Origin of the sequence: Ruminiclostridium papyrosolvens C7 (assembly GCF_000421965.1) — a bacterium.
GTDB classification, from domain to species: domain Bacteria; phylum Bacillota; class Clostridia; order Acetivibrionales; family DSM-1351; genus Ruminiclostridium; species Ruminiclostridium papyrosolvens_A.
Genome location: NZ_ATAY01000015.1, coordinates 57,672 through 115,342, shown reverse-complemented (window position 1 = coordinate 115,342; position 57,671 = coordinate 57,672). Strand labels below are relative to the sequence as shown.

Annotated in this window: 38 protein-coding genes and 1 other annotated feature (1 of these 39 only partly in view); of the genes, 35 read left to right on the top strand and 3 right to left on the bottom strand. The window is 38.3% G+C overall.

The features are described from left to right. On the top strand, positions 1-658 hold the 3' portion of the coding sequence (gene argS / locus L323_RS24350; RefSeq protein WP_020814256.1) for an arginine--tRNA ligase. It extends 1,037 nt beyond the left edge of the window; 658 of the gene's 1,695 nt are visible here — the last part of the coding sequence; the start codon falls outside the window, past its left edge; it ends in the stop codon at positions 656-658. Between the two features lie 72 nt (positions 659-730). Here the strand turns inward: argS and L323_RS24345 are convergent, their stop codons facing one another. Both L323_RS24345 and L323_RS24340 read right to left on the bottom strand, forming a co-directional pair. Then, positions 731-1,657 carry a polysaccharide deacetylase family protein gene (locus L323_RS24345; RefSeq protein WP_020814255.1) on the bottom strand — a complete coding sequence of 309 codons (927 nt, stop codon included), beginning with the start codon at positions 1,655-1,657 and terminating at the stop codon, positions 731-733. A 318-nt stretch (positions 1,658-1,975) separates the two neighbouring features. Next, a complete protein-coding gene (locus tag L323_RS24340) occupies positions 1,976-3,670 on the bottom strand; it encodes a methyl-accepting chemotaxis protein (RefSeq protein WP_020814254.1) in 1,695 nt (564 codons plus the stop codon). 277 nt (positions 3,671-3,947) lie between these two features. On the opposite strand from L323_RS24340, the gene L323_RS24335 reads away from it, so the two are divergent. The 16 genes from L323_RS24335 to ilvB all read left to right on the top strand — a co-directional run bounded on the left by L323_RS24335 (position 3,948) and on the right by ilvB (position 27,800). Then, positions 3,948-6,671, top strand: coding sequence for an S-layer homology domain-containing protein (locus tag L323_RS24335; RefSeq protein WP_020814253.1), 2,724 nt, complete (start codon positions 3,948-3,950; stop codon positions 6,669-6,671). A gap of 119 nt (positions 6,672-6,790) precedes the next feature. Then, positions 6,791-8,311 carry an S-layer homology domain-containing protein gene (locus L323_RS0120470; protein WP_242835232.1) on the top strand — a complete coding sequence of 507 codons (1,521 nt, stop codon included), beginning with the start codon at positions 6,791-6,793 and terminating at the stop codon, positions 8,309-8,311. Between the two features lie 26 nt (positions 8,312-8,337). Further along, positions 8,338-9,804 (top strand): S41 family peptidase, encoded by a 1,467-nt coding sequence (locus L323_RS24330; protein ID WP_020814252.1) that lies wholly within the window; start codon positions 8,338-8,340, stop codon positions 9,802-9,804. 176 nt (positions 9,805-9,980) lie between these two features. Then, positions 9,981-11,585 carry a CTP synthase gene (locus L323_RS24325; protein WP_020814251.1) on the top strand — a complete coding sequence of 535 codons (1,605 nt, stop codon included), beginning with the start codon at positions 9,981-9,983 and terminating at the stop codon, positions 11,583-11,585. A gap of 235 nt (positions 11,586-11,820) precedes the next feature. Beyond that, entirely contained in the window at positions 11,821-12,507 is a 687-nt protein-coding gene (gene spoIIR / locus L323_RS24320) for a stage II sporulation protein R (RefSeq protein WP_020814250.1), read from the top strand. A 142-nt stretch (positions 12,508-12,649) separates the two neighbouring features. Then, entirely contained in the window at positions 12,650-13,345 is a 696-nt protein-coding gene (locus L323_RS24315; protein ID WP_020814249.1) for an MgtC/SapB family protein, read from the top strand. A 124-nt stretch (positions 13,346-13,469) separates the two neighbouring features. After that, complete coding sequence (locus tag L323_RS24310) at positions 13,470-16,196, top strand: calcium-translocating P-type ATPase, SERCA-type (RefSeq protein ID WP_020814248.1); 2,727 nt, start codon at positions 13,470-13,472, stop codon at positions 16,194-16,196. A 313-nt stretch (positions 16,197-16,509) separates the two neighbouring features. Then, on the top strand, positions 16,510-17,457 hold the full coding sequence (locus L323_RS24305; protein WP_020814247.1) for an ABC transporter ATP-binding protein: 948 nt from the start codon (positions 16,510-16,512) through the stop codon (positions 17,455-17,457). Positions 17,458-17,459: 2 nt separating this feature from the next. Continuing rightward, on the top strand, positions 17,460-18,164 hold the full coding sequence (locus L323_RS24300) for an ABC transporter permease (RefSeq protein ID WP_020814246.1): 705 nt from the start codon (positions 17,460-17,462) through the stop codon (positions 18,162-18,164). A gap of 5 nt (positions 18,165-18,169) precedes the next feature. Further along, positions 18,170-19,588 (top strand): GldG family protein, encoded by a 1,419-nt coding sequence (locus L323_RS24295; RefSeq protein ID WP_242835231.1) that lies wholly within the window; start codon positions 18,170-18,172, stop codon positions 19,586-19,588. A 3-nt stretch (positions 19,589-19,591) separates the two neighbouring features. Beyond that, positions 19,592-21,016, top strand: coding sequence for a DUF4340 domain-containing protein (locus tag L323_RS24290; RefSeq protein WP_020814244.1), 1,425 nt, complete (start codon positions 19,592-19,594; stop codon positions 21,014-21,016). Between the two features lie 65 nt (positions 21,017-21,081). Continuing rightward, positions 21,082-22,152, top strand: coding sequence for a YkvI family membrane protein (locus L323_RS24285; RefSeq protein ID WP_020814243.1), 1,071 nt, complete (start codon positions 21,082-21,084; stop codon positions 22,150-22,152). Between the two features lie 99 nt (positions 22,153-22,251). Beyond that, positions 22,252-23,448: a DUF5711 family protein gene (locus tag L323_RS24280; protein ID WP_020814242.1), complete on the top strand. Its 1,197-nt coding sequence runs from the start codon at positions 22,252-22,254 to the stop codon at positions 23,446-23,448. Positions 23,449-23,469: 21 nt separating this feature from the next. Then, positions 23,470-24,168, top strand: coding sequence for a CvpA family protein (locus tag L323_RS24275; protein ID WP_020814241.1), 699 nt, complete (start codon positions 23,470-23,472; stop codon positions 24,166-24,168). Positions 24,169-24,415: 247 nt separating this feature from the next. Beyond that, positions 24,416-26,074: a dihydroxy-acid dehydratase gene (gene ilvD, locus L323_RS24270; protein WP_020814240.1), complete on the top strand. Its 1,659-nt coding sequence runs from the start codon at positions 24,416-24,418 to the stop codon at positions 26,072-26,074. A 46-nt stretch (positions 26,075-26,120) separates the two neighbouring features. Next, positions 26,121-27,800, top strand: a complete 1,680-nt coding sequence (gene ilvB / locus L323_RS24265; RefSeq protein WP_020814239.1) for a biosynthetic-type acetolactate synthase large subunit — start codon at positions 26,121-26,123, stop codon at positions 27,798-27,800. A gap of 64 nt (positions 27,801-27,864) precedes the next feature. Here ilvB and L323_RS24260 read toward each other — a convergent pair whose 3' ends face one another. Continuing rightward, positions 27,865-29,490, bottom strand: coding sequence for a DEAD/DEAH box helicase (locus tag L323_RS24260; RefSeq protein WP_020814238.1), 1,626 nt, complete (start codon positions 29,488-29,490; stop codon positions 27,865-27,867). Positions 29,491-29,713: 223 nt separating this feature from the next. Between L323_RS24260 and rpmG the strand changes: the two genes are divergently transcribed. The 18 genes from rpmG to L323_RS24170 all read left to right on the top strand — a co-directional run bounded on the left by rpmG (position 29,714) and on the right by L323_RS24170 (position 57,600). Next, complete coding sequence (gene rpmG, locus L323_RS24255; RefSeq protein WP_004619830.1) at positions 29,714-29,863, top strand: 50S ribosomal protein L33; 150 nt, start codon at positions 29,714-29,716, stop codon at positions 29,861-29,863. Positions 29,864-29,967: 104 nt separating this feature from the next. Further along, positions 29,968-30,198: a preprotein translocase subunit SecE gene (gene secE, locus L323_RS24250; protein WP_020814237.1), complete on the top strand. Its 231-nt coding sequence runs from the start codon at positions 29,968-29,970 to the stop codon at positions 30,196-30,198. Between the two features lie 27 nt (positions 30,199-30,225). Continuing rightward, complete coding sequence (gene nusG / locus L323_RS24245) at positions 30,226-30,777, top strand: transcription termination/antitermination protein NusG (RefSeq protein ID WP_014312022.1); 552 nt, start codon at positions 30,226-30,228, stop codon at positions 30,775-30,777. 88 nt (positions 30,778-30,865) lie between these two features. Next, positions 30,866-31,291 carry a 50S ribosomal protein L11 gene (gene rplK / locus L323_RS24240; protein WP_004619833.1) on the top strand — a complete coding sequence of 142 codons (426 nt, stop codon included), beginning with the start codon at positions 30,866-30,868 and terminating at the stop codon, positions 31,289-31,291. A 111-nt stretch (positions 31,292-31,402) separates the two neighbouring features. Further along, positions 31,403-32,095: a 50S ribosomal protein L1 gene (gene rplA, locus L323_RS24235; protein WP_014312023.1), complete on the top strand. Its 693-nt coding sequence runs from the start codon at positions 31,403-31,405 to the stop codon at positions 32,093-32,095. Between the two features lie 54 nt (positions 32,096-32,149). Beyond that, positions 32,150-32,305: a sequence feature (ribosomal protein L10 leader region), on the top strand. 41 nt (positions 32,306-32,346) lie between these two features. Further along, positions 32,347-32,877 carry a 50S ribosomal protein L10 gene (rplJ, locus tag L323_RS24230; protein ID WP_014312024.1) on the top strand — a complete coding sequence of 177 codons (531 nt, stop codon included), beginning with the start codon at positions 32,347-32,349 and terminating at the stop codon, positions 32,875-32,877. Positions 32,878-32,944: 67 nt separating this feature from the next. Then, a complete protein-coding gene (gene rplL / locus L323_RS24225; protein WP_020814236.1) occupies positions 32,945-33,328 on the top strand; it encodes a 50S ribosomal protein L7/L12 in 384 nt (127 codons plus the stop codon). Between the two features lie 498 nt (positions 33,329-33,826). Then, positions 33,827-37,567, top strand: a complete 3,741-nt coding sequence (gene rpoB, locus L323_RS24220; RefSeq protein WP_020814235.1) for a DNA-directed RNA polymerase subunit beta — start codon at positions 33,827-33,829, stop codon at positions 37,565-37,567. 16 nt (positions 37,568-37,583) lie between these two features. Further along, positions 37,584-41,081 (top strand): DNA-directed RNA polymerase subunit beta', encoded by a 3,498-nt coding sequence (rpoC, locus tag L323_RS24215; RefSeq protein ID WP_020814234.1) that lies wholly within the window; start codon positions 37,584-37,586, stop codon positions 41,079-41,081. An 820-nt stretch (positions 41,082-41,901) separates the two neighbouring features. Further along, the gene (locus L323_RS24210) at positions 41,902-47,091 is read left to right on the top strand and encodes a leucine-rich repeat protein (RefSeq protein ID WP_020814233.1); all 5,190 of its coding nucleotides are present in this window, start codon (positions 41,902-41,904) and stop codon (positions 47,089-47,091) included. 315 nt (positions 47,092-47,406) lie between these two features. Beyond that, complete coding sequence (locus L323_RS24205) at positions 47,407-47,649, top strand: ribosomal L7Ae/L30e/S12e/Gadd45 family protein (RefSeq protein WP_020814232.1); 243 nt, start codon at positions 47,407-47,409, stop codon at positions 47,647-47,649. Positions 47,650-47,727: 78 nt separating this feature from the next. Further along, positions 47,728-48,156, top strand: a complete 429-nt coding sequence (gene rpsL / locus L323_RS24200; protein WP_014312029.1) for a 30S ribosomal protein S12 — start codon at positions 47,728-47,730, stop codon at positions 48,154-48,156. A gap of 222 nt (positions 48,157-48,378) precedes the next feature. Beyond that, positions 48,379-48,849 carry a 30S ribosomal protein S7 gene (gene rpsG / locus L323_RS24195; RefSeq protein ID WP_014312030.1) on the top strand — a complete coding sequence of 157 codons (471 nt, stop codon included), beginning with the start codon at positions 48,379-48,381 and terminating at the stop codon, positions 48,847-48,849. 59 nt (positions 48,850-48,908) lie between these two features. After that, positions 48,909-50,990 carry an elongation factor G gene (gene fusA / locus L323_RS24190; RefSeq protein ID WP_020814231.1) on the top strand — a complete coding sequence of 694 codons (2,082 nt, stop codon included), beginning with the start codon at positions 48,909-48,911 and terminating at the stop codon, positions 50,988-50,990. Positions 50,991-51,117: 127 nt separating this feature from the next. Continuing rightward, positions 51,118-52,320 (top strand): elongation factor Tu, encoded by a 1,203-nt coding sequence (gene tuf / locus L323_RS24185; RefSeq protein WP_020814230.1) that lies wholly within the window; start codon positions 51,118-51,120, stop codon positions 52,318-52,320. 286 nt (positions 52,321-52,606) lie between these two features. Continuing rightward, positions 52,607-54,358 (top strand): sensor histidine kinase, encoded by a 1,752-nt coding sequence (locus L323_RS24180; RefSeq protein WP_020814229.1) that lies wholly within the window; start codon positions 52,607-52,609, stop codon positions 54,356-54,358. After that, the gene (locus tag L323_RS24175) at positions 54,355-55,995 is read left to right on the top strand and encodes a response regulator (RefSeq protein ID WP_020814228.1); all 1,641 of its coding nucleotides are present in this window, start codon (positions 54,355-54,357) and stop codon (positions 55,993-55,995) included. The genes L323_RS24180 and L323_RS24175 overlap by 4 nt, the downstream gene beginning before the upstream one ends. Positions 55,996-56,241: 246 nt before the next feature. Then, complete coding sequence (locus L323_RS24170) at positions 56,242-57,600, top strand: extracellular solute-binding protein (protein WP_020814227.1); 1,359 nt, start codon at positions 56,242-56,244, stop codon at positions 57,598-57,600. Positions 57,601-57,671: the final 71 nt, after the last annotated feature.

Genomic DNA, 57,671 nt, shown 5'->3' with positions numbered 1-57,671 from the left:
GGGTGCTGATCACCACGGTCACGTAGCCAGAATGAAGGCGGCTATGGCTGCACTTGGAATTGACCCGGATAGACTTGATGTAGTATTGTTCCAGTTGGTAAGACTGTACAGAAACGGTGAGATTGCCAGAATGTCCAAAAGAACGGGCAAGTCAATATCCCTTATGGACTTGGTTGAAGAGGTAGGAAGAGACGGAGTAAGATTCTTCTTTAACACGAAAGCTTCAGGCAGTCATTTGGATTTCGACCTTGATCTGGCTGTCAAAGAGTCCAACGAAAATCCTGTTTTTTATGTGCAGTATGCACATGCCAGAATATGCAGTATGTTCAAGCTCCTTGAAAGCGAAGGTATCAAGATTCCTGCTGTAAGTGAAATAAAGGCAGAACTACTTGACAAACCCGAGGAACTTGAACTTATCAGGAAGCTTTCAGAATATCCTGACGAAGTTGAGATATCAGCCGAAACTCTTGAACCAAGCAGACTTACAAGATACGTTCACGAGGTTGCTTCAACCTTCCATAGCTTCTACAACGCATGCAGAGTCAGGGGAGAGGAAGAGGAGCTTATGAAAGCAAGGCTTTTACTTGTTAACTGTACAAGAACCGTAATAAAAAATGTTCTTGATTTGCTTAGTATAAATGCTCCTGAGAGAATGTAACAATGATATAAAAAGCCGGCTCTTCATATTGAAGTGAAGTGGGCCGGCTTTTTTGATAAGTTTTATTATGCCTTACGGTACATAAGTATAAATTTTGTTGTCAGTAGGACTTAATGTAACACCTTTTATTTTGAATAAATCACTCAAAGTGACAAAGGTATAGCCCTCACTCTGAAGCTTAGGAATTATAATATCAAGGGCTTCAGGAGTTGGGTGGGGTAATGGCTGAACATCATGCATAAGGAATATTGCTCCGTCTCTTGCACCGGCAAGTATAGCATCTGCTCTTTGCTGAGCTGTAGTTGATTGAGTCCAGTCATTGCAAGTTACGCCCTGAACAAATGTCAAATCGATCGCATCAAACATGGAACCGCCTGTTGCCAGGTTTGGGGCACGGAAGAATTTGGGTGTGGTTCCTGAGTATTTTATTATAGCAGCAGTTGTATCGTCCACAGACTTCTTAATAGCAGAGTAAGACATTCCGCTCATACTGTCATATGCCCATGAGTGGTTTCCGATTTCAGAGCCGGAGCTTATGATTCGCTTAACTACAGAAGCTGTAGAATCGTTGATTTTTTGTCCTATCATCATGAATGTGGCAGGGACATGATATTTGTCCAGCTTATCCAATACTTTTGGAGTAAGTGTTACGTCAGGCCCATCATCAAATGTCAGAGCAACAACCTTTCCGGTTATCGGCGGAGTACCTACAGGTAAAGTAATTGACCCTAACAGGAACTTTTTAAGATTAGCAAAATCGATGGCATCCACAGTCTTGTCAAAGTTAGTGTCAGCAGCTGTGAGGTTAGCTATTGTACCTTTACCTAAAAGGTACGCTTTTACAGTTGCATAATCAATTGAATCAACAACTCCGTCGTTATTAACATCACCGTATTTTACGGTATCTGCAGCTTTACTTACAGGGTTCATTACAAGTATAGAAGCTGCAACCAGGGACACAGCAAGAAGTCCCTTTAAAGCTTTTCTTAAATTAAACATACTTTTTGCCTCCTTCAAAATTGAAAAGATCGTTTTGAAATAAAAAAGAAATCTTTTTTATCAATCCTCCTTTATAGTAAGATGTTAAACAGTAGTTTTAGACAGATTAGGACTGGGTATTAGTCTGGAATTATAATAAATATAATATTGATAATAAAATGATTATACTGCTTGTACATTATTATATAATAGGTACATAGAAATTTCTAGATAAATAACTATTATTTGTAAAACATATTTATAAAAGAAGATGTAAAAAAATACTCCTCAGGCTTAATAGGCACCAGAGGAGTATTTGATATAACAGGTGTGTTTTTATTAAATTTTAAAACCTGCAACATATTTCCTGAGACTTTCAGATGACTTCTTTGAAACTTCTGAAAGTTTGACTACTTCAGAACCTTTAACTAACATATCAGAAGTTCTGGAAGCAATATTCGTTGTTCCTGCTGCACTTTCGTTAGCAGAAAGTGTTACTTCATTAATGGCTTTCAGCATATTTCCAATAGAAACCATAAGTTCCTGAGAGGTAGAAGTGAACTCCATAACCAGATTGTCAATACGTCCGGCATCGTCACTGTACTGCTCGCTTGCGGCAGTCTGGCTTGTATAGTCTGGAATAACGGTGTTTTCTATAAACGCCAATATGTTTTTGGAGCTGGTTACCAGATCCTCAACTGATTTAAACACTTCCTTGGTTACACCCTGTATTTCACTGACTGCTACTTTTGAATCCTCAGCAAGCTTTCTTATTTCATCAGCAACTACAGCAAAACCTCTACCGGCCTCACCTGCACGGGAGGCTTCAATAGCAGCATTCAGTGAGAGTAAGTTGGTTTGAGTGGTTATCTGCATAATGGACTCTGACAGTACTCTGATTTTTTCTATGGACTGTGCATGTTCAATAGCTGTTGTCAGCTCATTGTTTGCTGATTCATATACACTATATGCATTGTCTTTTGACTTTTTGGCGGAAACCATGAGCAACTCGGCGCGCTTACTTATATCTTGAGCTGCAAAGGAAGTTTCCTGAGCCTTAGTTGCAATATTTTCCACAGCCGATTCTATATCTGCCGATGTTGCATTCATTTCCTCCATAGCGGCGGCAGTTTCTTCCATACCCGCCGACAGTTCTTCCGTGGTTGCTGAAATCTCTTCTATAGATGAATTCAAATCAGTTATACTGACAACGGACATTCTAACGGATTCGTCTATGTTTCCTGATTCACTTATAATAGTTTTAATAATTCCTGTTACAGAATTATGCAGTGCATTTGCAGATCTTGCCATATGCCCTATTTCGCTCGGAATTTTTAGAATCTTTTCGGGTAAAGATACGCTAAAATCACCTTCTGAAAATTTATTAAGGCAATCATTGATTTTGTTGATAACCCTGGACATACTATTTCCGATGACAAATGAAAAAACGGCTCCAAAAAGTAAAATGATTAACACTATAGCTCCAATTTTAATAAGAATATCCTTAATTTGATTGTCTACTACCGATTTGTCTATACCTGTAAACCACATACCAATAACCTTGCCGCTGACATCCTTCAAAGGAGTATAGTATGTAAATGCATTTTTTCCCGCAACCAAGGCAATACCATTATATTCATTGCCATTTACAAGAACTTTCTCTATAACCTCTTTTGATGCTTTAGTACCGATAGCTCTTTCTCCATTCTCCTGTAATACGTTTGTAGAAACTCTGGTGTCATTTCTGAATATTGTTGCTAGGTTTCCGGTACTATTTTTAATGTGATCCACAAACTGAGTATCGTCATTAATAACATGATCTCCTTTTAACAGGGAATCTCCGGCAATTTTCCAATCTCCGGGATATTTCTCATTAAGAAATGACAGAGCTAAATTTGCACTGGACTTTATATTATACTCATATTGGTCTTTAACCAATTTTGAAACCATAAAATTCATAAGCAGGAATATAGCCAGAGCAAATAACAGAAGTACTGAAGAAAAAGATAAAACGAGTTTTGTTTTAATTTTCATTAAACCGTCTCCTTTAATAATTTTGGGATGAAAGATATTTTAGGTAACATTAAAAGCCACTTAGACAATATATATGCTAAATTTTACCACAAAATCAGCATGTCAAACATAGTTTTACATATTTATATCGGTACCATAAAAATAGTACTATAGTGCTATCTTTTAAAATATTATGCCAGATTATAGTTGTAATAAAACTTTAATAAAAAAATATGGTAAAAACCCGATATAATTAATATGAATAATATAACTTACTTGGAAAACAGGAGTCAGAAAAATGAATCTATTCAAGCTGAAAAATAAAAAGGGAGAAAAACTCATTTCAAAGGCGGCTGCAACAATACTGAGTATGACTCTTATTGCTCAGACCTTTGCTGTGGGTGCTGTAAATGAGAAGGTTATAAATTCTTTTAATGCAGTTTCAACGGGACAGGCCATTATAAATAATCTTAAATATACCGATATAGCAGGCCTTGACAATAATTCAAAAAATTCAATATTTCAAAACGGGGCATTGGGAATTTACATAACACCCGGAAGTAAAAAATTTAACCCCAAAGGTTATATTTCAAAAGAAATGGCCCTTTATTTAATATATACCGCTGCAAACAGAGTCCGTGAGATAGATGAGCAGGGACAGGCACTTAACAGCGAAAGAACTGTAAAGAAAACCAACCCTCAGGACGTACTTTTTGACGGAAGCTTGCAACTGGCGGCAAATGACGGACTTATATCAGAAACAGAGCTGGCTGATGCAATGCAGACAAACCAGAAGACTCTGGGCGCGTCAGACTTTAAGAGAAGTGCACCGGTTCAAAGACAAGAGTTTGCAACCTGGATTGCAAAAGCATTAATGATACCGCCAGAACCACAGCAACAGGAGTTGCTAAATAACTTTTCCGACTGGAAAAGCTGCAAGCCTGAAAACGTACCTTATCTGGAGGCCGTACTGCGGGCAAAAATCATGAACGGAAACGGCTCGGGCAAATTCCTTCCGGCAGGACTGGTAACACGTCAGCAGGCAGCGGCAATCCTTAAAAATGCTGAAGATGTTATATTACCTCTTAGAAGCCTTGAACAAAGAAATGCAACTGTACAAGGTATTCAGTCGGGAAAGGATAATTCCAACGGAAGCACCACTGCCTACACTACAATTACTATAAGAAATTCCGACGGTCTTCTGGATGAAATCACCGTATCCAAAAGTAACAGAAAGCCCGTCTCAAATACTAATGAATTAACAGGCTCTGTGTCTGCTTCATATAATTCTGAACTCCCTGTATTCAAAAATGGGAAGATAACAAGTTCTACTGACTTGAAAACAGGAGACAGAATACAGTACATAGCAGGGACGGAAGACCAGATAGTCAGGTATGTCCGTGTTCTGGCAAAGAATGAAGTTACGCCGGAAGAAGTTGAAAAAGGCTTATATGCCGGGATAGTTGAGGAAAACAACCCTCAACTGGGATATATCACTTTGTACAATGAAGATGGTACAGGAAAAACTCCTCTTGCACTTTCAAAACTAAAGACATATAACTACGCAGACCCAAATGATATTAAGGTTTATAAAAGTCATGAAGAGGCTCAGCTTGATGATATTGAAGCGGGAGATACTGTCTTTATAAGGGTTGATTCAAACAATCTGGTTACCTCCGTAAGCAGTGTTGCAAATTATACAGTAAGATACGGAAAGATTATTTCAAAAAAGCTCAGTTCAATAATAGTAGAATTTGATAAAAAGCAACAGAAGGCCTATAATATTGACCGCGCGAATGTAATCAAGGACGGTAAGCTTGTAAAATACAGTCAGATTAAAGACGGTGACACTGTAAAGCTTCTTATAAACGAAGCCCCTAATCTGACAGTGTTAAAGGAAATCATGGTAGAAGGCGGCGATAAGCTTGTATCAAATGTATATAAGGGAACCTTTGACAACTACAATAGCATATCAAATACAATATACCTGAATGATCCATGGACTTTCAGAAATGGAAAGTGGATAAAGGAAACTAACGGCTCAAAGGTAATAGAGCTCGGAAACGGATTTACGGCGTATTTTGACGGACAAAAAAAATCCCTGAAGGATCTTACACTGTTAAAAGACAACACTGTTTATATTGCCAGTGAAAAGGACTACGGGAATGACGAGCTTGCCGCTGTAGCTTCTTTTACAGACAGTACAGAAAAGGAAGTACCTTATGATGATATGGTTTACATAACAGGAACAAACAGATTTGTACTTGAAAAGAATTTAGTAAATGTTACATATAACCCGGGAACGATTGTTGTTAAAGATGGTCGACTTGTTCAGGGAAGCAGTGTTTCCACAGACGATTATGTTTATGTAATGGCAAACAGAGACAATTCCGGCAGCAACAGTACTATAGTTGCAGGAGTGGTTTCAATAGAACAGAGACCGGGAACAGAGGCTGTTCAGCTATACAGAGGCAGAATCAGCAGCATAGACGAATACAAGACGGTGACACTGGAATCCTATTCAAAACTTAACGGTACAAACTGGGATTATGCAAATACACCAATGACCTTCAGCCTGTCCTCCAATACACGTATTACGGATACAGACGGAATAGTAGGACAGGGGAACTTTACCGCTGAAAATACCCAAGATACCTTTAAGGGCAGGACGGTTTATATACTGAGTGACGGCACGGACGCTGTAGAAATAAGTACGGCACCATTCGGCAACTTTAATATACAGGGTACAGTGAACAGTACTGCAGGAGGAACTTTGGCCGAAGATGGTTCCGTAGTACAGGAACCTCAATCGATTCTTTTGAAAAATTGCAGATATTACAATACCTCAGCACACCTTTGGGTAACTATGGGAGACAGTAATTTTAACATACTCAAAAATTCACTGATACTCAGAAACAACAAAAAGATTAATCCCAGCGACCTTAAAAAGGGAGATTCATTGAGGATACTCAAGAAGGATAATGCAGTTACAGGAGATGCTTACATTATTATAGTTGAATAACAGGAATAGAGAGTGGAGGGTACATAAATTGCGGAACATACTTTACCAAAGAAATAACAAATACAGCATATTAACAAAAACTAGCAGGATTTGTTTTATCAGCTGCCTTGACAATAGGCATGGCGGCTCCCGGAACTGCTTATGCACTCCGTGGAGACAGCGGCTACGAAGGAGGTATTTCCTCCGGGGAAAATCCCAATGTTACAGTAACATCAACAACAAGCAAAATCAGTTATCAGTATCAGGAGCCATTTTTCCTTAAAGGAGCTCCCATAGTTCTTACCGGAACAATGACTATAAAAAAGGCGCTTAAAACTGATTCAAAGACAGGTGTTCAGACACTTACAACAACATATGATTATAATGTACCTAACGCAAACAATAATTCTCTGGTCAGGAACATAGTAATGACAACCACAATAACTCCCAGAGCAAACGGACAGAAAACAGAGACAACAAAGCTGACAAGTGCTTCTGAAACACTAAAGCTCAATGGAACGAGTTATTTTATATCAAAAAGTAATCCTAACGATTATATGATATCAAAGGCCATAACAAATGACTATCAGCCTGCAGTAAGCTATTTTGCAGGTACTCTCATAGGCAAGAAAACCTACCATGTAGGAACCAGCAACAGTGCAGATATAATTGTGGTGGATTCCACCTGTAATACAGTGGGATATGACGAATACTGGAGTACTGCTGAAACCCAGACCATAAAGCAGACTATTACCAGCCGTAAAGCAGGTCAGTCTTCAATAGTTTTGGGAAATGCAAACATAGACATATCAACTACTACAACAAAACAGCTGAAATACTATGAAAATCAGCCTGAACAAATCAGTTTCGAAGGTGGCTACTATAAGACACAGTATAACGAAAACGTTTTAAAATATACAGCAAACCTCAAAGAGCTTGATAAAAGCGGAGCACCTACAAGTAAAACCGTAACATATACAAAAAGCCTTAAACTTGAGAGCTTTCCATTTAACGATCCACTGGTTGCACCAAATCTCAAAAAGATAAAAGGTCATCCTGCCGAGGAGAGCATGGCTATAATGTTTGGCCTTGAAGCATATAAGGATATAGACAGCTTTAATCCTCAGGAATATATGAGCAGAGGCGAGTTTATTGATGCTTTCACAAAGATTGCACCTGAGGTACCTCTTGACCCGGTTTTCAAGCCTAAGACAACAAAAACTACAAGCTCCAGCAGAAAGAAAACCCCTGTGGTATTGCTTTTTAAGGATGTTCCTGAAAAGAATAAATATTTTTTAAGTATAAATGATGCTGCAAACAGAGGAATGGTATCAACAGGAGGCAACTTCAGGCCGGATGCAAAAATAACCTTGGCAGAAGCAGTAACAATAATTATCAATTCACTGGGATTGAAAGGGCTTGCCCCCAACCCGTCACCTGTTACAAGCTTCAAGGACAACGACAAGATACCCGGGTATGCAAGGGCCCCAATGTATGTTGCCGAGAAGATAGGCTTGATTCAAGAGGACAGCAAGGGATACATTTACCCTACGGCTAAAATAACAAAGGCAAATGCGTCCAGAATTATGAAGGCATATATTGACTATATGAACAGCGGAATACGTGAAGAATATATGGAACGTATTATCAGTTATAAATAAGAAACCTGTTTGGAGGACTTTGAAAAATGAACAAACTAAAGCGGATTACGGGAATATTCCTTGCAATATCCATATCAATGACAGTATTTACTTCAGCAGTCTTTGCAGCAGACAGCAAATCTACAGATGGAGAATATCTGCAAAGCGTTATAGACCTGATAAAGCAGAAATACAACGGAAATATCACAGATGATGAGCTTTTGCAGGGAGCATTGAAGGGTATGTTCGATACCCTGGACCAGTATTCCGCATACTATACTCCCGAGGAATTCGAGGAATTCTATGGTTCCCTTGAAGGAGCAGTTGAAGGAGTAGGTATTTCGATTGAACTAATTGACAAGAATCTGATAATTAACAAGGTTTTTGCAAATTCTCCTGCCAAGAAGGCGGGTGTACTTTCGGGAGACAGGATAGTACAGGTTAACGGTGAATCGGTTCAGGGAAAGGAACTGAATGAGGTTGTTTCAAAAATAAAGGGTACAGCCGGAACCAAAGTCAAACTGGGCTTAATGAGACAGGGAACAAAGAATATGATAACTCTTGAAATGTCCAGGGCGCAGGTTGACTTGCCAAGTGTACATTATGAAATAAGGGGAAACATAGGATATATTCTTATAGATTCATTCAGCCAGAATACTTCAAAAGGCGTATCGGAAGCATTAGGCTATTTTGACAGCAAAAAAATTACATCGGTTGTTCTGGATTTACGTAATAATCCGGGAGGATATCTTGACCAGGCCATAGCTGTAGCCCAAAACTTTGTACCAAAAGGCATAATAACTACCCTTGACTATAAAGATTCATCCATGGAAGATAAAAAGTTTTATTCTGAGTTGGAGAAGATAAAATATAAACTTGCCGTGCTGGTAAATGAAAACACAGCCAGTGCTGCGGAAATACTGACAGGGGCAATAAAGGATACAAAGGCCGGTGTTGTAATAGGATGCAAAACCTTTGGAAAGGCAAAGGTTCAGGAATCCCTGCCAATTCTGTCAGACGATGCATATGATAAATTTAATGACGGTAGTGACAAAAAGTCTGCAAATGCCTATGACTTCAATTCATATACGACTGATTTGTCAGGATGGGCAAAAATGACAATAGGTCTGTATTATACTCCAAACGGCAATTGCATTGACTTAAAGGGAATTGAGCCTGATATACAAGTAAAGGACTTAACACTATCAGGAATACGTGTTAATCTGCTGGAACCTATGTCTTTAACAGTCAAGCCATCACTAGGAACCCATTATTACGATGTATTAAATGCGGAATGTGCATTGAAGCTTCTGAAATATAATATAGGCACACCGGACTATATACTTGATGCAAAATCTGTGGAGGCTATAAAGAAATTCCAGAAAAGTAATAAGCTCAGCAGTTCCGGTATTCTTGACTTTACGACTCAAAGGCTTCTGAACACTAAGATGAGTGAGATTAAGCAGAAACAGGATGCCGTATATTCCAGAGCTGTTTCTGAATTATTAAAATAATTATTAATTGAAAAAATTAAGCAATTCAAATAAATATATTGACCTTTGTTTTGCCAAAATATAAAATATTAAAAGTATGAGTAAGATGGATAAGTATTGTCTTATTCTTAACAATTAATTAAACAATGCATTTCTATATATTGTAATTATGTGAACATATCGAGAGGAGCAAAACAATGTCAGTAAAGTATATCTTCGTAACTGGTGGTGTAGTTTCCGGCTTAGGCAAAGGAATAACGGCAGCATCATTAGGAAGGCTTCTAAAAGCAAGAGGAGTACACGTCACTATTCAAAAGTTCGACCCGTATATAAATGTTGATCCCGGAACTATGAGCCCTTATCAGCATGGAGAGGTTTTTGTAACTGAAGATGGAGCGGAAACAGACCTTGACTTAGGTCATTATGAAAGGTTTATCGACGAAAATCTCAGCAAAAACAGTAATGTTACAACAGGGAAAATCTACTGGTCAGTTATCAGCAAAGAGAGAAAAGGTGATTTTCTCGGAGGTACGGTTCAAGTAATCCCACACATAACAAATGAAATAAAAGATAGAATTTACAGGGTTGGAAAATCTGAGAGAACAGATGTCGTTATTACCGAAATAGGAGGAACAGTGGGTGATATCGAAAGTCTGCCTTTCCTTGAATCAATCAGACAAGTAGCTACAGAGGTTGGAAGAGAAAATGTAATGTATATACACGTTACATTGGTTCCATATTTGGGAAAATCAGGAGAACTCAAAACCAAACCTACACAGCACAGTGTCAAGGAATTGAGAAGTATCGGAATACAGCCTGATGTAATAGTGTGCAGAACTGAAAAGTATTTGTCCCAAGATATGAAGGACAAGCTAAGTCTCTTCTGTAATGTTCCTGAAGGTGCGGTTGTACAGAATCTTGATGCAGAGATTCTTTACGAAGTACCTTTAATGCTGGAAAAAGAAGGACTTGCCAAGATAGTATGTAAGAGGCTTGGACTTGAATGTAAAGAACCAAATCTCACGGAATGGGAAGAAATGGTGAGAAGACAGAAAAATCCAAAGAGTTCCGTTACTATAGGTTTGGTTGGTAAATATGTTGAGCTTCATGATGCATATTTAAGCGTAGCTGAGTCACTCCGTCATGGTGGTATCGGCAATGACGTTGAAGTTGACATAAGATGGGTCAACTCCGAAGAGATAGAAAACGGGGATATAAACACATTCCTTCAGGGAGTAGATGGAATCCTTGTTCCCGGAGGATTCGGTGACAGAGGAATAGAAGGAAAGATAAAGGCTATCACTTATGCAAGAGAAAACAAAATACCTTTCTTCGGTATTTGTCTTGGAATGCAGATGGCTGTTGTAGAATTTGCAAGAAATGTTGCAGGTCTGCATGATGCAAACAGCTCTGAATTCGGAGAAACACCATACCCTGTAATCGACCTTATGCCTGAACAGCGTGATATAGATGAAATGGGCGGAACAATGAGACTTGGTGTTTATCCATGTAAAATTATTGAAAACACAATGATAAAGAGTATTTATGAAGATGAGCTTATCTATGAAAGACATAGACACAGATATGAGTTCAATAATGAATATCGCGACACATTTATAAAGAGTGGTATGACACTTTCGGGTCTATCACCAAGCGGAAAACTTGTTGAGACTATTGAAATCAAAGAACATCCGTGGTTTATCGGAGTTCAGTTCCATCCTGAGTTCAAGTCAAGGCCAAACAAGCCTCATCCACTGTTTAAAGACTTCATAAGAGCTGCATATGAATATAAAAATAAATAAATACAGATAGAGAAGGGTTGCTGCACGTGGAATGAAATATTCACGGTCAGCAGCCTTTTTTATTTTTATGAAAGCATTATTTTCATTTCTTGTATAATTAACCTTATATTTGACAACAATTATTTATAGATACTTTTTTACTATTATTATGAACAACGGACATAATTTTAGTAATTTTAAAATTTCTGTTAGTGCCAGATAAAAAAGGCACATTGGGGATATGGAGGGGAATCGTATGAATAAGGGTTTGTCACTAAAAAGAACTAATATATTAAGGGTGTGCATTACAGTAGCGATTTTGATAGTACTTTCTTTGTGGATGCTATCTTACACATATGCTGAGGATGTAAATGCAGGACTGTCAGAGAATCTTGTAAGGCTTCATGTAATAGCAAACAGTGATTCAGCATCAGACCAGGCACTAAAGCTCAAGGTACGAGATGCAATTATCGATTATATGAAGGATAAACTTTCAGCTTCACAAAATATTGATCAGACAAAAAAGATAATAAATGAAAATTTATTAAATATTGAAAATATATCAAAAGACGTAATTAAAAAGAATAAAAGCAATTATTCAGTCAAGGCTTCGTTAGGAAACTATACTTTTCCAACAAAGACTTATGGAGATATAGCTCTTCCGGCGGGAGAGTATCAAGCATTAAGAGTGGTTATCGGCGAAGGGACCGGAGCAAACTGGTGGTGTGTGCTTTTCCCGCCTCTTTGCTTTATTGATGCAACACACGGAACTATTCCCGATTCAGTTAAGAAGGATCTTAAAACTTCATTATCAGCTGAGGAGTACAAACTCATTACCACGTCTGATGAAGAAATACCAGTAAAAATTAAATTTAAGCTGGTTGAGTTTCTTGAAGGTTCTAAAGTAAAATTGTCCGGAGTAATAAATAAAATGTTTAATTAAATCCTCCTGTGCTAAAAAGCTATGTAGTGTTGTTTGCTGCATAGCTTTTTTATTTTAAAGAATTAATTATTCTAATTTTAATAAGTACTGATATAATTTAATTAAAATATTAAAATCTATAACATAGAAATGGCGGTAATTTATGTGGATTATAAACTGGTTTAACACTAACTCTGAATTTTATTTGTCAATGATTGTAAGGCTGGCATTATCCTGTCTGCTTGGGGGGATTATAGGATCTGAAAGAGAGCATGTACATAGGCCCGCCGGATTCAGAACCCATATATTGGTTTGCGTCGGTTCAGCTTTGGTTATGATAACTTCTGAATATATCTATTATCACTTTTCCTCCCATGTAAATACTGATCCGGCAAGGCTTGGAGCGCAGGTAATAAGCGGAATCGGTTTTCTTGGAGCCGGAACAATAATAAAAGAAGGAATAAGTGTAAAGGGTCTGACTACAGCAGCAAGTCTTTGGGCCGTTTCCTGTGTAGGAATTGCAGTAGGAATAGGTTTCTATGGAGGGGCTTTTATTGCCACTGCATTTATTTTTCTTACACTCGGTGTGGTAAAAAAGACACAAAACAGAATGACTGTGAAAAAAAGTATACGATTGTATGTACACACCCAAATTAAAAAAGGGGAAGTGAACGAGCTGTCAGGGATTATTCGTGAAATGGGGGGGCAGCTAAAAAAGACGGATTTCATAAGCAGTGAAAGAGATGGGGAAATGATTCTCAGGTTTACTTTAGACCCCAGTATGCAGGTTTCAGTTGCAGAGATTATAGAAGCTATCCTATGTAACGGGTCAGTAAGGCGGGTTTACGAGGAAGTCTAGAATATACTATATAAATAAACATAATATCAGTATGGACAACAAGTAAAATCTTGTACTATTTTTGTAATCCATCGAATAGACATATTCGTAGAATACAAGAAAGGTGATTTTCAAAGGTGACAAGATGAGTGTAACTGAATCCATGCTTAATTTTACAAACCCCGACAACCTTTTATCAAAGGGCCTTACTGATAAGGAGGCAAGACACAAACTTGAAAAACACGGACCCAATCTTTTGTCGGAAAGAAAAAAAATTTCCCCGATTAAAATTCTATTTGAGCAGTTTACTGATTTAATGGTTATAATCCTTATGATTTCAACTGTTATTTCGGGCTTTATGGGTGAGATGACAGAAGCAATCACAATAATAGCAATAATCGTAGTAAATGCCATAATGGGATTTGTACAGGAGTACAGGACCGAGAGAACCATGGAGGCGTTAAAATCTCTTGCGGCACCCTATGCAAAGGTCATCAGAAATGAGCAGCAGGCAAGTATACCTGCAGAGGATATAGTTCCGGGAGATGTTCTTGTGCTTGAAGCGGGGGACCGGGTGGCAGCTGATGCGGCCATACTAGAATGTAACAGCCTTACCATAGACGAATCTCTTCTGACTGGTGAATCACTACCTGTAGAAAAACACCGGTTAAAGAACACAGATGCATTAATGGACCCCTTTGATAAGAAATCTTCGGTATATATGGGGACAGTCGTAACCGGCGGAAGGGCTAAAGCAGTAGTCTATGCCACAGGTATGAAAACCGAAATGGGCAGCATAGCTGATATGATTCAGAATATAGAGGATGACGAAACTCCTCTGCAAAAGCGTTTGGGGCATTTGGGCAGATTTATAGCAGTAGGATGTCTGATTATATGTGCAATAGTATCAGTTACTGGAATAATGAGGGGCGAGAAGCTGTTCAATATGTTATTGTCAGGAATAAGTCTGGCAGTTGCAGCAGTTCCCGAAGGATTACCCGCAATAGTAACAATATCTTTGGCTCTGGGTGTTCAGAGAATGCTAAAAAGAAACGCGTTGATACGCAAGCTGCCTGCGGTGGAAACTCTTGGCTGTGCCAGTGTTATCTGTTCCGATAAAACAGGAACCCTTACCGAAAACAAAATGACAGTAAGAAAAATGTACGCATCGGGTTACCAGCTTGACATAACAGGCAATGGCTATAATCTGGAGGGTAATTTTCTAATTGATAACAAGCCTACTGATCCTGCAAGGGTTGACGGAATGAGACTGGCCCTTGAGATAGGCGCACTATGCAATAACTCAGTAATTTCACATCCTGTTCCGGAGCATACGACGGTTGGAAAAATAAAATCGATTTTTTCCAAGCAGGAAAGCTTCAAGATTTCAGGTGATCCAACTGAAATAGCCTTGACTATAGCTGCTGCAAAGGCCGGAATAAATGAAAGCTACTTGAACAGGTCGTATAAACGTATTGATGAGATACCTTTTGACTCCGAAAGAAAATGTATGTCCATCATATGCAAGAATAACAGCGGAGAGCTGCTTGTTTTTACAAAGGGAGCACCTGACGTGATTATTGATAAATGCAGCAGAATACTATCTTCACGGGGTGTTATCAAAATGGATGAATTGACCAGAAGGTCAATAATAAAACTTAATGATACAATGGCAAATGATGCCCTGAGAGTTATAGGGGTGGCATACAGAAAACTTGAGACAGGTAAATATAATCCGGGTAAAACAAATATTGAAAATGAACTAATTTTTGTTGGCCTAATGGGAATGATTGATCCCCCTAGAAAGGAAGCCGTTGAAGCAGTCCGTAAATGCAGATTGGCAGGAATTAAACCTGTTATGATAACTGGAGACCACAAGCTTACAGCTACTGCCATAGCAAAGGAATTAAATATATATTCACTAGGTGATCAGGTTCTAACAGGTCAGGAACTTGACGGTATGACCGAAGCTCAGCTTGAAAAATTGGTAGATTCCGTATCTGTTTATGCAAGAGTATCTCCAAAGCATAAACTAATGATTGTAAGGGCCTTAAAAAAGACAGGACATATAGTTGCTATGACAGGAGATGGAGTTAACGATGCGCCTGCGGTAAAAGAGGCTGATATAGGTGTATCTATGGGTATAACCGGAACGGATGTAACCAAGGAAGCCTCCTCAATGATACTCCTTGATGATAATTTTGCTACAATAGTTGCAGCAGTGGAAGAAGGCCGTGTAATCTATAATAATATAAGAAAATTTATCAGGTATATGCTTGCATGTAACCTTGGAGAAGTATTAACCATGTTTTTGGGAATGTTGCTGTGGTTGCCAATACCCCTCATGCCCATACAGATTTTATGGGTAAATCTTGTTACGGATGGATTGCCTGCCATTGCTCTTGGTCTGGACCCGCCAGAAAATGATATAATGTTTCGCCGACCAAGAGGCGCACATGATAATATATTCTCCCATGGTTTGATGAAATTGATAATAGCCAGAGGGATATTTATAGGACTAAGCACTCTGGGAGTATTTGTAACCGTCATGTATTATGTAGGTGTAGTAGAGCTTGCTCGTACGGCGGCATTTATGACACTGGTACTTACCCAGCTGGTCCATGTATTTGAATGTAAATCTGAAACGAAAAATATTTTTGAAATAGATCTTTTTAACAATATCCCTTTGGTACTGGCTATTTTATGCTCCCTTGCCATGATACTCGCAGTTGTGTATATACCTTCGCTTCAAGGTATATTTGAAACAGTTCCTCTTAGACTGAACGAGTGGATGCTTATTGCAGGCTTTTCACTTATGGGGCCTGTTCTGTCGAGTCTTATCGGGATAAACAGAAAAAACAGATATTGCTGACAGTAGTTAAATAATAACGAAGGATATATTAAATGGGTGCTGCTCAATTTAATATATCCTTTTTTGCATATACGGATGTATTTACCATAACATATTTTGTAAAAAAACCGTGAATAAAAGGAGTTCCAACCCTTTCTAATATATAATAGCTTGAAATGAACTGAAAAAAACTATATAATTTAGCAGATACTAAATGTTACATTTAGTTCATAGTTTATTAAAAAAAATTGTGGATAATATAACATGTGTGTCATACAAAAAACATGCCTAAAAAAGTGTTATAATGCACGGAAACAATTTAGGGGGGAAAAAAATGATTGAAATTCAGAATTTGACCAAAAGTTATGGTCAGATAAAGGCTGTAGACGATATAAGTTTTACAGTTGAGAAAGGTGAAGTACTTGGTTTCCTAGGGCCTAACGGTGCCGGAAAATCAACTACCATGAATATCATTACCGGGTTTATACCTTCAACAGAAGGAACTGTGAAAGTTAACGGTTTTGATATTATGGAAAGTCCTGCGGAAGTAAAAAGAAGAATAGGCTATTTGCCTGAACTGCCACCATTGTATATGGATATGACAGTATCGGAATATCTGAGCTTTGCTGCAGATTTAAAAAATGTAAGCAAAAGACAGAAGAAGAGCCAGATGGCTGATATTATGGAATTGGTTAAGCTAACAGACGTTAGAGGCAGATTGATAAAAAATCTTTCAAAAGGATACAAGCAAAGAGTTGGCTTGGCTCAGGCACTTATGGGCAGTCCCGAGGTGCTTATTCTTGACGAACCTACAGTTGGTCTCGACCCAAAGCAGATAATAGAAATCAGAAAGCTGATAAAGGCTCTTGGAAAGCAGCATACCATAATACTGAGTTCACATATTCTGCCTGAAGTTAGTGCTGTTTGTGAAAGAGTTGTAATCATCAACAAGGGTAAAATAGCAGCGGTAGATACTCCTGAAAACCTTTCAAAGGGAATGGGTACTGTCAGCAAGCTTTCTGCTACAATCGCTGGGCCTAAGAGTTCAATCATTGGATTTATTCAGGGAATTTACGGAATCAAATATGTAGAACCCCATTTAGAAAAGGATAAGGATGTTGTTGAATACATCATCGAATCCGACAAGGAAATTGACGTAAGGCGTCCTCTTTTCTTTGCTATGGCTAAGGCAGGATATCCTATTATAGAGTTGAAATCACTTGATCTTACTCTTGAAGACATATTCCTGCAGATTACCACACAGGAAAAGGAGGTTATATAATCATGTTTTCTATATTCAAAAAAGAATTCAAATCATATTTTACTTCGGCTACGGCTTATGTAATGATGGGCATGTTTGTTTTGGTTTCTTCAATATTATTTTATATAAACCTTGTATCACAGACAGCAGACTTTAGTTTTAACCTAAACTATATGTCTATAATACTGATAATTATAATACCCATACTCACAATGAAGATATTGGCAGACGAAAGAAAGAGCGGCACGGAAGTAATGCTTATTACATCGCCTACCAGCTTGACAAATATTGTAGTTGGTAAATATCTTGCAGCTCTTAGTGTTTTTTTGATAATGACAGCTATTACGTTTATATATCCCATAATTCTTGCAGTTCTCGGAGAACCTGCAATGTCTGAAATTATCGGCGGATATATAGGATTTATACTTTTAGGTGCTTCATTCCTTGCATTTGGTTTATTTGCTTCATCATTAACCGAAAGCCAGATAATCGCTGCAATAGTAAGTGTAGTTGGTTTGGTACTTATGTGGCTGCTTCAGGGAATAGCTCCGGCACTTGGTGGAGTAACAGCTAAAGTATTAAACTGGTTCTCTCTGTTTTCAAGAACAGAAGATTTCTATGCCGGAATTCTTTCTCTTGCACCAATTGTGTACTACCTGAGTTTTTCGGCTATATTTGTATTTATTACAATCAGGATAATAGAAAAAAGACGTTGGAGTAAGGGGTGATAAAAGTGGGGAAATTGAAATTTATGAATAAAAGGTCTCTTAAATATGGGACAAATTCCATAGTTCTAATTGTTGTTGTTGTTGCAATAGCAATTGTTGTAAACCTGCTTGTTGGAATGGGTAATTTCAGAATGGATTTGACTGCTGAAAAATTATACAGCTTAAGTGACCAAAGTAAGGACATTGTAAAGAAAATCAAAAAAGATGTTACAATATACGGTTTATTTGATAATGCTACTATTCCAGGTGGTTCGGAATACAGAGAAATTACAAATCTTGTTAATGAATATAAGGGTTTGGGTGTAAAGGTTAAATACGTTGACCCTGATAAAGATCCGGGAACAATAACATCCCTTGACCCCCAAAAGACACTGGGACTTACAAAGGGCGATTTCGTTGTAAAATCAGGCAATAAGGTAAGAAGATTGGAGGCACAGGACCTTTACGGGCAGTCCGATCAACAGTACGGAAGAACTTACAGTGCAGAGCCTCTGATAACAGGAGCTATCAAGTTTGTTGCTTCTGATGTAACTCCTGTTGCATATTTTGTTGAAGGACATAATGAACTTTCATTGAAGGAAGATCTTACTCAGGTTTCAAAGATATTACAAAGTAATAACCTTGAAGTAAAGAGTCTTTCATTGCTTACAGAGAAAAGTGTTCCCGATGATTGCCATCTGTTGATATTTGTTTCTCCTCAAAAGGATTTGACTGACGAGGAAAAAATAAAGCTTGATGCATACGTTAAAAAGAACGGGAAGGTTATTTTCCTGTTTGACTCTTTAGAATCAAGTGATAAGTTAACTAACTTTGAAGATTCACTAAATTACTTTAACATAGGAATCAATTATGATAAGGTTAAGGAAAATGATTCAGACAAGCACTTGCCGAACGACGATTATGCACTTATCGCCGGTTTGGAAGAAAATGATATAAACAAGGCATTCTCAGGTGCAAATTATCCTGTATTTATGCCTGATTCAAGAAGTATCAGTATTTTAAAGAATCAAAAGGACTGGTTGACAAATACTCAACTTATCACAACGACAAATAAGGCTGAGTCTACGAACATAGTTGGCGGAAAAATAAACAAGGGACCGTTTAACTTAGCTGTAGCTGCTGAGATAAGCGGAGGAAGTAAAGTATTGGTATTCGGTAATAGTAAATTCCTTAGTGACAAAGCTTTAGCAAGTCAGTATGGAACTTACTTCCAGTACGGAACAAACTATTTCCTTACTACAGTAGTAAACTGGATGCAAGATAAAACCGACGAGCAGACTATTTCCAGCAAGGTGGTTACAACCAAGGCATTACCAGTAACAGAAAGCCAGACTAAGGTTCTTTCTATTGTACTAATTGGTGTGGTTCCACTGCTGATTCTTGGTTGCGGTTTGTTTGTTTGGTCCAGAAGGAGGCACTTGTAAAATATGAAGTTATATAGAAATGCAATTATATTGGTTGTAGTTCTGGGACTTCTGGTAGGAGCGTATTTTTTCATTAATAACAAAAAATCCGGAACTACCGATCCAGCCAGTCAAACTACCGAGACTGCCAAATCCATAAAGGTAATGGAAATTGATTCGCAAAAGATCAGTTCAATCGAGTATTCAAGCCCCCAAGGTGAGTTTTCCATAAAAAAGAAAGGCGATACTTGGGTAATGGACCCCGCATTTGAACTGGCATTGGATAAAAACACAGTAGACAATACTGTAAGCAGTCTGGCTGATGTGGAGGCAAACAAGGTTGTTGCTGAAAATTCTGATCGTTTATCAGATTTTGGGCTTGATAAACCGTCTGTGGTTAAAGTGGTGTTATCTGACGGAAGTTCAAAAGAACTTGAAGTTGGAGATAAATCGCCTACAGGAGAAGACGTTTACGTTAAAGTAAAAGGCCAACCAAAGATATATACTGTAGGCGGATATTATGAAGATATGATAAAAGTAAGCAGAGGACATTTTGCATCAAAACAAATACTTCCCGTAGAAGCAACTTCAATAAAGAAATTCGAATACAAAAAAGACACAAAGATGCAGTATTCTATAAATATTGAATCTGAGTCCGATATGAAAATAGTAGCTCCTATAGCGGAAGAAGCAGATACAACAAAGATCAGTCAGTTGGTACAGACAGTTGTACAGCTGGAAATTAAAGATATTGTTGAAGAAAAACCCTCAGATCTTGCTAAGTATGGTCTTGATAAACCTGCATATGAAGTTACTTATGGTAATAATACTACTACTAAGACAGTGCTGTTGGGTGATAAGGCTGGAGCTGGAGCGGAAGCAAGTAGTTCATCTTCCGAAGGGAATATTCTATATGCGAAGTTCCCTGATGCAAACATTGTATTCACTGTAGATGTTTCAAAATTAACATTCCTTGATGTTGGTTTAAAGGATGTAATAAGTCCGTTTGTTTATATACCAAACATAAACGATGTTAACAAGGTGGAATTAAGTATTGATGGTAAAACAACAGTTTCTGAAATAAAAACTGTTGAAGGCAAGAAGGAAGAGGACAAGTTCAAGGTTGATGGTAAAGATGCTAATATGAAGGACAGCAATGACAAATCACTTTTCAAAGCTTTTTATCAGGCAATGATAGGTATAACCTTTAACAAGTATCAGGCTGATCTTAAACCGCAAGGAACGCCGGAGATTACTATTAAATACTACATGAAATCGGATAATAAAGTAGTAACTGTTGACTTTATCCCTAAGGACAATAACTATTATTATGCAGTAAAAGATGGCGTCTATACAAACAGATTGGTTCTTAAAAACAAGTTTAATGAAGCAGAAGGAGTAAGGGACACTTTAAAAAAGCTTGAAGAGGCCATAGATAAAGTAAAATAAAATGTAATTTGCCAGGCAACTCCCACATAGAATTATATAAAAATCTATGTTGGGGGTTGCTTTTTTTGATAAAAGGAGAATTTTCTAATATACTCAAAGTTGCATTTTTATATATGGCAACAATAATAGGTGCAGGATTTGCATCAGGTCAGGAAATTATACAGTTCTTTTCAATTTATTATAAAGGAGGCTTTCTTGGCATAATTCTTGCAGGAGGACTCTTTTCGATAATAGGATATATAGTACTGAGCAAAGTTTATACTGAAAGAATAAGAAGCTACGATGAATTTCTATTTCCTATGATGGGCTATTTTTTGGGAAGGATAATGGAATTCATCGTAATGTTATTTATGGCCTGTATTATGAGTGTAATGACCGCCGGACTGGGTAACATTCTCATGGATATTACCGGTCTTGATTACAGAGTTTGTGTAATTATAGGGATTGCGGTGTGCCTGATTGCGATTTTAACCAATATAAATGGGATTGTGGTGCTAAGCTCATTTATATCTCCGGTGCTTATTGCAGGAATAGTGTTTGTAGGCTGCTATATACTTGTATCCAAGGATACATCCGTATTCAATATATCTAATAAATTCAGTGTTATAACAAACAACTGGGTATTTTCAGCTATACTATATGTCAGCTACAACACAATACTGTCAACGGTACTTCTGACAGGTATGCTACCATACCTGAAGTCAAAAAAAGTCAGTGCATGGGGAGGCGTGTTAGGGGGAGGAATGTTGGGAATCACTGCATTAATTCTTAATTCCGCCCTTTACTTTTTCTATCCTCACTCAATTACTTCGGAAATACCGGTATTAGGAATAATACAAAACAATAGTAAGGTATTATCGCAAATATACAGCGGAGTTTTAATACTGGCAATGTTCATATCAACAGTCACATCGGGATATTGTCTTGCAGACAGGATAAGCAAAAAAATGAAGCTTAATTACAAACTGGTAGCGGTAATACTATGTGTGATAACAATACCTTTGACTTCTCTTGGATTTTCCAATCTTATATCCACATTGTACCCTGTTTTTGGCTATTTAGGATTGTTTCTGATATTCGTAATAATATTTCAATATTTAAGGGGGATAATTACAAATAGATATTCGAGAGGCTAATTTGCTTTTTGAAAAAGGGAAACTGGATAAAATCCTATTGATGTGCTAAAATTTAGTTATAAGCTTATAACTAAAGATGAAGTACGAGGTGAAATATATTTGAACACTAATCCAAACCCTGAGTCCAACGTCGTAAAATTTAAAAAATCGGGTATTGTCAGTGTAATATCATTTCTATTACTTTTAGCTGCCATTTCTGTAACTGCTTTTATTGTTTATTTAAAAAGCTCAGGCTACGACTTTTCAACAATGAGTGTAAAAGATGCGGTAACCTTCCTGAAAGAAAAATCAAATAACAAAAATACATCGTCAACTGAGATTACATTCTCTCAGGATGGAAGCGTTGATTGTAAATTGTATGCCAATTATACAGTAATACTATCTCAAGACGGTATCAAGTGGTATGACCGGAAAGGCAAACTTCTTCAAGAAAATGCACTGACGTTAGCAAGACCGGTACTGCGTAGTTCAGAGAAATATATGGTAGTAGCTGATATATCAGGCAGGGACATATTCTTTTACAAGGGCAAAAAGCAGCTTTGGTCAAAAAAGCTTGATAATCAGATAATTAACTTAGATGTCAGTGATGATGGTTATTGTACGGTTGTTACACAGTCAAAGGAATTTAAATCTGCTGTTCAGGTTATAGATATAAATGGTTTGGAGAAGTATACAAAACTATGTGCGGAGGATATTGTAGTATCTGCAAAATCTATTCATGACGGTGATGACGTATTTATAAACAAATTAACTACAGATAGTGTTAAAACCGGAACCATACTGGAATTCAACAACATATATGACGAAAAGCCTTTTGCATCAGTATACATCGCGGATACGATTATTCCCTTAGTGTTTGAGCAAGGTGAAAATGTAGTAGCGGTTGGACAAAATGTAATTCTTTATTTGGACAAGCAGGGGAAGGAAGTTTGGAGAAAAAGCGCTGAATCCATTTTCTGTGTTGTGCCGAAGATTGAAAAGTACATAGTTGTTGCGGGCAAATTTGCAAGTGAAGGTGGAACTGCGGGACAACAGATTGTTGTTTTGGACAAAAAGGGGAATACTCTATACAGCTTCGAGCAACCGGAGAATATAATCGGAATGGATATCTATGGGGGCAGGCTATTACTTCGTACTCAGAGAAGTGTTTATCTGTACAGTATAAAAGGTAAAAAACTGGGACAGTACTCTGCACGAAATGAATTGAAGGATGCTTACCTTGTAGGGGATAACGAGGTCATTATAGTTTCAGGAGGTTCAATAGAAACCGTAAAGATAGATGACAGTAAGACTTAATATACTAAGGAAGGAAACAGTATGAACTGGGCAGATTTCACAGTCTTGATCATTATAGCCATATTTACTTTTATTGGATTGAAAAATGGTTTTCTTTATTCAGTATTCAGACTATTGTCATACATTCTGTCTGTTATTTTTGCAGTCAAATTTTATCCTGTGCTTTCAGGGATACTTCAGAAGACAGTCATATTCGACAGTGTAAAAATGTCAGTAATAAGAGGGTTGATGAAGCAACAGGGACAAGCCATATCCAACGCCAAGGAGACTGCGGCCCAGTCAGTAGTTGAGGGATTGAAACTGCCGGGCTTTTTAAAAGATTCCATTTTAGAACACATACAAAAAAGTAATATACTTGACTTTTCAGGTATAATAAATGCTGTTGGTTCTGAAATAGCTTCACTTGTAATGAATGTATTAAGTTTAATAATAATATACGCTCTTATAAGGTTCGGGCTTGTATTTGCAAAGGTTATAATAAAAACTATCGCCAGAGTACCTGTATTCCGTCAGCTTGATAAAACGGGAGGAATAGTGCTGGGTGCGGTAGAGGGAATACTTGCGGTTTATATAATCTGTGCAGTTCTTGTACTGTTCAGTGCATTCCCTAAATTCAGTTCATCTATAGACGAAATAGAAAAATCTTTGTTTGCCGGTCATTTTTATGAAAATAATTTCATTGTTAGCTGGATATCACCGGATCATATTGATCAGAATTAATGTTTTTTATTTAATACACTATTCTAGTTAATGTTTTTTATCTAATCCACGCCATCTTATAGACACACTTCCATTTAAATAGTAGAATGATGTTACCTTAAAAAACAGTTTCTTACAATTTATAATATAGCTAATACGCAGTCTTGGAATTTTTCCGGCTGTTTTTTGTATATTTATGCATATTAAGTAATAATATTCAGGATTTAATAAAAATATAGGATTGCTGCAGAGAAGAGGAGGCTTTGATATGAGAAGCGATGTAGTAAAAAAAGGCATAGAAAAAGCACCCCATAGATCACTATTCAAGGCTATGGGCTATACAGACGAAGAACTGGAAAGGCCGCTAATAGGAGTTGCAAACTCAAAAAGTGAAATAATACCGGGACATATACATCTGGATAAAATAACAGAAGCGGTAAAAGCCGGAATCAGAATGGCTGGCGGAACACCGATAGAATTTGGTGCAATAGGCGTATGCGATGGTATAGCCATGGGACATACAGGAATGAAATACTCACTTGCAACCAGAGAACTAATCGCTGACTCATGCGAGGCAATGGGAAAGGCACACAGCTTTGACGGAATGGTTTTCATCCCCAACTGTGATAAGATTGTACCCGGAATGCTGATGGCTGCAGCAAGAGTAAATATCCCGGCTATAGTTATTAGCGGTGGACCGATGATTTCCCTTAACAGGGACGGAAAGCAGCTTGATCTTAACAGTATGTTTGAAGCTGTTGGTTCATATAAAGCAGGTACAATGACAAAGGAAGAAGTGGATGAGATTGAAAACCATGCATGTCCCGGGTGCGGTTCATGCTCTGGAATGTTTACGGCAAACTCCATGAACTGCCTTACAGAAGTGCTGGGAATGGGACTTACCGGAAACGGAACTATACCTGCTGTATATGCAGAACGTATAAGACTGGCAAAGTATGCAGGGATGAAAATCATGGAACTGGTTGAAAAAGACATTAAGCCTTCCGACATACTCACAAATGAAGCTTTTGAAAATGCATTAACAGTGGATATGGCCCTTGGCTGTTCAACAAACTCAGTACTTCATCTTCCTGCTATTGCAAATGAAATAGGAATAGAGATTAATCTGGATATTATCAACGAAATCAGCTCTAGGACACCGAATCTGTGCAAATTAGCTCCTGCAGGGAAATACCATATACAGGATTTATACAATGCAGGCGGTGTTCAGGCTGTGATGAACGAGCTGGCTAAAAAAGATCTACTTCATCTGGACTTGATAACTGCCACAGGTAAAACAGTAAGAGAAAATATTCAGAATGCAAAAGTAAAGGATCATGAAATAGTAAAAAGCATAGATGCACCATACAGTACTACCGGGGGAATAGCCGTACTAAGAGGCAATATTGCACCTGACGGAGCGGTTGTCAAAAAATCGGCTGTAGCTGAAGCAATGTTGGTTCATACAGGACCTGCAAGAGTATTTGACAGCGAGGACGACGCAATTACGGCTATATATAACGGACAAATAAACAAAGGGGACGTTGTAATAATCCGCTATGAAGGCCCAAAGGGCGGCCCCGGTATGAGAGAAATGCTGGGACCTACGTCCGCAATTGCGGGAATGGGATTGGACAGTGACGTTGCACTTATCACAGACGGTAGGTTCTCCGGTGCATCCAGAGGAGCTTCAATCGGACATGTATCACCGGAGGCAATGGAAGGTGGCCCCATAGCACTTGTTAGGGAAGGTGATATAGTGGACATTGATATACCTGCAGGCCGTATGAACATTCAGGTATCTGATAAAGAGATGGCAAAGCGTAAAGAGTCATGGAAGGCTCCGCAGCCTAAGATAACCACAGGATATCTTGGCAGATATGCCAGACTGGTTACATCTGCAAGTACAGGGGCAGTACTCAAATAACAATATTAAAATCAATTATGAAATAAAAGGGGAGAGTGATGTGTGAATGAAACTGTCAGGTGCTGACGTTATTATAGAATGTTTAAAAGAGCAGGGCGTTGATACGGTTTTTGGATATCCGGGAGGTCAGGCAATAATAATTTATGATGCCTTGTACAGGGCAAGAAATGAAATACGGCACATACTTACCTCTCATGAACAAGGGGCATCACATGCGGCGGACGGCTATGCCAGGGCAACCGGCAAAGTAGGTGTGTGTATAGCAACGTCAGGGCCTGGTGCAACAAACCTTGTAACAGGTATTGCAACAGCATATATGGATTCCGTCCCAATGGTTGCAATAACAGGACAGGTGCCGACTGCACTTTTGGGAAAAGACTCCTTTCAGGAAGTAGATATTACCGGGATAACAATGCCCGTAACCAAGCACAATTTTATAGTAAAGGATGTTGCACAGCTCGCACAGACCATCAGAAAGGCCTTTGCCATTGCAAAAGAAGGCAGACCGGGGCCTGTATTGGTGGATGTATGTAAAGACGTTACGGCGGCGGAAGTGGAGTATACGCCCCAAAAGCCTGATAAGGACGATTATCAATCAACAAAACTGACTGAAATAACCTCAGATGATCTGGACCGGGCGATTCAAGCCATAAACGAAGCAAAAAGGCCTTTATTACTCTCTGGAGCAGGGGTCGGTATAGCCGGTGCAGAAAGTGAAATATTAGAGCTGGCAGAAACAGCATCAATTCCCGTATGCACATCACTTATGGGAATGGGGACATTCCCCGGGACACATCCTCTATACACCGGTATGGTGGGCATGCACGGCACAAAGGCTTCCAACTATGCCGTACATAGCTGTGATTTGCTTATTGTTGCCGGGTCTCGATTCAGCGACAGAATTGTAAGCAATATAAATACATTTGCACCTGAAGCAAGGATAATGCATATAGATGTTGATCCGGCTGAAGTCAGTAAAAATGTGAGAGCAGACTTTCCACTCGTTGGTGACATAAAGAAAATACTAAAAACGTTGCTAAAAGACTTAGTTTATAAAAAAGATACTGATTGGATGAAAAAAGTATTGGAATGGAAGGAAATCTATCCTTTAAAATATGAAAGTTCAGACACGGTAATTAAGCCACAATATATTATAGAAAGAATATGCGAACTTACTGAAGGTGATGCATTAATAACAACAGAGGTAGGACAGCACCAGATGTGGGCGGCTCAGTATTTTAAATATAATCGGTTCAGACAGTTTATATCCTCAGGTGGCCTGGGAACAATGGGGTATGGGCTTGGAGCCTGTATTGGGGCACAGCTAGCGAGACCTGATAAAAAGGTTATAAATATTGCCGGCGACGGAAGCTTTAGAATGAACTGCAGTGAACTTGCCACAGCAGTTGAGTATAAACTTCCGATAATAATCGCACTTTTTAACAATAAGGCACTTGGAATGGTTCGCCAGTGGCAGGAATTATTTTTCGGGGGAAGATTCAGTCAGACATCAATCGACAGAGGGACAGATTTTGCAGCACTGGCGGAAGCCTTTGGGGCAAAAGGTATAAACGTTAATCATCCGGCTCAGGTAGATGAAGCTATTACATCAGCTTTATCTGAAACCTGCCGTCCGGTACTGCTAAATTTTGAAATTGACAAGGACGACAAAGTATTTCCCATAGTTCCGCCGGGAGCCGGGTTAAATGAAGTGGTTGACTGTTAACATTACATTACAAATAATAAAAAGGGTGGCATATCAGCCACCCTTTCATTTATAGATTAACAGCTTATCTACCAAAAAGTCTGTTAAAAATCCTTTTGATCAAAGGCTGTTTATTAATATTTGTATTTTTAGCAGAACTTTCTGCACTTTTAATACCGACTGTTCCAACTTTGCTATTTGACGAAGCACTTGCAGAGTGCCTGATATCATGTGAATTTAACCCCGGTGAAGTCGGAGAAACATGCCTTGAAACCGAGCGAATAGGCGGTTTTGAACTCTTAACGGGAGCAACTGGTGTCCTAGTCGGCCTCTTGTCAGAAGGTATTGAATTAACCTTATTAATTCTTTCGGACCTTGGCTCAGAGGAAAGTGATTTCCCGGTTGGCTTTCCCTTGGCACCGGGACGTTTGGAATAATCCGACTTTGTAGGAGATATTCTCTCAGAATCTTTGTTGTGTACGTTTTTCTTTTTAATATTAGTTGAGTCTGAGGAAGGTGAACGAGGTGCTTTCTCCTTCAAGGAATTGGTTTTTATCCATTCATCTGCCTCCTCCAGTGCCTTATTAAAGGTATCCTCATTCGGCAACTCCTCCTCCTGTATCAAAGCCCCAATATGTTCTTCAATCTCATATAAACTAATTATGTCATCACCCGTTACAAGTGAAAAAGCACGACCATCATGTCCCGCTCTGCCTGTACGTCCAATTCTATGGACATAGTTATCCTTATCATTGGGGACGTCGTAGTTTATTACCAACGACAGACCTTCAATATGGATACCCCTTGCAGCAACATCTGTTGCCACCAGCAGATGAAACTTTCCCTGTTTGAATTGTTGTATGGTATTCAGTCGCTTGCTCTGCGGGATATCACCGTGAAGTGCCTGAGAAGAATAGCCCTTTTTGGTGAGGAAGCTCTGAACTCTGTCAACAGCCGCTTTGGTATTACAGAAAATCATGCAGCTTTCCGGCTTTTCCACTATAAGCAGACGGTTCAACTGAGTATTCTTTTCATTATAATTAACCCTGTAATACACCTGATGAATAGTATCCACAGTTTTAGTCTGTGATTCGATTTCTATAGTAGTGGGATTTTGCATATATTTGCTGCAGATATTATGTATTTCAGGAGGCATGGTAGCAGAAAACAAAAGGGTTATCCTCTCTTTGGGCAATGTTTTTATAATCCTTACGACCTGATCCAGAAAGCCCATGTCAAGCATTCTGTCTGCTTCATCAAGCACCAGAAAACGAATATTTTTTGTGACCAGTGAACCATGACTTATATGATCAAACACACGTCCCGGTGTTCCCGTAACAATTGATACACCCTTTTTAAGAATTTGAGTTTCTACACTAATATTATGTTGACCGTACACTGCAGTAGTTTTATGTTTGAGATATTTTGCCATTTTGTGAATGTCGCTGTCCACCTGTACCGCCAGTTCTCTTGCCGGAGTTAAAATAAGTCCCAGTGGACCTTCCGCCTCAGGATCAGTCATATGTAGCATTGATACACCGAAAACTGCAGTTTTCCCGCTGCCTGTCTTGGACATAACAATCAAGTCTTCATTATTAAGAATATGCGGAATTGCTTTACTCTGGACTTCAGTGGGAGTTTTAAAGCCCATGTCGTCAATAGCTTTTAAAATAGGGGCAGAGATGCCCAATTCATTAAATGTTTTGTTCATTGTAATCTTCTTTCGTTAAAATTATATTGTTAATTATAACATTTAGTTAATGGTTGTTCTATACTAAGGGGAAAACAGGTTGTATATAAAAACACTGCTTGACTTTTTAATATATATATGTTAAATTTAATATTGCTCCTGTGTAAGTCTTTTTTTTTATGTCAAAAATGATTAAAAAACATACATGGAGAAAATACAATTTGAGCGGCTGGAGGTGTTATTGATGAGAGTTAAGATTACGCTCGCATGTACTGATTGTAAGCAGAGAAATTATTCTAACATGAAGAATAAGAAGAATGACCCTGATAGACTTGAACTTAAAAAATATTGCAAATTCTGTCACAAGCACACTGTTCACAAGGAAACAAAATAGTTTTGTGTAAAAGGGTGGCAATGTTTAATTATACGTATTTTGTGTCAACAATTACGGTATAACTGCCAATTATATTTAAATATTATTATTGGGAAGTGATTAAAATGGCTGAAAACGAGGTTAAAAAAGTATCTCGGTTAAAGAAGAGTGGCCAAGGAATTGCAAAGTTGTATAGAGAAATCAAGGCTGAGCTGAAGAAAGTTATTTGGCCAAATAGAACTCAGCTTATAAACAATACCGCGACAGTACTTATTTTCTGCCTGATTGTTGGCGCGATAATATGGGTTGCTGATTTCGGATTTACGAAGCTCGCTGAGATTGTATTTACGAGGTAATTGGTTTACAAGAATTAGAGGGAGGACATGGGGCTCTTGTTGGATGGGCCTGTTTTTGATATGTCTGAAGAAACTAAGTGGTATGTTGTTCACACCTATTCAGGGTATGAAAACAAAGTTAAAGCAAATCTTGAAAAGATAGTTGAAAACAGAAGTATGCAGGATTACATCGTTGACATTGTTGTTCCGATGGAAGAGCAGATTGAGATCAAGGACGGCAAGAAAAAAGCTACTCTGAAGAAAGTATTTCCTGGGTATGTTCTTGTCAAAATGATTATGTCGGACGAGTCTTGGTATATCGTTAGAAATACCAGAGGGGTTACCGGCTTTGTAGGACCTGGATCGAAACCAGTACCTTTGTCTGATGATGAAGTTAAGGCAATGGGAGTTGAAGAATTTGCTCCGGAAGTAGATTACGAAGTTAATGATAATGTCAGAGTTACATCCGGACCTCTTGAAAACTTTATCGGGATTGTCGAAGAGATTAATCTTGAGAAAAAGAAGGTTAGAGTTTCTGTATCAATGTTTGGCAGAGAGACTCCTGTTGAACTTGAATTGACACAGATTCAGAAAATTTAGGCCATAAGGCAGATGAGACAGTCAAACTGTTTTATCATTTTAATAAATCAAAATAAGCAATTGGTAAGAAATTTGGGAGGTGGAATTAATGGCAAAGAAAATTGCAGGTTACGTAAAACTTCAAATTCCTGCGGGGAAGGCAACTCCGGCTCCACCGGTTGGACCAGCATTAGGACAGCATGGCGTTAACATTATGGGTTTTTGTAAGGAATTTAACGAGAGAACAGCAAAAGATGCAGGACTTATTATTCCTGTTGTAATAACAGTATACGCTGATAGATCGTTTTCCTTCATAACAAAGACTCCTCCGGCGGCTGTTCTACTGAAAAAGGCGTGCAAAATTGAGAGCGGCTCTGGTAAGCCAAACAAGGATAAAGTTGCGAAGATAACAATGGATGAAGTCCGTAAAATAGCTGAGCAGAAAATGCCTGATTTAAATGCGGCAAGTGTTGATGCAGCAGCAAGAATGATTGCTGGTACAGCCCGCAGTATGGGTATCGTAGTAGTTGAATAATTTTCAGGCGATGTACGAAAGTGCAAAGACTGCTCGTAATGCAGTTTTGACAATTCGTGGGAGGAAACTTTAAGTTTCCGACAATAATTAACCACTTAAGGAGTGTGACAAATGTTTAGAGGAAAGAAGTATCAAGAAAGCTCAAAACTTATTGATAGATTAAAGCTTTATGAACCTTCAGAGGCTCTTGAACTTACTCAGAAAACTGCTAAAGCAAAGTTTGATGAGACAATCGAAGTTCATGTTAAGCTTGGTGTTGACTCCAGACATGCAGACCAACAGGTTAGAGGTGCGGTAGTACTTCCTCACGGAACTGGTAAAAAGGTTAGAGTGTTGGTATTTGCAAAAGGAGATAAAGCAAAGGAAGCAGAACAAGCCGGAGCTGATTTTGTTGGTGCAGAAGAATTAGTATCAAAAATTCAGAATGAGAACTGGTTTGAATATGATGTAGTTGTAGCAACTCCCGACATGATGGGTGTTGTTGGTAGATTAGGTAAGGTGTTGGGTCCTAAGGGTCTTATGCCTAACCCAAAAGCAGGTACTGTATCAATGGACGTAGCAAGAGCTATTGCCGATATTAAAGCCGGTAAGATTGAGTACAGACTTGACAAAACAAATATAATTCACTGCCCTATCGGAAAAGCATCATTTGGTAATGAGAAGCTTATGGATAATTTCCGAACTCTTCTTGGAGCAATTATAAAGGCTAAGCCAGCTGCTGCAAAGGGTCAGTATTTAAAGAGTGTTGTTGTTACTTCAACAATGGGACCTGGTATAAAAATCAATCCATTGAGAGTTGAATAATACTTAGTAAAAAAAGGTACTTTACAAATAGCTTGTTTAGTATTATTATATTATAGTAAATTGAATATTGTGCCATAGACAGTAGGTGCTCAGGGGATTCTATACCGCAAGCATAATTGATTGGAAATCATCCTACCGAGGTTTTATTAATAACGAATTAATTACCCTTTGTATGTCTATGCACAAACAAAGGGTTTTTTATTTATATTTTATATAAATAATCTGCTATTAAACAAAAGGAGGTGGATGTTTTGCCTAGTAACAAGATTCTTGAACAGAAGAAACAAGTTGTAACAGATTTAACTGAAAAGATAAAGTCTGCGCAATCAATTGTACTTGCTGATTATAGAGGATTAACTGTTGAACAGGATACAGAACTCAGAAACGCTCTTAGAAAAGCCGGAGTTGAATACAAGGTAGTTAAAAATACATTAACAAGCCTTGCAATGAAGGAAAGCGGAATTGAGTTGGATGACTTTTTAACAGGACCAACAGCGATGGCTATCAGTTCATCTGATGCTGTAGCACCTGCAAAGGTTCTTTCAGAGTTTGCAAAGAAATTTGATAAGCTCGAACTTAAAGTAGGTGTTGTTGAAGGTAAGGTTATAGATCTTGAAGGTGTTAAGGCTCTTGCTGAATTACCATCACGTGAGGTACTTATTGCAAAGGTTTTGGGTGGCTTCAATGCTCCTATATCCGGTTTTGTAAATGTATTGAACGGCAATATGAGAGGTTTGGTTGTAGCATTGAATGCTATTGCTGAACAAAAAGCAAATGCTTAATTTTATGTAAGAAGCTTTAAATATTAAAAAACTATTAAAAACAAAAATTATTTGGAGGTATTATACAATGGCTAGCGAAAAGGTTTTAAAGTTAATTGAAGATGTAAAGAATTTGACAGTATTAGAATTATCAGAACTTGTAAAGGCTCTTGAAGAAGAATTCGGAGTATCAGCAGCAGCTCCTGTAGCAGTTGCAGCAGCACCAGTAGCAGGTGGAGCAGCTCCTGCAGCTGAAGAAAAGACTGAATTCAACGTTATATTGAAGGACGTTGGAGCAGACAAAATCAAGGTTATCAAAGTTGTTAGAGAAGCAACTGGTCTTGGTTTGAAAGAAGCTAAGGATCTCGTTGATGGCGCACCTAAGACTATCAAAGAGAACGTTTCTAAGGACGAAGCAGCTTCAATCGAAGCTAAGTTCAAGGAAGTTGGAGCAACTGTTGAAATTAAGTAATTTCAACTCAATAAAAAAAGAGGCACTCAGTGAGCGCCTCTTTTTTTTAAATCTAAGTTAAATTAAATTAGTTTAAGTTAAATATATGCAATATGTAGAAAAACAAAATAAAAAAACGCCTTATTTAATGCGTTTTTATGATTGACAAGCTATACATGCTATGATATAATTATACACTGCATTAAAATTCTATTATCATTTCCGAGTCGAAGAATTCGTACTTGATGTACATAATTATAGCATATACGAATAAACAAGACAATAATTGTTAATAATATTTTAATGTTTGCTATGGGTTTATTATATGTAGGTTTTAGAAATATATACGGAATGAGAAGTACCTGAAAAAATTGCTAAACCATGCCCTAATAAATCTTTATTTAGTTATTAGTTGTAACTGCAGTTAATTTGATTTACGATTTTACATAATATAATTCTAATTATGTGAAATTTTAAAATATTCCTAATAAAGTCATAAGTTTATGAGGTGATATAAATATGGTACAACCCGTAAAATTGGGTAGAAACACCAGGATGAGTTATTCCAAAATGCGAGAAGTACTGGAAATGCCAAATCTGATAGAGGTTCAAAAGAACTCATATCAATGGTTTTTGGATGAAGGGCTTCGTGAAGTTTTCAGAGATATTTCCCCGATAACAGATTATACTGGAAACTTGATATTGGATTTTGTGGATTATTCGCTTGATGATACGCCAAAGTATAGTGTCGAAGAATGTAAGGAAAGGGACACTACATACTCAGCCCCCCTCAAGGCGAAGGTAAGATTAATTAACAAGGAATCTGGAGAAGTAAAAGAGCAGGAAATCTTTATGGGTGATTTTCCTCTTATGACAGACACAGGAACCTTTATAATTAATGGTGCAGAGCGTGTAATTGTCAGCCAGTTGGTAAGATCACCTGGTATTTACTATTCAATGAAGTTTGACCGTGTTGGTAAAAAGCTGTACTCAAACACAGTTATTCCTAACAGGGGAGCATGGCTTGAATACGAAACAGACTCAAACGACATACTTTCAGTCAGAATAGACAGGACAAGAAAATTGCCTTTAACTGTACTGCTCAGAGCATTAGGGTACGGTACTGACTTTGAAATTACGCAATTGTTGGGTGAAGATGAAAGACTTCTCGCAACAATACAAAAGGATAATGCGAAAACTACAGAAGAAGGCTTACTTGAAATATACAAGAGATTAAGACCTGGAGAACCGCCTACAGTTGACAGCGCAAGGTCTCTGCTTAACAGTTTGTTTTTTGATCCAAAGAGATATGATCTTGCTAAATTTGGTAGGTTTAAGTTTAATAAAAAGTTGGCAATATCAAATCTGATCAGCGGGCAAGTTGCAGCAGAAAATATCGTATCAGCTGAGACGGGTGAGATATTAGTAACCGAAGGTGAATTAATTGAAAGAGAAAAGGCTGTAGAAGTTCAGAACTCAGGTGTAAACATAGTGTACCTGTCCGTTGAAGGTAAATCTATAAAAGTCATCGGAAACAATACTGTAGATATACGTGCCTTTGTTGATTTCGATGTATCTGATATAGGTATAACCGAAAGAGTACAGTACGCCGTGCTAAAGGAAATTCTTGAAAATACAAGCGGTGAAGAGCAGATAAAGAAAGCTCTTAAAGAGAGAATTAACGACTTGATTCCAAAGCATATCACAGTTGAAGATATAATTTCATCGATAAATTATATTATTAATCTTGATTACGGAATCGGTTCTATAGACGATATTGACCACTTGGGTAACAGAAGACTCCGTTCAGTGGGAGAGTTGCTTCAGAATCAGTTCAGAATAGGTCTCTCAAGAATGGAAAGAGTTGTAAGAGAGAGAATGACTATACAAGATATTGATATAGTTACTCCTCAGGCATTAATAAATATAAGACCGGTTGCAGCTGCTATAAAAGAATTCTTTGGAAGCAGCCAGCTGTCACAGTTTATGGACCAGACAAATCCTCTTGCTGAATTAACACACAAGAGAAGGCTCAGTGCCCTAGGACCTGGTGGTTTGAGCAGAGAGAGAGCCGGCTTCGAAGTCCGTGACGTTCATCACTCTCACTATGGCCGTATGTGTCCTATTGAGACACCTGAAGGCCCGAACATCGGTTTGATAGGTTCATTGAGTACTTATGCAAGAGTAAATGAGTACGGATTTATAGAAGCACCATACAGAAAAGTAGATAAGAAAAACAGAAGAGTTACGAATGAAATAGTATACCTTACAGCTGATGTAGAAGACCCCTTCGTTGTGGCTCAGGCAACAGAACCGCTGGACGATGATGGTACTTTTGTTTCAAGTAAGGTAGTAGCTCGGTATAGACATGAAATATTAGAAGTTGAGAGCAATAAAATTGACTTCATGGACGTTTCGCCAAAGCAGATGGTATCTGTTGCTACAGCGATGATTCCGTTCCTTGAGAACGATGATGCCAACCGTGCGCTAATGGGTTCCAACATGCAGCGTCAGGCCGTACCGTTGATCAAGGCTGATTCGCCTATTGTAGGTACAGGTATTGAGTACAAGGCGGCAAGAGATTCAGGAGTTTGTGTTATTGCAAAAAATGCAGGTGTGATAGACAAAGTATCTGCCAGCGAAATAGTTATTAAGACTAACAGCGGGCAAAAAGATACCTACAAGCTGCTTAAATATATGCGTTCAAACCAAGGAACCTGTTTGAATCAAAGGCCTATTGTAAGAAAAGGCGAGATAATAGAAAAAGGTGAAATTATTGCTGACGGGCCGTCAACAAATAATGGGGAAATAGCTCTTGGAAGAAATATTCTCATAGGATTTATGACATGGGAAGGTTACAACTACGAGGATGCTATTCTTATAAATGAAAAACTGGTTAAAGAGGATGTTTATACATCAATACACATAGAGGAATACGAAGCGGAGTCAAGAGACACTAAGCTCGGACCTGAAGAAATTACAAGAGATATTCCAAATGTCGGAGAAGAAGCACTTAAAGACCTTGATGACAGAGGAATTATCAGAATAGGTGCTGAGGTTCGTGCAGGAGATATCCTTGTTGGTAAAGTTACTCCAAAAGGAGAAACAGAGCTTACAGCAGAAGAACGTTTGCTCAGAGCAATATTTGGAGAAAAGGCGAGAGAAGTTCGTGATACATCCCTGAGAGTACCTCATGGAGAATCCGGTATTATTGTCGACGTCAAGGTGTTTACTCGTGAGAATGGCGATGAATTGCCACCTGGAGTAAATCAGCTTGTGAGATGCTATATCGCTCAGAAGAGAAAGATTTCCGTTGGTGATAAGATGGCGGGAAGACACGGTAATAAGGGTGTTATTTCAAGAATACTTCCTGAAGAAGATATGCCGTTCTTGCCGGATGGTACACCACTGGAGATAGTTTTGAATCCTCTCGGCGTTCCATCACGTATGAACATCGGTCAGGTGCTTGAAGTGCATTTAGGATTTGCAGCAAAAGCATTGGGCTGGAAAATTGCAACTCCTGTATTTGACGGAGCAACAGAGGAAGACATCAGGGATACTCTTATTCAAGCAGGGAAAGACCCTGATGGAAAGACAGTACTTTATGATGGAAGAACAGGTGACCCGTTTGACAACAGGGTAACCGTTGGATATATGTACTACCTCAAACTGGCTCACTTGGTTGATGATAAGATACATGCACGTTCTACCGGACCATACTCACTTGTAACACAGCAGCCACTTGGTGGTAAGGCACAGTTTGGCGGTCAGAGATTCGGAGAAATGGAAGTTTGGGCTCTTGAAGCATACGGAGCTGCTTATACATTGCAGGAAATACTTACAGTTAAGTCTGACGACGTTGTAGGTAGAGTTAAGACATACGAATCCATAGTTAAGGGCGAGAACGTTCCTGAACCTGGAATTCCTGAGTCCTTCAAGGTTCTTATAAAAGAACTTCAGAGTTTGGCACTTGATGTTAAGGTATATTCTGAAGAACAGGAAGAAATTGCTATAAAAGAGTATGTTGAAGATGATCTTGAAGAATTGAATGTTAACATCGAAGGCAGAGAAGACGAAGTAGTTCTGACAAATGATTTTGACAACGAATTGAGAGACGATGTTCTTGAAGAAGAGCTGGAAATTGATGATCTGGATATTGGGTCAATCAGTACCGGTGATAATCTTGAAGAAGAATTGACTGAAGAATTATTTGCTGATGATGATCTAAGCGATGACTTTGAAGACGACGAAGATTTTTAAGGAAGGGAGATAAGCTATGTTTGAACTGAACAATTTTGATTCTATAAAAATAGGATTAGCTTCTCCGGAAAAGGTCAGAGAATGGTCAAAAGGTGAAGTAAAAAAGCCTGAAACTATAAATTACAGAACTTTGAAGCCTGAAAGAGACGGTTTGTTCTGCGAAAGGATTTTCGGTCCTCAAAAGGACTGGGAATGTCATTGCGGTAAATACAAAAGAATTAGATACAAGGGTATAGTTTGTGACCGTTGTGGTGTTGAAGTTACAAGGTCAAAGGTAAGAAGAGAAAGAATGGGACATATCGAGCTTGCTGCTCCTGTATCCCATATCTGGTACTTCAAGGGAATACCAAGCAGAATGGGCTTGATTCTTGATATGTCTCCAAGATCCCTTGAAAAGATACTGTATTTTGCATCATATGTTGTTATTGACCCGGGTCAGACACCATTGTCCAAAAAACAGGTTTTGACAGAAAAGGAATACAGAGACAGTGTTGACAAGTTTGGAATGAATTTCAGAGCTGCTATGGGAGCTGAAGCTATTAAGGAATTGCTTGTTGAGATTGATCTTGAGAGCCTTTCCAAGGAGTTAAGAGCTGAGCTGACTGAATCTACAGGACAAAAGAGAATCAGAGCGGTTAAAAGACTTGAGGTTGTTGAGGCTTTCAGACTCTCAGGTAACCGTCCTGAATGGATGATCCTTGATGTAGTTCCGGTAATTCCACCTGAACTCAGACCAATGGTTCAGTTGGATGGAGGAAGATTTGCAACATCTGACTTGAATGACCTGTACAGAAGGGTTATAAATAGAAATAACAGATTGAAAAGACTCCTTGACTTAGGAGCTCCTGACATAATTGTAAGAAATGAAAAACGTATGCTTCAGGAAGCAGTAGATGCATTGATAGACAATGGCAGAAGAGGACGTCCTGTAACAGGACCTGGAAACAGACCTCTTAAATCACTATCGGATATGCTTAAAGGTAAGCAGGGCCGTTTCCGTCAGAACCTTTTGGGTAAGCGTGTTGACTACTCAGGACGTTCAGTTATCGTTGTAGGCCCTGACTTGAAGATATTCCAGTGTGGTCTGCCAAAAGAGATGGCTTTGGAATTGTTCAAGCCGTTCGTTATGAAGAAACTTGTTAATGATGGCTTGGCACATAATATAAAAAGTGCAAAGAGAATGGTTGAAAGAGTAAGAAATGAAGTATGGGACGTTCTTGAAGAAGTAATAAAAGAACATCCTGTGTTACTCAACCGTGCTCCTACACTTCACAGACTCGGTATACAGGCATTTGAACCTGTACTGGTTGAAGGAAGAGCGTTAAAGCTTCATCCATTGGTATGTTCAGCCTACAATGCCGACTTTGACGGTGACCAGATGGCGGTTCACGTTCCTTTGTCAGCAGAAGCTCAATCAGAGGCAAGATTCCTAATGTTGTCAGCTAATAACCTGCTGGCACCTAAGGACGGTAAACCTATTACCGTACCAACACAGGATATGGTCTTGGGTAGCTATTATCTGACAATAGAAAAGCCAAATGAGCCCGGCGACGGAAAAGTATTCTGTGATATGAACGAAGTTCTTATGGCGTATCAGGAAGGCGTGCTTGGCCTTCATGCTCAGATTAAGGTCAGAGTAGAAAAAGAGATAAACGGTGTAAAAATGAGAAAAGTCATCAGCTGTACACCGGGTAGACTTATTTTTAATGAAGCTATTCCGCAGGATCTTGGTTTTGTAGACAGAAGTGACGAAAGCAAGTTGTTTGACTTGGAAATCAATTTCCTTGTAGGTAAAAAAGAACTTGGAAAAATTATTGACAAATGTATAAGGGTGCATGGAACTACCAAAACAGCCGTTATACTTGATAAAATAAAAGCATTAGGCTTTAAGTACTCCACAAAAGGTGCTATCACAATCAGCGTATCCGATATGGTAATACCTGAGATAAAGAAGCAGTATCTGCAGGAGACTGAAAATACTATTGATAATATAGTTAAGCAGTTTAAGAGAGGACTTATTTCAGATGAAGAAAGATATAACTCTGTAATAAGTGCTTGGACTGAGACAGGTGAAAATATCACAAAGGCTCTTATTGATAACCTTGACAGATTCAATCCTGTGTACATGATGTCACAGTCAGGAGCGAGAGGTAATATCAATCAGATTAAGCAGCTGGCGGGTATGAGAGGTCTGATGGCCGATACATCCGGTAAGACCATTGAGATACCGATTAAGTCAAACTTCCGTGAAGGTCTTAATGTTTTGGAATTCTTTATTTCAACTCATGGAGCCAGAAAAGGTTTGGCCGATACTGCACTTAGAACCGCTGACTCAGGTTACCTAACAAGACGTCTTGTTGACGTAAGTCAGGATGTTATCGTAAGAGAGCTTGATTGCGGTACTGACAAGGGTATTGAAGTTTACGATATCAAGGACGGCGGAGAAATAATTGAACCGTTATCCGAGAGACTTGTAGGAAGATATTTAACTGAAGATATGTATGACCCTAATACAAAAGAATTAATAGCATCTAAAGATGAGGCTATCGATGAGAAGAAAGCTTCCACAATAGCTAATTCCGGAGTTAAGAAGGTTAGAATAAGATCAGTACTTACTTGTCACTCAGAGGTTGGAATATGTGCCAAGTGTTATGGTGCTAACCTTGCAACCGGAGATGCTGTAAATGTTGGTGAGGCAGTTGGTATAATAGCTGCACAGTCAATCGGTGAACCGGGTACACAGCTGACAATGAGAACCTTCCATACCGGTGGTGTTGCCGGTGATGACATTACACAGGGTCTCCCTCGTGTAGAAGAATTGTTTGAAGCCAGAAAGCCAAAGGGACTTGCGATTATATCTGAAATAGCCGGTAGTGTTAAGCTTTCAGAATCCAAGAAGAAGAGAGAAGTAATTATTACTTCTGAAGACGGTGAATCTAAATCCTACCAGATACCTTATGGTTCAAGAATCAAGGTATATGACGGAGATATTGTTGAAGCCGGAGATGAATTGACCGAGGGTTCCGTAAATCCTCATGATATCCTAAAAATCAAGGGCATCAAGGGCGTTCAGGCTTATCTTCTTCAGGAAGTTCAGAGAGTTTACAGAATGCAGGGTGTTGACATCAACGATAAGCATATTGAAGTAATTGTAAGACAGATGATGAGAAAAGTTAAGATTGAAGATTCAGGAGATACCAGCTTACTCCCAGGAGGACTTGTTGATATATTCGAGTTTGAGAAAGAAAATCAAAAAGCTCTCGACGCAGGAGTAAGCCCCGCCACAGGTGAGCGTACTCTGCTGGGTATTACAAAGGCTTCACTTGCTACCGATTCATTCTTGTCTGCCGCTTCTTTTCAGGAAACCACAAGGGTTCTTACAGAAGCTGCAATTAAGGGTAAGATTGATCCTCTTGTAGGATTAAAGGAAAATGTTATCATAGGTAAGCTTATACCTGCAGGTACTGGTATGAGCCGTTACAAAGATATAAGTATTAGCAGTGTAGTTGAATAAGTTTCTGAAGCATCAGTGTACTTTAACTCAAGTTAACTGATGCTTCATTTTATTACATAAAAGTTCAGAAAAGCTAGTGCATGTTAATTCATCACATTACAATTTAAAATTAATATATTAAGAAAATAAAAGTGGGCTGTATTTTAGATACAGCTCACTTTTATTATATAATACTGAATTAATTACCGGCAGGAGCGATTAAATCAAGGTGTGATTAACCTAGATAGAAACAAATAAGCTAAAAATTAACAACGCGGCTTCAAATAAAGATAAAAAAATATATTACATATATCGACTATTAACGACAGAATATGATACAATACATCAAAATAGATTTATTGGAACGGTTTAAACATGTAATACTGAATTAATTACCCCCAGAGTGATTAAATCAAGGTGTAATTGACCCAGATAGAAACAGAGTAACCAGTAATTGTAAGTTGCATACCAAATAGGGGTAAGAAAAGATATATTACAAATACCAACTATTAATAACATAGTACATAATACAAACAGTAAATTAAAAGCATTTTTTTGGAACGGTCTAATTGTAAAGGATTTTGAGTAAAAGCCGCTCTAGTACAGTTTATATGAAAATATCTGACCAGATTTACGAGGCTTTGGAGTTAGGCATACGAGTGATTTGGTTCACTTTTAAGCAATAGAAAATTAATATAAAAAGGAGGGAAAATATGGAATTGGAAAAGTAAGTACAGTTAATAAACTGCTGTAGTGGCCATCATTTGTTCTGAAATTTTATAATTTAGGTTGTTGGTTATGAGGAAAAAAAATAAAATAACAAAAACAACGGAGGTAGTATATGAAAACTTTAAAGAAAAAACTTAATCGGTTATTCTGCATTGTTATTGCATTACTCCTATTATTGAACGCCACGCCAATAGGCACGCTAGTTGCCTTTGCCGAGGGAACGGAAATCGTGGCGAGTGGCAGTTGTGGAACAAATGTAAACTGGGTATTGACAGCTTTGTCGGACAGTACCTATGCCCTTACAATCTCGGCTATAGATGAGGATAATACCATGAATAACTATGACGTACCGACTGTTGATGGAGGTACACCGTGGAGGTCTTATATCACCGGTATTACCAGCTTGGTTGTAGAAGAAGGCGTAAAAAATTTAGGTGATAGGATGTGCTATGGAGCGTCAGCACTAACTAGTGTATCTATTCCCTCTACAGTTTCAGATACTGGAAACGGGACCTTTAGAGGTTGTACTGCTTTACAAGAAGCATCTTTTGGGGGTGCTATCACTATGGACAAAAATTTATTCTATGGATGTACAAGTCTGAAAAAAGTTAGCCTTGCTGAAGGCACGACTCTCCTGGCCGATAATACCTTCTCCGGTTGCGCTGCGTTAGAGGAGCTTACCTTGCCTGCCTCTTTAACATCTATTGGTGCAAATGCTTTTAAAGACTGCAGCAAAATCAATACAATTAATTTTAGTGGCAATAAAGAGGAATATAAAACTCTACTACAGAACAACAGTGCCACTACTCTTCCTATACAATCTGCCGCTATTACCGTTATCTGCAGTGATGGAACCTTTTTTTATGGTGAAGAAGAAGAGGAGGAGGAAGAGGAAAATATACTTACCGGAACCACTGGTGATGTTAATTGGAGTTTAAATACAGATACCGGTAAGTTGATTATCTCCGGTAATGGAAGAACTGCTGACTATGCCAGTGCCACAGTTCCGGAAAAATCTGCGCCATGGCTAAACTATATGGATCAGATTCAGGAGCTTGTTGTGGAGGAAGGTGTCACATACTTGGGAGCCAGACTTTTTTATGGATCTGATAGTCTCGCAAAAGTAACTCTTCCGAATACTCTTACTTCTTTAGGAGAGGGAGCATTCAGGCAGTGCACCATACTAGAAACAATTACTATTCCAGCAAATGTAACTGCCATAGGCAGAGTACAGTTCTACCAGTGCGTCTCTCTGGAATCTATATCAATATTAGGTAATGTAAGTAGCCTTAGTGATAAGTCTCTATATGGCTGTACTGCTTTAAAATCCCTTACTCTTCCTGAAAGTCTTATAAGCATCAGTGCAGATGCTTTATATAACTGCAATAGTCTTGAAACCATTCAGTTCGGCGGAACAAAAGCCGAATACCAGACACTTCTGCAGACTAACAGTGATACTACAGGTCCTCTAAAATCTGCCATGATTGATGTTATCTGCACTGACGGAACTTATGTTTATGGCCGTATAGACATGGGCAATGGCTTGATATATTCTATTAGCAACGGAACCCTGACTATCTTAGGAAAAGGCTCCATGAACGATTTCGCTTCAGCTTCAGAAGTTCCATGGGCTAGTCAGGCTGATTCCATTAGCACTGTTGTTATCGAGAGCGGAATTGAGCGGATAGGAGCTAATGCCTTTGCAGGAATCAATTCTATAGAAAGCGTCTTCTATATCGGTACAGAAGATGGTTGGAATGATTTACAGGACATAAGCGGTATCAACAACGAAAAACTTTTTACCACCCCGGTTACGTTTGGACTTACCGGAACCTGCGGTAAAAGTGTTACATGGAAGCTTAGTGAGGATGAAACCACACTAACAATTTCAGGACAGGGTGCAATGTATGAGTACAGCAACACCGTAGTACCCTGGCGCTACAGTAAGGATAAAATAACTACCGTAATTATTAATGATGGAGTAACTGATGTGGGAGATTATGCATTTAATACTTGCAAGTCTCTCAGCTCACTAAACCTTTCAAGCTCTGTGAAAGAACTGGGCAGTTATTCTTTCGGAGGCTGTATTTCTCTGAAAGAAATTGTTCTGCCGGAAGGAGTAGAGGTTATTGGTGCAAAGGCATTCAGTGCTTGTAGCGGACTGACTACGGTTTACATCCCGAAATCGTTAACAAATATAGACATGAAGGCATTTAACTATGATGCAGCCCTTTCTACTGTTTACTATGCAGGAACAGAGAAGCAGTGGGACAAAATTTTAATTAGTGAATCCTCCGTGGGGAACGTTAATTTGCTTAGTGCTAATATTATTTTTAACGGAACTCCTGTCAGCACAGATTTCTCTGATGTGGCAAGTGACGCCTGGTATGCAGGAGCTGTCAAGTACATGGTAGAAAACGGGTTCATGACGGGTGAAAACGGAAAATTTGGCTCGGTTAATGAAATGAGAAGTACAGAAATTATTTCAATATTGTATGAGTTAGCTGGCTCACCGGGAATGTATAGTTCTGCAATTGAGTGGGCGGCGCTAAATAAGATTGTTTCTACTGAAACCGATGAACAGGTTACTATGTTGAAGCTGATAGAAATGCTTTGTGCGGCTGCAGACTATAATGGTGTTGATATCACAGCGACAACTGGGAATAGTAGCTTAGATGGCATTACTAATACAGAGGCACTTTCACAAGAGCAAATATTGAAGTTAACTTGGGCGTTGGAACAAGGATACCTTGCAGAACTAATCTCCAACAGCGGACCTATAGACTGCGGCCGTTACCTTACAAGGAGTGAAGGAGCTTCAGTGCTCGCTGCCTATTTAAAAAGTGAGACAGCATATGCAGATCGCTATGAAAGAATTGTAGCTGAAGGGCGTGCTGCACTCAAGGCTAAAGGCGATGGCAAATTATATATTATTGCTCCCAATATAGCACTTCCCAATATTGCTGCTAAAGCAGGTGATTTCACTTTAGTTATTTTACCGGATGGCAAGACTATGATGATTGATAGCGGTGTAGGGGACTGTAACAGTCGTGTTATGCAATTTATCAGGGATATAGGACTCGTTTCACTTGATTATTTTGTCATAACCCATCCACATACAGACCACGTGGGAAATGGCCTATCTATTGCAAAATATTTATATGAGGAGGCTGGCGGCACCATTGGTACTTACCTTTACTCAGGTTATAAATACAGTACTCTGGAGCCAGCACTTTATGACTACCTGGTAGGGAAAAATGTAACCATAAGAAACAATTTAAAAGCAGGTGATCATCTTACAATAGGTGAGGTTGAAATTGATATCTTCAGCCCTACTGAAGAAGACTTAAAAACTACTGATGTATCGGACGAATCTATTAATAATTTGTCTTTGGCTATGAAATTTACCTATGGTAACGCTACATACCTGACCTGTGGAGACCTTTATAACGATAAGGAAGCTGAACTGGTACAAAAATATGGTTCTCTGTTAAAAGCCGATGTTATGAAAACGAATCACCACGGTCTGTACACTTCAAATTCACCAATCTGGCTAGAAACAGTTTCTCCTAAAATTGTAATTACTAATAACGATGATATCGGAAGTACTGCCATTTCCAGACGAATTACAGAAGATGGCGCGGCTTACTTTAGTGCAGGAGTGGACGGACTGGTTATGATAACCATGAGTAGAAGTGCGGACTATACGGTTACTAGCCAGTATGATACTAACTTAAGACAGAAATACCATGGGGAAATTGGAAAGGCAACAAATCCTTCTCAGGAAAACTCCAGCATCAGCCCTACAGTTGCTTCATTTAACAAAAAAGCAGGGGCAGAAGAAGATATTAAAGTAAATATGACCCTTAACGGAAACACTTTAAGTGCAATTACAAACGGCTCTACTTACCTTGAAAAAGAAATAGACTACGTTGTAAGTGGCAACATCGTTACTATCAAAAAGGAATATCTGGATTCAAAATCAGTAGGGCCTGTCACGCTGACTTTCTTGTTCAGTACAGGGAACAGCTCCACATTGGCTATCACGGTGTACGACTCTACGAGTACCGGGACTTCTCCTGCACAGCCTGTACAGCCGGAAGCACCAACAACAAAAGTGGATGAAGATGGCAGGGTTATTGTGGATGTTAAAACAGTACAAGATAGTAATACAGCCATTGCAAAGTCCCAGGTGAAGCCTGAAATATTAAACAAGGCATTAGAATTGGCAAAGGCAGATCAACAGGGAATAAAGAAGGTTACCATTAATGTTCAGACCTTGAAAGATTCCAAGGTAAATGAAGTGATACTGCCATCAGAAGCGCTGATGCAAGAAGATATGACACAAAAGCTGGAAATCAAAACTAATAAGGCAAATATCGAGTTGCAGGGAAATCTCTTATATAATGCAGGTGTTTCTGAAAAGTCAGACAATGTAACTATAACTATCAAAGAAGTAGAGAAAAAGTTACTGACTGACAAAATCAAAGCTCTGGTTGGTGATAGACTTGTAATAGAATTGAATGTTAACGCAGACGGGAAGGAGATATCCATAAATAATCCCGATGCACCGGTAAAGGTGGCTATTCCTTACATTCCTACAGAAAAAGAAATAGGAAACCAAGAGCATATAGTAGTGTACTATATTGATGAAGATGGAAATGCTATAACTGTACCAAGTGGTAAATATAATTCTGATACCGGAGAAATTACTTTTACAACAACAAAAATACATAGATTTTCTGTGGGATATGTTGAAAAGACCTTTGACGATATTAAGAATGTAGCTTGGGCCAAGAAAGAAATCGAAGTATTGGCTTCAAAAGAAATTATAAGTGGAACTGGCAGCTCTACTTTTACTCCTTCTGCTAACATAACAAGAGCTGATTTTTTAGTATTGCTTATAAAAACTCTGTCCCTCACAACAGTAGTAGAGGATAATTTCAATGATGTTAGTCGTGAGAATTACTATTATGAGGCGATTGGTATTGCTAAAAAGTTGGGAATCACTTCAGGAAAAGGAGATAATCTATTTAACCCTAAAGATTCAATCAGCCGACAGGAAATGTTTACATTAACTGCCCGGGCCTTGAAGCTGGCAGGCAAACTTAATGATGAGCATAGTATGAAAGTGCTGGACAGCTACAAAGACCAGGCTACTATTGCATCCTTTGCACTGGAGGACACAGCAGCGCTGGTAGAGGAAGGCATCATTAAAGGATCGGGCAGTATGTTGACTCCTTTAAAAAATGCTACTCGAGCTGAAGCAGCCGTAATGCTTTACAAGATTTACAATCGTTAATACTTCATTGTAGTACCGGAGTATCATATAACTGCTCAAAAAAGCAGTTATATGATACTCCTTTCTTTTGGTCTAATCCTTAATCCGTAGATAAAAGTGATGAAGAATTATGAATTTAAGTACTCTTTAATAAGCATATTATAAACAGCTAAAAATAATTCAATCATCAGCGCTGATGGGATAATCCGCACCCTTGACAAAAGATAATACAGAGTGATAAAATAATTCAGTGCATTGATTTTGTGCATTTTTTTGTGTGCAAATTCAGAACACTTCTAAAATTAAAGAGAAAACCACAATTGGAGGACTAAAGAATTGTTGGATGATCTTAAACACTGTAAAAAGGCAGTTGGTGTCAAGCAGTCTACCAAAGCCGTAGAAAACGGTGTCGCGTCAAATGTTATAATTGCGAGGGATTGTGAGCAGAGGGTTGTAAGAGGAATTATAGAACTTTGTGAGGCAAAAGCAATTCCAGTAACATATGTTGATTCAATGAAGCAACTGGGAAAAGCCTGTGGAATTGACGTTGACGCTGCAGTTGCGTGTATTTTAAAGTAGCTTATATTTATTTATTCTTACTAATTGGTAAGGTATATATAAAATATATAATTATTACCTTTGAAAGGAGGTGTACTAATGCCAACATTTAATCAGCTGGTTAGAAAGGGCAGAGAAGTTATCGAAAAGAAATCAACTGCTCCAGCTCTCCAGAAAGGATTTAACTCAAAGAAGAAAAAGCCTACAGATTTAAGCAGCCCTCAAAAAAGAGGAGTTTGTACTGTTGTTAAGACTTCTACACCAAAGAAGCCTAACTCAGCGCTTCGTAAAGTTGCCAGAGTTCGTCTTACAAACGGTATAGAAGTAACTGCATATATTCCTGGAATAGGACATAACCTACAGGAGCATAGCGTTGTTCTTATCAGAGGCGGAAGAGTTAAAGACTTACCTGGTGTAAGGTACCACATTATTAGAGGTACTCTTGACACTGCCGGAGTTGCCAAAAGAATGCAGAGCCGTTCAAAATACGGTGCAAAGCGTCCTAAGGCAGGTGCCGCTAAAAAGTAATAACACAGCGTGCTGACAATTTAAAATGTTAGGTGCTTAGTACGTGATTATATATATATTGTATAAGAGAAAATAGGTTCTTAATAAAATTATCTAAATTCTGTTAAACTAGTAAGGTATATTAATGTACTTGCGCTGACGACGGTTTAAACCACGAGTACCTGTGATACTTTCTATGGGTATATCCCATATCAAATGTTATCATAAAAGGAGGGAAGTAAGGTGCCAAGAAAAGGTCATATTTCAAAAAGAGATGTTTTACCTGATCCAATGTATGGAAGCAAAACTGTTACTAAACTGGTTAACAACGTAATGTATGATGGTAAAAAGGGTGTTGCACAGCAGATATGCTACGATGCTTTTGATATTATCAAAGAAAAAACCGGCAGAGATCCTTTGGAAGTATTCGAAGAAGCTATGGCAAACATCATGCCAGTTCTCGAAGTAAAGGCTAGAAGAGTCGGTGGAGCAACATATCAGGTTCCTATGGAAGTTAGACCTGAAAGAAGACAAACCCTGGGCTTAAGATGGCTAGTTGATTACTCTCGCAAAAGAGGCGAGCGTACTATGAGGGAAAGACTTTCAGGAGAAATACTCGACGCTATCAACAATATGGGTGGAGCTTACAAGAAGAAAGAAGATACTCATAAGATGGCTGAAGCTAACAGAGCATTTGCTCATTACAGATGGTAATAATAATATAAATGGATTGATAATTTATCAATCCGAACTATCGTGAAAGGAGGGTAATCATGCCCAGGCAATTTGATTTGGAACATACTAGAAATATCGGTATAATGGCTCATATTGATGCTGGTAAGACAACAACAACCGAGCGTATACTGTTTTATACAGGAAAAGTTCACAAAATCGGCGAAGTTCATGAAGGTGCTGCTACTATGGACTGGATGGAGCAGGAGCAGGAGAGAGGTATCACTATCACTTCTGCGGCTACTACCGCACAGTGGAAGGGTAACAGGATAAATATTATTGACACGCCGGGGCACGTTGACTTCACTGTTGAAGTTGAAAGATCTCTTCGTGTACTCGATGGTTCGGTAACGGTTTTCTGTGCAAAGGGCGGTGTTGAACCTCAATCTGAAACAGTTTGGAGACAAGCTGATAAGTATGGAGTTCCCCGTATGGCATATGTAAATAAAATGGATATAATGGGAGCTGATTTTTATAACGTAGTCTCTATGATGAAAGACAGATTACAGTGTAATGCAGTACCTATACAATTACCAATAGGCAGTGAAGACAGCTTTATTGGTATGGTTGATTTGGTTACTATGACTTCTCATATATTTAAAGATGATTTAGGTCAGGTAATCGAAGATCAGCCTATCCCTGACGATATGGTTGAAATTTCAAAGAAATATCGTGAAATATTACTGGAATCAGTTGCTGAACAAGACGAAGACACTATGATGAAATACCTTGAAGGTGAAGAACTCACTATAGAGGAAATAAAGGCTGGTATCAGAAAGGCTACTATTGCCGTTAAAATGATACCTGTAGCCTGTGGTTCATCATACAAGAATAAAGGCGTACAACAAATGCTTGATGCAGTTGTTGATTTTATGCCATCACCACTTGATATCCCAGCTATAAAGGGTATTTCAATGGACGGTGAGGAAGAGATTGAAAGACCTGCAGATGACAATGGTCCGTTTGCAGCACTTGCATTTAAGATTATGACCGACCCATATGTTGGTAAACTCTGCTTCTTCAGAGTATATTCAGGAACATTGAACTCAGGTTCTTATGTTCTTAACTCTACAAAGAACAAGAGAGAAAGAATCGGAAGAATTCTTCAAATGCACGCAAACCATAGAGAAGAGATACAGACTGTTTATTCAGGAGATATTGCAGCTGCTGTTGGTCTTAAAGATACAACAACAGGAGATACTCTTTGTCTAGAAGATAACCCTGTAATTCTTGAATCAATGGAATTCCCGGAACCTGTTATAGAAGTTGCCATAGAACCTAAGACTAAGGCCGGACAGGAAAAGATGGGTATAGCACTCCAGAAGCTGGCTGAAGAGGATCCTACATTCAGAGTTCATACTGACGCTGAAACCGGACAAACTATCATCGGCGGTATGGGTGAACTTCATCTTGATATCATCGTTGACAGAATGATGAGAGAATTCAAGGTTGAAGCTAATGTTGGTAACCCACAGGTTTCTTACAAGGAAACTATTCGTAAGCCTGTTAAGTCTGAAATGAAATATGCAAGACAGTCTGGTGGTAAAGGTCAGTACGGTCACTGTGTAATCGAACTTGAACCAAGAGAACCAGGTGCTGGTTACGAATTCGTAAATAAGATTACTGGTGGTGCTATTCCTAAGGAATACATCGCTCCAATAGATGCAGGTATTCAGGAAGCTATGAATACAGGTGTTCTTGCTGGATACAACGTTGTTGACGTTAGAGTTACTCTTATTGACGGTTCATACCATGAAGTTGACTCATCTGAAATGGCGTTTAAGATTGCCGGTTCAATGGCATTCAAAGACGGTTGCAGAAAGGCAAATCCTGTTCTGCTTGAACCAATCATGAAAGTTGACGTTAGCGTTCCTGAGGAATATATGGGAGACGTTATGGGAGGCCTTAACGCAAGAAGAGGTCGTATCGAAGGTATGGAAGCTCGTGGCGGAGCTCAGAATATAAGAGCTATGGTTCCACTTTCCGAGATGTTCGGATACGCTACTGCACTTCGTTCCTCAACACAGGGAAGAGGTACATTCTCCATGCAGACGAGCCACTTCGAAGAAGTGCCTAAGAGCATTCAGGAGAAAGTTATTTCTAACAGAAGTAGTGCTGAGTAATCATATAGTTGGTTAATTGCAAGAGTAAACTTTATAGTGAAAGCACTGTAAAGTTTACTCCTGTTAAATAAAGTAAATGAGTATAAATTAGCGCACAGCGCTTTAATGAAAGGATGGAGATTTTAAAATGGCTAAGGCTAAATTCGAAAGAAACAAACCCCACGTTAATATCGGAACAATTGGTCACGTTGACCATGGTAAGACTTCTTTAACAGCTGCTATCACTAAGGTTCTTGGATTCTCAGGAAGAGCTGAATACAAAGCATACGACCAAATCGATGCTGCTCCAGAAGAAAGAGAAAGAGGTATTACAATTAATACCGCTCACGTTGAGTACGAAACTGAAACAAGACACTACGCTCACGTTGACTGCCCAGGCCATGCCGACTACGTTAAGAACATGATCACTGGTGCTGCTCAGATGGACGGTGCTATCCTCGTTGTTTCAGCTGCTGACGGCCCAATGCCTCAGACAAGAGAACACATTCTTCTTTCACATCAGGTTGGTGTTCCTTACATCATCGTATTCTTGAACAAGTGCGATATGGTTGATGATGAAGAACTTATCGAATTGGTTGAAATGGAAGTTAGAGAATTGTTGAGCACATATGAATTCCCAGGTGATGATACTCCTATCGTAAGAGGTTCAGCTCTTGTGGCTCTCGAAAGTACTTCAACTGATATAAACGCTCCTGAATATGCTCCAATCGTTGCTCTTATGGCAGAAGTTGACAAGTATATCCCAACTCCTGAAAGAGCTACTGACAAGCCATTTATCATGCCTGTAGAGGATGTTTTCTCAATCACAGGTCGTGGTACTGTTGCTACTGGTAGAGTTGAGAAGGGTATTGTTAAGGTTGGAGACGAAGTTGAAATCGTTGGTTTGATGGAAGCTCCTAAGAAGACTGTTGTAACTGGTGTTGAAATGTTCAGAAAGCTTCTTGACCAAGCTCAAGCTGGTGACAATATTGGTGCTCTCTTAAGAGGTGTTCAGAGAAACGAAATCGAAAGAGGACAGGTTCTAGCTAAGCCAGGATCAATCAAACCTCACACTTACTTTGAAGGTCAGGTTTACGTTTTGACTTCTGCTGAAGGTGGAAGACATAAGCCATTCTTCAATGGTTACAGACCACAGTTCTACTTCAGAACAACTGACGTTACAGGTGTTATCGAAATTCCAGAAGGAACAGAAATGGTTATGCCTGGTGACCACATCACAATGAAGATCAAATTGATCACTCCTATCGCTATGGATGAAGGACTTAAGTTCGCTATCCGTGAAGGTGGTAGAACAGTTGGTGCTGGTAACGTTTCAAAGATTATCGAATAATTTTTGATTATGTATCATAATTAAAAGATTATTAAAAAGATATACAAAAGGCAGAGTCTGATTACAGACTCTGCCTTTTGTGTTATGCTGGCTAGGGTTATTAAGGTGAGGTTATGTAAAGTGCTGCCATAGAGCTATGTAAAATTGCAATAATTTTTAAGATGTGTTATTTTTATATTAAGTTACATAATAGTTATACATAACAGATGACAATACAATTATAAGGTAATATTTAAAAATAAATAAAAGGTTCGCTCTATTCATAAGGTGTTGTCAAGGGGGCTGTATGAGTAAAAAGCGGTTTTTCAGTTTGCAATACAAGGTGTTGCTTTTTTCGTTCATAATAATAATTATTCCGATAACGGTTTTGGGAATTATATCTTTTATAAAATCATCCCAGATTCTCCAACAAAAGATAGCAATATCTAATATGAACACTGTTAAACAGATTGGTAACAATATTGAGTTTATAGTAGACAACATTGGTGATACTTCCCTGTACCTTATCCAAAATGAGGATGTAAGGGAGTTCCTGAAGCTTAAGTCGGATGAGCCAACAGAAACGATATCAAAAAAGAAAATAAAAATAGAAACCGATTTAATGCAATTATTGGCTTCAAAATCTTTTGTAAACTCAATATATATAAAAGGCTTCAATAACTTTGAACTCAATACCGCAGGTACCAGGAATGAAATCGATACTGCTACCATAGAAAAGGTAACGGGATTAAGAGGAAAGTCCATGTGGTATATAAATAAGGTCATTAATTATAATGATAAAACCACCAATGTATTTTCTATGATTAGAATAGTAAATGATGTAGCAAATGTCTCCAGTAAGCTTGCTATTCTTAAAATAAATATGGAAGAGAATGCTTTCTTTAACATATATAAGGATAAAATAATTGGAAAAGGTGACGATTTCTTTATTATTGACAATGAAGGAATTGTAATATCAGCGACTAACAGAAGTAAAATAGGACAAAAATTTGAAAATAATGTTTTCGGAATAAATTCATTGGATTCTATGGAAAACTATTTTAACTATAATGGCAATGGAACCAATTACCTTGTAACTTATTGTACAATTGACAGTCTGGGATGGAAGGTTGTAAATATGGTTCCAATGCAGGAACTTCTTAAGGAAAATATCAGAACCCAGAGTGCGATTCTAACAGCAATGATTATAAGCTTTTCAGTTTGTGTTATTATTGCGATACTCTTTTCAAAAGGGATATTGAGTAGACTTAAGAAGCTTTTTAAGATGATGGGAAGGCTTGAGAATGAAGACTTTGATGTATATGTTGAGCCTCAGGGAAATGATGAAATTACCCTTTTGAGCAGAAATTTTAATAAAATGTCTGTGAAATTAAAAGAATTGATACAAAAAGTATATACGGTTCAGATAAAACAAAAGGAAGCTGAACTCAGAGCATTGCAGGCTCAAATTAATCCTCACTTCCTGTATAACACTCTTGATAACATATACTGGATGGGAAGAATGGAAAAGGCTTATGAGACTTGTACTTTGGTTGAAGCCTTATCAAAGTTGTTTAGGTTAAGTCTGAACAGCGGCAATGAGACTACAACTGTCAAGCGGGAGATAGAGCATGTAAAGAATTATATAGTCATCCAGCAGTCAAGGTATAAGGATATGATTAAATTTTCACTCCATGTTGATCCTGAAGTTCTGGAGTGTGTTACTTTAAAGCTAGTTATGCAACCGCTTATCGAAAACTCCATAGTTCATGGTATTGAAAAGAAAGGAGAGAGCGGTGAAATTGATATCACGGTCAGACAGGAAGATAGCAGGCTAGTTTTCATTATCAGTGATAACGGTTATGGTGTAAATTTGGAAGAAATCCAGCAGCTTCTTGACAAAACAACTGAAAACAATAAAGGCTTGGCAATTAAGAATGTTAATGACAGAATAAAGCTTTATTATGGTGATAAATACGGTCTTGAATTTTTTAACCGGGTATGTGGCACTACAGCTGTAATAACACAGCCATATAGCATGGAGGCAATGGAAAAATGATTAAGATACTAATAGTTGATGATGAAGCGGTTATACGTAAAGGTATTATTACATCCATTGATTGGGAATCTATGGGGATGACTGTTGTGGGGGAGGCTTCTAACGGTAGAGAAGGCTTTGAAAAGGCACTGGAATTAAAGCCGGATATTGTCATTACAGACGTTCGTATGCCTGTAGTTGACGGCCTTGAACTTACAAAGATGCTCAGGGAAAACATGCCTGATGTCAGGGTAGTTATTATAAGCGGGTATGATGAATTTAAATATGCTAGGGAAGCACTTCGTATGGGCGTTAATGAATATTTGTTAAAACCTATTGGTGCTGGTGAACTTGTTAAGATCGTACTGAAGCAATGTGATGAAATTATCAGAAAGAATAATGAAGTTAGTCAGGATATAAGGATTAAGAATATTTTCAGAGAAAACCTATCATTTATGCAGACGCGGTTTATAACTTCGATTTTAAACGCGGAAAGTGTAAATGTACCCGATATTACCGAAAAATCCAAGGAATTGAATGTTGATTTGTCAGGTAAGGAGTTTCAGCTTATTATTATTGATATAGACGATTTCTTTTTGATTACCGAAAATATGACCAGCAGTGAGAAGGAATTAATTAAGAATAGAATAAAAAATTCTGCCGAAGAAATTCTGAATCCATCAACAAAAAGTATAGTATGTCACAGTGAGGCAGATTATCTGTTTTCTGTTATAAATGTCAAGGATTCTAACAGGTATGATTTATTTAACCTCTATAAGGAAATACGATATACAGTTAAAAAACAATACGGGGTGACTCTAACAATAGGTGTCAGCAATGTATATAAGGCTGTATCAGAATTACCCAGGGCATATGATGAAGTCTTATATATATTGAAAAACAAGGTCTTTGTAGGGAAGGACAGGATTATAACTATCCTTGATGTTGAAAAGCTTGGTGCTGTTTCACAAGTTATTTACTCATCCTCGGATGAAAAAGAGGTTATAGGATATCTTAAAACAATGGATACCGATAAGCTTTCCATAGTTCTTGAGAGGATGTATTCAAACTTTATAAAAACTAAGGCAGACTATTCTGAAGTAAAAAATATATGTCTTAGAATTATCACTATTGCAGAAAGCCAGCTGGATGAGCTTGGAGTTGACTATAGAAATTATGGGGACAGGCAGTTCGGAGGATATGCGGATATAGAAAAGTATGAAACCCTTGAGGACATTAAGCTTTGGATGAAAAATATCTTTCAGGGTTATATAGAGGCAATGCAAAAAGGTAAGAACGAGAAATTTAAAGGCATTGTAAAAGTAGCGATACAATACATGAATGACCACTATGCAGAAAATATAGGGGTGGAGGATATTGCTGCCATTACGTATGTCTCCCCCAACTATTTCAGCAGGGTATTCAAAAAGGAAACCGGAAAAAGCTTTACTGAATGGCTGAATAACGTAAGGCTTGATAAAGCAAAAGTTATTTTGAAGGATATAAAGTTCAGAGTATATGAGGTAGCCGAGAAAGTCGGATATAATGACTATAAGATATTTGCAAACAACTTTAAAAAGTACGTCGGATGTACACCGAAAGAATATAGGGAAAACCTTCTACAAGCCTCTCAAAATAATACAAACGCTGTAAAATAATCATTTACAGCGTTTGTATATTAAATAATCATTTCTTTAAGTAAATAAAATAGCAACATAACATAAATCACGATATTAGTGTAGATATAAGCATGTTTTTTTTACAATAATAATCTTATAATTCTAGTATGAACTGTGGCGCTGCAGTTTCTCAGTAACAATTTCTATTATTTTAATTTTCAAATAAAAACTAATAAGTACTAAGAAGACCAGTTTTTACAACATAATAAGGGAGGAAAATATTTTATGAAAAGAAATATTAAGCTTTTAGCCCTGTTGGTCGCTGTTTCAATGATATTCTCTTTGGCAGCCTGTAGTTCCTCAAACGTCTCAGAGGACAGTACATCTTCCTCTACGGCAGTACAGAGTACTGTTGCCTCAGGTAGCAGTCAGGAACCCGTAACACTTTCATTTATCCATATGTTCCCCAATGAGGACACAGAGGGCAATTCAATAGCTTTCCATAAGGCAATGGAAAAGTTTAAAGCCGATAACGCGAATATAAAAATAAACGAAGAACCGCTTAGTCACGATAACTACGAAACTAAAGTCAGAACATTGGCTGCTGGTAATGAGCTTCCTGATATATTTATAGTTAAGGGTTCTATGACTAGCATGTTTATTGATAATAAATTAATTAATCCTGTGGATGATGTATTAAATGCAGATGCGGACTGGAAAAACAGCTTTTTGCAAGGTGCTTTCGACGACTTTACAGTCGGGGGAAAAAATTATGGTATTCCATTCCAGATGCTTAATACACATCTGATTTACTACAATAAGAAATTACTTAATGATGCCGGTATTTCTACATTCCCTGCAAACTGGAAAGACTTCCTTGATGCTATCAACAAACTTAAAGCTAAAGGAATAACTCCTATATCTCTAGGTAACAAAGGTAATTGGGTTGCAGAATCATGTATCCTCAGTACACTCGGAGACAGATTTACCGGACCTGAATGGTTTACCAGCATTAAGGAGAAAAAAGGTGCGAAGTTTACAGACCCTGAATTTATAAGTGCTTTGGCAGCTTTGCAGGAACTTGCAAAAGTAGGCGCATTCAATTCTGATCTGAACAGTATTGACAATATGCAGCAAAAAACACCTTACTACAACGGCAAGGCAGCAATGTTTATGGAAGGTAATTGGGCAATTAGCAATGTAATCAACGACGCACCAAAGGATATCCAGGAAAATACAGAACTGGCTCTGCTTCCTGCAGTTGATGGCGGCAAGGGTGATCCAATGGAGAACTCAGCCGGTGGTGCATGGGCTTATAATGTAAACTCAGAATTAGAGGGAGCTAAGCTGACAGCAGCTTTCAAGATTCTTAAGGCTGTTACGGATGCTGATTATGCAAAAATTGCAGTAGAATCAAATGCATTCCCAGCAAGCAATCCAAAAGACGTCGACAAAAGTAAACTTGCTCCTCTTTCGTCAAAATATCTTGAGCTTGCGTCCAAGATCAAGGCTGTTCCAATATATGATGCACAGTTGTCTGCAGATTTGATTCAGGTTATGAATACAGGACTTCAGCAGTTATTGATAAACAACATTTCTCCTGAAGAACTTGCAAAGAAGATACAAGCTGAGTACGAAAAATAACAGAGGCATAAAATATGATTAGATTTATATCCGGGAGTTATCACTCCTGGATATATACTAATCAGAACATG

Coding starts and splice junctions, on each gene's coding strand:
- L323_RS24260 (WP_020814238.1), bottom strand. CDS start 29,490: ATGAACAAAACATTTAATGAATTGGGCATCTCTGCCCCTATTTTAAAA.
- L323_RS24340 (WP_020814254.1), bottom strand. CDS start 3,670: ATGAAAATTAAAACAAAACTCGTTTTATCTTTTTCTTCAGTACTTCTG.
- L323_RS24310 (WP_020814248.1), top strand. CDS start 13,470: ATGAGTGTAACTGAATCCATGCTTAATTTTACAAACCCCGACAACCTT.
- rpsL (WP_014312029.1), top strand. CDS start 47,728: ATGCCAACATTTAATCAGCTGGTTAGAAAGGGCAGAGAAGTTATCGAA.
- tuf (WP_020814230.1), top strand. CDS start 51,118: ATGGCTAAGGCTAAATTCGAAAGAAACAAACCCCACGTTAATATCGGA.
- secE (WP_020814237.1), top strand. CDS start 29,968: ATGGCTGAAAACGAGGTTAAAAAAGTATCTCGGTTAAAGAAGAGTGGC.
- L323_RS24210 (WP_020814233.1), top strand. CDS start 41,902: ATGAAAACTTTAAAGAAAAAACTTAATCGGTTATTCTGCATTGTTATT.
- L323_RS24330 (WP_020814252.1), top strand. CDS start 8,338: ATGAACAAACTAAAGCGGATTACGGGAATATTCCTTGCAATATCCATA.
- L323_RS24335 (WP_020814253.1), top strand. CDS start 3,948: ATGAATCTATTCAAGCTGAAAAATAAAAAGGGAGAAAAACTCATTTCA.
- spoIIR (WP_020814250.1), top strand. CDS start 11,821: ATGAATAAGGGTTTGTCACTAAAAAGAACTAATATATTAAGGGTGTGC.
- L323_RS24175 (WP_020814228.1), top strand. CDS start 54,355: ATGATTAAGATACTAATAGTTGATGATGAAGCGGTTATACGTAAAGGT.
- L323_RS24315 (WP_020814249.1), top strand. CDS start 12,650: ATGTGGATTATAAACTGGTTTAACACTAACTCTGAATTTTATTTGTCA.
- L323_RS24180 (WP_020814229.1), top strand. CDS start 52,607: ATGAGTAAAAAGCGGTTTTTCAGTTTGCAATACAAGGTGTTGCTTTTT.
- rplL (WP_020814236.1), top strand. CDS start 32,945: ATGGCTAGCGAAAAGGTTTTAAAGTTAATTGAAGATGTAAAGAATTTG.
- L323_RS24345 (WP_020814255.1), bottom strand. CDS start 1,657: ATGTTTAATTTAAGAAAAGCTTTAAAGGGACTTCTTGCTGTGTCCCTG.
- L323_RS0120470 (WP_242835232.1), top strand. CDS start 6,791: ATGGCGGCTCCCGGAACTGCTTATGCACTCCGTGGAGACAGCGGCTAC.
- rplA (WP_014312023.1), top strand. CDS start 31,403: ATGTTTAGAGGAAAGAAGTATCAAGAAAGCTCAAAACTTATTGATAGA.
- L323_RS24305 (WP_020814247.1), top strand. CDS start 16,510: ATGATTGAAATTCAGAATTTGACCAAAAGTTATGGTCAGATAAAGGCT.
- nusG (WP_014312022.1), top strand. CDS start 30,226: ATGGGGCTCTTGTTGGATGGGCCTGTTTTTGATATGTCTGAAGAAACT.
- rplK (WP_004619833.1), top strand. CDS start 30,866: ATGGCAAAGAAAATTGCAGGTTACGTAAAACTTCAAATTCCTGCGGGG.
- rpoB (WP_020814235.1), top strand. CDS start 33,827: ATGGTACAACCCGTAAAATTGGGTAGAAACACCAGGATGAGTTATTCC.
- L323_RS24290 (WP_020814244.1), top strand. CDS start 19,592: ATGAAGTTATATAGAAATGCAATTATATTGGTTGTAGTTCTGGGACTT.
- ilvD (WP_020814240.1), top strand. CDS start 24,416: ATGAGAAGCGATGTAGTAAAAAAAGGCATAGAAAAAGCACCCCATAGA.
- L323_RS24325 (WP_020814251.1), top strand. CDS start 9,981: ATGTCAGTAAAGTATATCTTCGTAACTGGTGGTGTAGTTTCCGGCTTA.
- rpoC (WP_020814234.1), top strand. CDS start 37,584: ATGTTTGAACTGAACAATTTTGATTCTATAAAAATAGGATTAGCTTCT.
- rpmG (WP_004619830.1), top strand. CDS start 29,714: ATGAGAGTTAAGATTACGCTCGCATGTACTGATTGTAAGCAGAGAAAT.
- ilvB (WP_020814239.1), top strand. CDS start 26,121: ATGAAACTGTCAGGTGCTGACGTTATTATAGAATGTTTAAAAGAGCAG.
- L323_RS24275 (WP_020814241.1), top strand. CDS start 23,470: ATGAACTGGGCAGATTTCACAGTCTTGATCATTATAGCCATATTTACT.
- L323_RS24300 (WP_020814246.1), top strand. CDS start 17,460: ATGTTTTCTATATTCAAAAAAGAATTCAAATCATATTTTACTTCGGCT.
- fusA (WP_020814231.1), top strand. CDS start 48,909: ATGCCCAGGCAATTTGATTTGGAACATACTAGAAATATCGGTATAATG.
- L323_RS24170 (WP_020814227.1), top strand. CDS start 56,242: ATGAAAAGAAATATTAAGCTTTTAGCCCTGTTGGTCGCTGTTTCAATG.